Source organism: Stenotrophomonas sp. GD03680 (genome assembly GCF_029844625.1).
GTDB lineage: Bacteria > Pseudomonadota > Gammaproteobacteria > Xanthomonadales > Xanthomonadaceae > Stenotrophomonas > Stenotrophomonas maltophilia_P.
This window is the reverse complement of the sequence record NZ_JAOCKC010000018.1, coordinates 1-56465: the sequence shown is the minus strand read 5'-3', so window position 1 is coordinate 56465 and position 56465 is coordinate 1. Positions and strand designations below refer to the sequence as shown.

Sequence of the window (56465 nt, the reverse complement as noted above, 5' to 3'; positions counted from 1 at the left end):
CACCCGCAGCGAGAGCTGGCAGCCGCGCCGGTCCGGCTCGGCCGGGGTGACGATGTCGAGCACGTTGGCCAGGCGCGCGCGCACCAGGGCTTCGAGCATGCCGGTCAGTGCCAGCGACTTGCTGCGCAGGGCGTCCATGCCGGCCCGTTCGAACAGGTCCAGTGAAGCGCGCAGCGGCGCCAGGCCGAGGATCGGCGGATTGCTCAGCTGCCAGCCTTCGGCGCCGGTGGCGGACGTGAACTGCGGGGACATCTGGAAGCGGGTGGCTTCGTCATGGCCCCACCAGCCGGCGAAGCGTGGCAGGGTGCTGTCACGGTGGTGACGCTCGTGCACGAACGCCCCGGCGACGGCCCCCGGGCCGCTGTTGAGGTACTTGTAATGGCACCACACGGCAAAGTCCGGCGCCACATCGTGCAGGCGCAGGGGCAGGTTGCCGACCGAATGCGCCAGATCGAAGCCGATGCGCGCGCCCTGCAGGCGTGCGGCGCGGGTGATCGCATCGAGATCGAAGGCCTGGCCGGTGCGGTACTGCACGCCTGGCCACAGCACCAGAGCCAGGCGAGGGCCATGCGTGGCGATCGCGCGTTCGATCGTGGTCATCGAGATCGTGCCGCTGGCTTCGTCCGGCTGCACCTCCACCAGGCAGTCGGCCGGGTCGAAGCCATGGAAACGGATCTGCGCTTCCACCGCGTGACGGTCCGTCGGGAAGGCGCCGGCTTCCATCAGGATCACCGGTCGTTCCCGGGTCGGCCGGTAGAAGCTGACCATCATCAGGTGCAGGTTCACGCTCAGCGTGTTCATCGCCACCACTTCGCTGGGCAGCGCACCGACCACCCGCGCCAGCTGCGTGCTGACCAGACGGTGGTAGGACAGCCATTGGGTGGGGCCGGTGAAGTGGCCTTCCACTGCCAGTTCAGCCCACTGCTTCATCACTTCCTGCACCGCCGCCTGTGCGCCGCGCGGCTGCAGTCCCAGCGAGTTGCCCACGAAGTAGGTCTGCTCGCCACCGCCGTGGCGCGGAATCAGGAATTCACTGCGCAGCGGCCGCAACGGATCCGCGGCGTCGAGAGCGATGGCATGGGTGCGGTTCAGCAGGTCGGACATGGTCGGGCAACAGGCTGCAACGGGGCTGCCAGTGTAGCGCCTGGGGCCTGCGTGATGCCGCGCAGTACGCTCGCCGGGCATGGCCCGGCGCTACCGGTGCTGCGATTGCTGATTCCCCCGCCGGGCATGGCCCGGCATGGCCGATGCGCGTGATCTCCGGGTAGCGCCGGGCCATGCCCGGCGGATGCATCAGCAATCGCCATACCCGGCGATCGATCAGTCCGCCGCCGGTGCCGGCAACGGGTCGATGTGGCCGCATTTGCTGCAGGTACGCAGTTCCAGGCTGGCGTGGTAACGCGCGAAGACCTTGGGCAGGTCGGTTTCGATGTTCTGCAGCGCGAAGAACTCCTCATGCAGCTTGTGGTTGCAGCGCTCGCAATGCCAGATCACACCGTCCATCTCGTGCGGCAGCCGCCTGCGCTCCACGACCAGCCCGACGCCGCCCGGTGGCCGGCGCGGCGAGTGCGGCACCTTCGCCGGCAGCAGGAAGATCTCGCCGGCACGGATCGGGATGTCGCGGACCGCGCCATCCTCCTGGACCTTCAGCACCATCTCGCCTTCGAGCTGGTAGAACCACTCGGGGCCTTCGTCGTAGTGATAATCGGTCCGCGAGTTCGGCCCGCCGACCACCATGACGATGAAGTCGCCGTTGTCGATCATCTTGTTGCCCACCGGCGGTTTCAGCAGGTGACGATGTTCTTCGATCCAGGCGTGCAGGTTGATCGGTGAGGCGAGCATGGTCGGGCTCCGTGGGGGATCAGTCGCGCTTGCCCTTGCGGGGGACATAGGAAAGCGCTTTCTCGTAAGCCGGCTGCAGATCTTCCGGCGAGCCGACATCGATGCCCATTTCGCGCACGCGGCCATCCTTCAAGCTGTAGACCCAGCCATGCACCATCAGCTTCTGGCCGCGTGCCCAGGCGTCCTGCACGATGGTCGAGCGGCACAGGTTGGCGACCTGCTCGATGACATTCAGCTCGCACAGGCGGGCATGACGCAGCTCGTCGGTCTCCAGCGCATCGATGATCGCCGCGTGCTTCTGCATCACGTCGCCGACGTGGCGCAGCCAGTTGTCCGCCAGGCCGACGCGGGTGTTGTGCAGGCAGGCATGCACGCCGCCGCAACCGTAGTGGCCCACGATGAGGATGTGCTTGACCTTCAGCTGGTCTACCGCGTACTGCACCACGCTCAGGCAGTTCAGGTCGGTGTGGGCGACCACGTTGGCGACGTTGCGATGCACGAACACTTCGCCCGGTGCCATGCCGATGATCTGGTTGGCCGGCACGCGCGAATCGGAGCAGCCGATCCACAGGTATTCCGGGTGCTGCTGCTTGGCCAGCTGATGGAAGAACTCGGGATCTTCCTTCTCGATGCGGTCGGCCCAGTCGCGGTTGTTCTGCAGCAGCTTGTGGATGTCTTTCATGTTCGGGTCCCTGACCTCGGTGGGGGCAAGTCGCGGCTGTCCGGCCGCGTCGTCGCGGGAGTCGGTGCGTTCAGCCGCCGGCGGCGGCCTCATCGCGGAACCAGCGCATCCACTGCGCCAGTTCGGTGGAAGGTGGGGCGTGCAGGCGATCCAACGCGTCGATCACCGCCTGCTGGTTGGCATCGGGATGGTTCTGGCTGAGCTTCAGTTTCAGCTGTACCTGTTCGACGTGGAAGTGGAACCCGACGATGGCGCGCAGCTCCGGGCCGTGCTCGGGACGATCAGCCTCGAACCGCCACTGCTGGCCGACGCTGGCTTCAAAGCGGTCGCTGATGTCGCCGACCAGCTGGGCCAGCGCATCGGTGCCGTCGAACGGCTGCAGCTGTCCGCGCAGCTCGGCAGCGGCATAGTTCCAGGTCGGAACGCGTGCCGCCGGTTCCTTGTCCGGATACCAGCTGGCCGAGACGTAGCCATGGGGGCCATCGACCAGCACCTTGGCGGTGCCTTCGCGACGCGACTGCGGGTTGGCCCGCGCCCAGTGGCCGCGCAGTTCGATGCGCTGGCCATCACGCCGGTACAGCACCGGCACGCGGGTCAGCTCGGGCAGGCCGTCGTCACCGGTGGTGAGCACGGTGACGAACGGATCGCGCGCCAGCAGGCGGTCCAGCCAGATCAGATCGGTCTCGGCGAAGGCGCGCGGAGTGAACATCGGCCTGGGCTCAGGCGCGCCCGCCCAGCGATTGCACCATGCGCCCACGCAGGCCCTCGTCGCTGTCGGCGTGCGGTGGCTGCACCTCATGCAGGCTGAAGCCGCGCACCAGCGCATCTTCTTCGTCCAGGCCGTCGAATTCGACGAAATCGGCGTCGAACAGCTGCGCGCGGGCAGTGTCCTCGCTGTCGTAGCTGAGGGTGTTGCCATCACTGTCGAGCACTTCGGCCGTGCCGGCCGGCCGCACGCGCAGGCGGGCCCAGATCAGGGTGTTGCCGAGGCTGGCCAGCCACCAGCTGTCGTGCGGGGCGGAGAGATCGTTCATGTATGCGTTACCAGAGCGAAGCCAGCCAGAGCAGGGCAGCCATGCCCAGTCCGGCCAGCAGGGTCAGCAGCGAAACCCAGGCGGGCGTGGCCAACCCGGACAGCGAGCGATCCGGCTGCTGCCGGTAGTCGCGGCGCAGCAGCCAGGCCAGGGCATCGGGCTTGAGGAAGGCGCCGCTGCCGAAGCGCTGTGCCAGCGCCGGATGGCGGTCACGCAGGTGCACCAGGGTCAGCGGCCAGAAGATCACGAAGGCACTGAACCCGGCCACTGCGACGCCGACAAAGCAGAGGGCGAAGAACAGGGTCATGGGGGCAGTACCTCCGTGGTCGGTGGTGGGGCTTAGAAGTCCGCGCTGCCGGGAGCGCGCGGGTAAGGAATCGCATCGCGGATGTTGGACAGGCCGCAGACGTACACCACCAGGCGCTCGAAGCCCAGGCCGAAGCCGGCGTGCGGCACCGAGCCGTAGCGACGGAAATCGCGGTACCAGCTGTAATGCTCACGGTCCAGGCCGAACTGGGCCATGCGCGCGTCCAGCACGTCCAGGCGCTCTTCGCGCTGGCTGCCACCGATGATCTCGCCGATGCCCGGCGCCAGCACGTCCATCGCGGCGACCGTCTTGCCGTCGTCGTTCAGGCGCATGTAGAACGCCTTGATGTGCTCGGGGTAGTTGGTCACCACCACCGGGCGGCCGACGTGTTCCTCGGTCAGCCAGCGCTCGTGTTCGGTCTGCAGGTCCAGGCCCCATTCGACCGGGAAGTCGAACTTCCGGCCAGACTTCTGCAGCAGGCTGACCGCATCGGTGTAGTCGATGCGCTCGAACGGCGCGTTGATGAAGTCTTCCAGCTTGGTGATCGCGTTCTTGTCCACGCGTTCGGCGATGAAGGCCAGATCATCGCTGCGCTCGTTCAGCACCGCGCGGAACAGGTACTTGAGGAACTCCTCGGCCAGGCGCGCATCTTCGGCCAGGTCGGCGAAGGCGATCTCCGGCTCGATCATCCAGAACTCCGCCAGATGGCGGGTGGTGTGGCTGTTCTCGGCGCGGAAGGTCGGGCCGAAGGTATACACCTTGCTCAGGGCCAGGCAGTAGGCCTCGACGTTCAGCTGGCCGGACACGGTCAGGAACGTCTCCTTGCCGAAGAAGTCGCGGCTGAAATCGATAGCGCCCTTCTCATCGCGCGGCAGGTTCACCATGTCCAGCGTGGACACGCGGAACATCTGGCCGGCGCCTTCGGCGTCGGAGGTGGTGATGATCGGGGTGCTGATCCAGTTGAAACCGTTCTCGTGGAAGAAGCGGTGCACGGCCTGGGCCAGGCAGTTGCGGATGCGGGTGACCGCGCCGAACAGGTTGGTGCGCGGGCGCAGGTGCGCCACTTCACGCAGGAACTCCGGCGTCATCGGCTTGGGCTGGATCGGGTAGGTGAGCGGGTCTTCGACCCAGCCGACCACTTCGACCGCACTGGCCTGGATCTCGAACGACTGGCCCTTGCCCTGCGATTTCACCAAGATGCCGGTGGCCACCAGCGAGCAGCCGGTGGTGAGACGCTTGATCTCGTCGAAGTTGACCAGGGTGTCGTTGGCTACGACCTGGATCGGGGCGAAGCAGGAGCCATCGGTCACATTCACGAAGGCCAGATTCGCTGAACCGCGCACCGTGCGCACCCATCCGCGTACCGTGACTTCGCCGCCTTCCGGGATCTTCCCGGCAAGCGCATGTTCAACGCTGACCACCGTCATGACTTGAATCCTCTGCTGATCGACTCGATCTGTGAACACGGGAGTTTACCGGTTGCAGCGTTCTGCTTGCGAGGCATTTCTGCGGCCCAAGCCTCCCTATAATGTCCCTGTTCCTCTGGAGTAGTCCCATGGCTGTCAGCCTGACCCCCATTGCCTTCGAGCGCGTGCAGCGCTTCGTCGCCCAGACCCCGGGCGCGCTGGGCCTGCGCTTCGGCGTGACCAAGACCGGCTGCTCCGGCTGGGGCCACGTGACCGACCTGGCCCGTGACGAGCGCGAGGGCGATACGGTGTTCGACCAGGACGGCGTGAAGATCTACGTCGATGCACAGAGCCTGGCCCTGGTCGACGGCACCGTGATCGACTTCGGCAAGCACGGCCTGAGCGAGACCTTCACGTTCAGCAACCCGAACGCGACCGCCGAGTGCGGCTGCGGCGAGAGCTTCACCACCGACGCCGACAAGGCCTGAGCGCCGCTTCCCGGGTCTGCCGGCCGGTCCTCGGGCAGGTCCCGGTGCCGCCGGGTTCAGGTTCGGTCACGGTTGCCCGGCCGCCCCATCTGCGCCATAATGGGCGGCTTCCTGCCTTCCTGGCGGGAACCCTTGCCCCACCGCGGTCTCAACGGCGGGGGGCTGTCCGGCCGCAAGGCCACATCCGAAAGGTAGAAAAAAACATGAGTCGTCATTACGAAATCGTGTTCATGGTCCACCCGGACCAGAGCGAGCAGGTCCCGGCCATGATCGAGCGCTACAAGTCGCTGGTCGAGAACGGCAACGGCACCATCCACCGTCTGGAAGACTGGGGCCGCCGCCAGCTGGCATACCCGATCCAGAACCTGGTGAAGGCGCACTACGTGCTGCTGAACATCGAAGCCGACCAGGCCGTGCTGAACGAGCTGACCGAGAGCTTCCGCTTCAACGACGCCGTGCTGCGCAACCTGGTCATCAAGCGTGACGAGGCTGACACCGAGCAGTCGCTGATCATGAAGAGCAAGGACGAGAAGGGTGACAAGCCGGAGCGCGGTGAGCGCCGTCGTCGTGACGACGAAGAAGGCGAGTCCACCACCACCGCTGACAACGAAGCCGGCGAAGACGCCGCTTCCGCCGCCTAAGGAGCCTTCCCATGTCCAAGTTCTTCCGTCGCCGCAAGTTCTGCAAGTTCACGGCTGAAGGTGTCAAGGAGATCGACTACAAGGATCTCAACACCCTGCGCCAGTACCTGACCGAGAACGGCAAGATCGTGCCGAGCCGCGTCACCGGTACCAAGTCGAAGTACCAGCGTCAGCTGGCGACCGCCGTCAAGCGCGCTCGCTTCCTGGCCCTGATTCCGTACACCGACAACCACGACGTCTGATGCCCGGCGGGGTGGCCGCGTGCCGCCCCGTTGTGCCAGCTATTCGGACAGCCTTTGTTGCGGGGCATCGCCTCGCTAACGAATAACTTATCTGGAGTAAAACCATGCAGCTGATCCTCCTGCAGAAGGTCACCAACCTCGGCAACCTGGGTGACCTGGTCACCGTCAAGCCGGGCTACGGCCGCAACTTCCTCGTGCCGCAGGGCAAGGCCGTGCCGGCCACCGAGAGCAACAAGGCAGAGTTCGAAGCCAAGCGCGCCGAGTACGAAGCCAAGGCCCAGTCCATCCACGCCGAGGCTGAAGCCCGCAAGGCGAAGCTGGAAGGCGCGAGCGTCACCATCGCCGCCAATGCTTCGACCGAAGGCAAGCTGTACGGCTCGGTCGGCCCGCGCGACATCGCCGAGGCCTTCACCGCCGCCGGCCTGCCGCTGGAAAAGAGCGAAGTCATCCTGGGCGAAGGCGCGTTCCGCAACATCGGCGAGTACGACGTGCTGATCCACCTGCACGCCGACGTCGAGACCACCGTCAAGGTCGTCGTCGAAGCCGAAGCCTGATCCCACGCCGCAAGGCCTGGCATCACCGCAGAACGGGCGCCCGCGAGGGTGCCCGTTTTGTTTTGTCGGCCCGCCCGGCAGGCGCGCGGGCCCCGATGTTCCACGCCCATTCGTAGAACACGGCCACATCGGTATACTCAGGGCGTCACACCCGTTCCACGGTCGGCGATCCCAGCAGGATCAATGACTTGGAGGGTAAACGCAGGCCGCTTGCCGGCCCCAGTCCGGAACCCCTATGCGTCTTTCCACGATCAAGCTGTCCGGCTTCAAGTCTTTCGTCGATCCGACCACCCTGCATCTGCCGACCAACATGACCGGCGTGGTGGGGCCCAATGGCTGCGGCAAGTCGAACATCATCGACGCCGTGCGCTGGGTCATGGGCGAAAGTTCGGCCAGCCGCCTGCGCGGCGACTCGCTGACCGACGTGATCTTCTCCGGTTCCAACGCCCGCAAGCCCGTCTCGCAGGCCACGGTCGAGCTGATCTTCGACAACTCCGACCACACCATCTCCGGCGAGTACGCCTCGTTCAACGAGATCTCGGTCAAGCGCACGGTCAGCCGCGACGGCACCAGCAACTACTACCTCAACGGCACCAAGTGCCGCCGCCGCGACATCACCGATCTTTTCCTGGGGACCGGCCTGGGCCCGCGCAGCTACTCGATCATCGAACAGGGCATGATCAGCCAGATCATCGAGGCGCGTCCCGAGGATCTGCGCGTCTACCTGGAAGAGGCGGCCGGAATCTCCAAGTACAAGGAGCGGCGCAAGGAAACCGAAACCCGCATCCGCCACACCCGCGAGAACCTTGATCGCCTGGGCGACCTGCGTGAGGAGATCAGCAAGCAGCTCGAGCACCTCAAGCGCCAGGCCCGGCAGGCGGAGCAGTACCAGGCGTTGCAGGAAGAGCGCCGGGTCAAGGATGCCGAGTGGAAGGCGCTGGAGTTCCGAGGCCTCGATGGGCGCCTGTCGAAGCTTCGCGAGGGCCTGTCGCAGGAAGAAACCCGGCTTCAGCAGCTGATCGCGGACCAGCGCGACGCCGAGGCCCGCATCGAGACCTCGCGCATGCGCCGCGAGGAAGCGGCCGACGCACTCAATACCGCGCAGGCCGCGGTCTACCAGGTCGGTAGTACCTTGGCCCGACTGGAGCAGCAGATCCAGCACCAGCGCGAGCTGTCGCAGCGCCTGCACAAGGCCCGCGACGAGACGCGGCAGGCATTGGCCGAGCTGGGCCAGCACATCAGTGGCGATGAGGCCAAGCTGATGGTGCTGCGCGAGGCGGTGGACGCCGCGACCCCGCAGCTGGAGGCGCTGCAGGAAGAGAACGAGATCAAGCAGGAAAGCCTGCGCGAGGCCGAAGCCCGCCTGGCCGACTGGCAGCACCGCTGGGAACAGCACACCTCACAGAGTTCTGAGGCCTCGCGCGCCGGCGATGTCGAGCGCACCCGCGTGGACTACCTGGACCGGCAGATCCTCGACGCCGACCGGCGTCGCGAGGCGCTGGCCGCCGAGCGTGCCGGGCTGGACGTGGACGCGCTGGAAGAAGCCTTCGAGCAGCTGCACCTGCAGCACGACACGCAGAAGACCGCACTGGACGAGCTGAGCGAACAGGTCGAGCAGCGCAAGCAGGGCGTGGCCACCGTGCAGGAACAGCAGCGCAACGGTCAGAACGAACTGGCCGAACTGCGCAAGCAGGTCAATGGCCTGCGCGGTCGCCTGGCATCGCTGGAAACCCTGCAGCAGGCCGCACTCGGCCAGGAGCAGGGCGCCGCGGTTGCCTGGTTGAAGGCGCGCGGGCTGGATTCGGCCGCGCGCGTGGGCGAGCGCCTGGATGTCGATGCCGGTTGGGAAAATGCGGTGGAAAGCGCCCTCGGCCAGCTGATCGAAGGCGTGCTGGTGGACGACCCGGCAGGCCTGGTCGATGCGCTGGGCGAACTGGGCGAAGGCCGCATCGCACTGGTGTCTGACGATGCCAGCGATCTGGACGTCGCCGCGACATCGCTGGCCGCGCGCGTGCGCGGACCGACGGCGATCCGACGCCTGCTGGCGCATTTGCATGGCGCGCGGGATCTGGACGAGGCCCGTGCCCTGCAGGCCCGGCTGCCCGCCGGTGATTCGATCATCACCCAGAGCGGTGAGCGTCTCGGCCAGGGCTGGGTGCGCGTGTCGCGCTCCGGTGCGGCCAAGCAGGGTGCGCTGCTGCGCGAGCGCGAGATCAATGAGCTGCGCGAGCAGATCGAACAGCTGCAGAACCGTGAGGTCGAGCTGGAAGATCAGCTGTCCGGCTTCCGCGAGCAGCTGCTGGCCGCCGAACAGCAACGCGAAGATGCGCAACGGGCGCTGTACCTCGCGCATCGTGCGGTATCCGAGCTGGCGGGTCAGCTTCAGGGCCAGCAGGGAAAGGTGGAGGCCGCACGCACGCGCATCGATCGCATCGAAGGCGAGCTGAGCCAACTGCTGGAGACCCTCGAGGTCAACCGCGAGCAGGCGCGCGAGGCACGTTCGCGGCTGGAGAGTGCCGTCAGCAGCATGGGCGATCTGGAATCGACCCGGCAGGCCCTGGAAAGCGAACGCCGGCAGCTGGCCGAAGCACGCGACCTCGCCCGCGAAGCCGCACGGGCGGTGCGCGAACGCTCGCATTCGCTGGCACTGACCCTGGAATCGCAGCGCGCACAGGTGGCATCGCTGAGCCAGGCGCTGGAGCGCATGAGCACCCAGCGCGGGCAGCTGGATTCGCGCCTGGGCGAACTGCATTCGCAGCTGGACGAGGGTGATTCGCCGGTCGAATCGCTGCAGGCCGAGCACCAGAATGCGCTGGAAGAGCGCGTGCGTGCCGACCGTGTCCTGGCCGAAGCGCGTACCCTGCTTGATGGCATCGACGCCGAGCTGCGCAATTTCGAACAGACCCGCCACCAGCGTGATGAGCAGGCGCTGGCGCAGCGCGAGCGTATTTCCCAGCGGAAGCTGGACCAGCAGGCCCTGGTGCTCAGTGCTGACACCCTGCAGGCTGCGGTGGAGAAGGCCGGCTTCGTGATGGCCGACCTGCTCAACGCATTGCCCGAGGACGCCCGCCTGGGGGACTGGGAGCAGGCCGTGCACCAGATCGACGGTCGCATGCGCCGGCTGGAGCCGGTCAACCTGGCGGCGATCCACGAGTATGGCGAGGCATCGCAGCGGTCGGAGTATCTCGATTCGCAGCATGTGGACCTGACCACGGCGCTGGAGACCCTGGAAGACGCCATCCGCAAGATCGACCGCGAAACCCGCGGCCGATTCAAGGATACGTTCGACCGGGTCAACGCCGGTGTGCAGGCCCTCTATCCGCGCCTGTTCGGCGGTGGCCATGCCTATCTGGAACTGACCGGTGAAGATCTGCTCGACACCGGCGTGACCATCATGGCGCGTCCGCCGGGCAAGCGCGTATCCAGCATCTCGCTGCTGTCCGGCGGCGAGAAGGCGATGACCGCGGTGGCGCTGGTGTTCGCGATCTTCCAGCTCAATCCGGCGCCGTTCTGCCTGCTGGACGAAGTGGACGCACCGCTGGACGAGGCCAACGTGGGCCGCCTGGCCAACATGGTCAAGGAAATGAGCGAGAAGGTGCAGTTCCTGTTCGTCAGCCACAACAAGGCGACGATGGAAGCTGCGCAGCAGCTGTCGGGCGTGACCATGCGCGAGCCGGGCGTCAGCCGCCTGGTCAGCGTGGACCTGGAAGAGGCCGCGCGATTGGCGGGCGCGGCCTGACGTGCCATCCTAGTTACCTGAATGAACTAGCCGGAGAACCTATCGAATGTCCGACACGGCACTGTTGCGCATCGGCATCCTGGCCGCCGGCCTGCTGTTGATCGCCGCGATCTTCCTGTTTGGCCGTCCGAAGAAGAAGCCCCAGGGCCGCCGCGTGGAAGGCACCGAACCGACCAGCAGCGAGCGCCGCGAACCGGTCCTGGGCGAGGACGGCGTACCGTTGGCCGATACCCGCCTCGATCCGGCACTGGGCGAAGAGGGTCAACAGGCCGAGCTGGGCCTGGCCGACACCGAAGCCGGCGCGGCCAGCGACCTGGGCAAGCGCGCCACCCAGGATTTCGACAAGATCGTCTCGCTGTTCGTGGCCGCGCGGGCCGGCGAGCAGCTGCGGGGCGAGGACATCGTCGTGGCGGCCGAGAAAACCGGTCTGGTGTTCGGCCACATGAACGTGTTCCATCGTCTGGTGGAGGGCCATCCGGAACGGGGGCCGATCTTCTCGATGGCCAGCATCATGAAGCCGGGCAGTTTCGACATGGCCAACATCCGTGCCATGGAGACACCGGCCATCGCCTTCTTCCTGACCCTGCCGGCGCCGCTGACCGCGCTCGATGCCTGGGAGAAGATGCTGCCGACCGTGCAGCGCATGGCCGAGCTGCTGGATGGCGTGGTGCTGGACGACAGCCGCAACGCGCTCGGCCGCCAGCGCATCGCCCACATCCGTGACGAGCTGCGTGCCTATGACCGCCAGCACCAGGCGCCGCCCCTGACCAAGACCCCGCGCTGGTAAGCGCGGTCATCCCGGGTATGCCGACCCACGGTCGGCACCCACCACCACAGCAGATCCATCGCCTGCGTGGATGAAGTCAGGAAGGCACCCCGGCGACCTGGGCGAACGCGGCGCGGAACGCTGCCATCTCCTCCTCGGTGCCAACGGTCACACGGACGCGCTGCGGCCAGATCGGCCAGCTGCGACCGATCACCACGCCCTGTGCGGCCATCGCCCTGGCAAAGGCGGCACCGTCGCGCTGGACGTCCACCACGAAACAGTTCGCTTCCGACGGCAGGCAGCTGAAGCCACGCTTGCCCAGCCAGGCGATGGTCGCCTGCCGGATCTTCGCGTTCTGCAGACGGCGCTGCGGAACCAGCTGCGGATCGTGCAGGCTGGCCAGAGCGGCCGCCAGCGCCGGCACCGGCAACGGGTTGTCGCCGAGGCTGCCCAGCTCGCGCAGGCGATCGGGATGGGCCGCTGCCGCGCCCAGGCGCAGTCCGGCCATGCCATACAGCTTGGAGAAGGTGCGCAGCACGATCAGGTCATCGCGCTCGGCCACCTGCGCGATCAGGCTCGGCTGGTCGCTGTACTGCAGGTACGCTTCGTCCACCAGCACCCGGGTTCCGGCGGGCTTGCTGGCCAGCAGCCAGGCGAGCTCGGCGGGCGGGCTGATCGAACCCGTGGGGTTGTTGGGGTTGCACACATACATCAGCCCGGTCGGGCGCGCGTGCGCGGCAGCCACCATCGCGCGCACATCGTGCGCGCCGTCGCTGCGCAGAGGCACTCGGCTGACCTGTGCGCCCCGCGCGGCGGCCACGTCGCCAATCGCCTCGAAGGTCGGATCAGCCACGACCAGGCCCTGCTGCGGGCCGGTCCAGATTGCGGCGGCGCGGTTCAGGGGCTCGCTGGAGCCCGGGTACAGGCGCAGGTGATCGGCACTGACGCCGCTGTGTTCGACGAATGCATCACGGACCTGTGCCGCCAGCTCGAAGCGGTAGCGGCCGCAGCGCGCGATGCTGTCGCGAGCGGCCGATTGCGCAGCGGCGGAAGGCCCATACGGGCATTCATTGAAGTTCAGCAGCACCGGCCCATCGGCGCGCGGCGACGCGGGAGCCGCAGCCGGGGCGGTTTGCGCGTATCCCAGGCCCGGCAGGCCACTGCCGGCGACGGCGAGGCCGGCACCGGCCAGCTGCAGGAAGCGACGACGGGAGGCAGGCAGGGTCATGGGCAGGTTTCCGGAGGGCGGCCGATGCACGCTAGCGCTGCCGGTGGAGGGCGGCAAGCCCGTCTTTCGCGGAGTGGGGCCCGGCACTGCCGGGGCGGGGACGTTACAGGGCATGATGGCCGGGCGCGGTAGAATCCCCAGCCGCCCCAGAATCACCGATCACGATGAGCCCCAGCCCCGCCGAACGCGTCGATGAACTCCGCCGGCAGATCGCCCAGGCCAACCGCGCTTATCACGAGCTGGATGCGCCGGAAATCCCCGACGTCGATTACGACCGGCTGGTGCGCGAGCTGGAAGCACTGGAACGTGCGCACCCCGAACTGGCCCGCGCGGACAGCCCGACCCAGCAGGTCGGCGCGCGTCCCTCCGGGCGTTTCGCTGAAGTCCGCCACGCGGTGCCGATGCTGTCGTTGTCCAATGCCTTCAGCGATGAGGAGGTGACCGACTTCGTGCGCCGCATCGACGAACGCCTGCGACGCGGTGCCGCGCGCTTTTCGGCGGAGCCGAAGATGGACGGGCTGGCGATCAGCCTGCGCTACGAGGATGGACATTTCGTTCTGGGTGCGACCCGCGGCGATGGCACGACCGGCGAAGACGTCACGGCCAACCTGCGCGAGATCGGCGACATCCCCCGGCGTCTGCACGGCAAGGGCTGGCCGGACGTGCTGGAAGTGCGCGGTGAGGTCTACATGGCCCGTGCCGACTTTGAAGCCTACAACGATCGCGCGCGGCTGCATGGCGGCAAGGTACTGGCCAACCCGCGCAATGCGGCGGCCGGGTCGCTGCGGCAGCTCGACCCGAAGATCAGCGCACAGCGCAAGCTCAGCTTCTTCGCCTACGGCACCGGAGAAGTGCAGGGCGGCGAACTGCCCGATACCCATTCGGGCACGCTCGCGCAGCTGGGTGCCTGGGGCTTCCCGGTCAGCGATCTGTGCAGGGTGGTGGAAGGCGCCGATGGGTTGCTGGCCTACTACCGCGATATCGGCGCACGCCGCGATGGCCTGCCCTTCGACATCGATGGCGTGGTCTACAAGCTGGACGACCGCGCTGGCCAGCAGGCGATGGGTTTCGTCTCGCGCGCACCGCGCTGGGCCATCGCGCACAAGTTCCCGGCGCAGGAACAGAGCACCACGCTGGAAGCGATCGAGATCCAGATCGGCCGCACCGGCGCTGCCACTCCGGTCGCGCGCCTGGCGCCGGTCGCCGTGGCCGGCGTGATCGTCTCCAACGCAACCCTGCACAATGCGGACCAGATCGAGCGCCTGGACGTGCGGGTGGGTGACAGCGTGATCGTGCGCCGTGCCGGCGACGTGATTCCCGAAGTGGTCAGCGTCATCCTCGACCGCCGGCCGCCGGGCACCACGCCGTGGCAGATGCCCGCGCGCTGCCCGGTCTGTGGCTCGGAGATCGTGCGCGAAGAGGGCGCGGCCGCGTGGCGCTGCTCCGGTGAGTTGTCGTGCCCGGCGCAGCGCAAGGAGGCCATCGCCCATTTTGCTTCACGTCGCGCGATGGATATCGATGGCCTGGGTGACAAGTACATCGAAACCCTGGTGGATGCCGGCATCGTCAAGGGCGTGGCGGACCTGTACCGACTCACCCGCGACCAGCTGCTGCACCTGAAGCTGGTGCTCGACGCGGAAGATCCGTCCGCGCTGGCCGCCAGCCTGGCGCCGCACCTGCCGGCCGAAGGCAGCGGCACGGTGCTCAATGCCGTGCTCAAGCTCGATGGCAACGATGTGGCCTGGCGCGCGAAGGCACTGGCGCAGCCGGCCAGCTTCGAGTGGAACACGAAGAAGATTGCGACCCGCTGGGCCGACAACCTGATCGCCGCGATCGACACCAGTCGTGCCACCACGCTGGAACGGCTGTTGTTCGCGCTGGGCATCGAACATGTCGGCGAAAGCACGGCCAAGGCGTTGGCGCAGTGGTTCGGTGATCTGGCCTTGATCCGACGGCTGCCCTGGCCACTGTTCAAGCGCGTGCCGGACATCGGTGGCGAAGTGGCACGTTCGCTCGGTCACTTCTTCGAGCAGCAGGGCAACCAGCAGGCCATCGACGATCTGCTGCAGGTCGGCCAGGTGCGCATCAGCGACGTGCATCCGCCCAGTGCGAAGCTGCGTGAGGGGCTGGACCTGGCTCAGCTGCTGGTGGAATCGGAGATCCCCGGCATCACCCGCCTGCGCGCGGAAAAGCTGGTGGCGGTGCTGCCCAGCGCGCAGGCCGTGCTCGATGCCGAGCATGGCCAGTTCGTCAATGCCGGATTGCCCGAGGACACCGCGCGCGGCCTTGCCCAGTGGCTGGAAGCGGACAGCCATGGCGTGATGCTGCTGGCTGCCGAGGAGGCGATGCAGCAGATCCTGGCCAAGGCGCCCGCGCTGACCGAAATCGTCGCCGGTCCGCTCGACGGGCAGACCGTGGTCCTGACCGGCACCCTGGCCCAGCTCACCCGCGATGTGGCCAAGGAGCGACTGGAGGCGCTGGGAGCCAAGGTGTCCGGCAGCGTGTCGAAGAAGACCCACTTCGTGGTGGCGGGTACCGAAGCCGGCTCCAAGCTGGACAAGGCGCTGGCCCTGGGAGTGCCGGTGTGGGACGAAGCGCGTCTGCTGGCCTTCCTCGCCGACCACGAATGATGACCCCGCCGGGCGTGACATGCGCCCGGCCCGAAACAGCAAAGGATTCCCGATGCAGACTGCCCCGCTGGACTTCCGCCTGGCCACCCGCGCCGACGAGGAACTGCTGATCTCGCTGATGCGCGCGTTCTACGCCGAGGACAGGATCGAGTTCGACGACGTGCGCGTGCGTCGCGGTGTCGATGCACTGCTGGCCGATCCGCGCAACGGCGAAGTACTGCTGTGGCTGGACGAAGCCGGTCAGGTGGTCGGCTATGCGGTGATCGCGATGGGCTTCAGCCTGGAGCAGGGCGGGCATTTCATGCTGCTTGACGAGCTCTATCTGGGGCCGCGGGCACGCGGCCGTGGCCGGGGCAAGCAGGCGCTGGCCATCTGCGAACAGCGTGCGCGCGGACGCGGGGTCAGCCGCCTGCGCCTGGAGGTGAACCACCACAACGAACTGGCGCGTCGGCTGTACCTGGCCAGTGGCTACATCGATGACACCCGCGACCTGCTGACCCTGCCGCTGGATCACCCGCGCCCGGAGGGCATCCTGTGAGCGACGCCCTGCGGCGCAAACTGCAGCAGCGTGCCGCGCTGAACGCGCTGGTGCGCCGCTTCTTCGCAGAGCGTGACGTGCTGGAGGTGGAGACACCGATCCTGTCGGTGGCCGGTAATACCGAGCCCAACATCGACAGCTTCCATACCGACTTCAGCGGCCATGTCGACGCCGGCGGCCGCCGTCGCTGGCTGCGCACCTCGCCGGAGTACCCGCTCAAGCGGCTGCTCGCTGCCGGTGTCGGCGACTGCTACGAACTGGGGCGGGTGTTCCGCAACGGCGAGGCCGGCGGGCGCCATAACCCGGAGTTCACCCTGCTGGAGTGGTACCGGGTTGGCTGGGACCATCACCGGCTGGTGCAGGAAACCGCGGAGCTGGTCCGCCTGGCTCTGGGCCTGGTCGGACGCAGCGCCAGCCTGCGTGTGCTGAGCTACCGCGAGCTGTTCCAGCAGCAGGTGGGCGTGGATCCGTTCCAGACCGATGAGGCCGGGCTGCGCGCTGCGCTGGGTGACGTGCATATCGACCCGGTCGGGCTGACCCGCGACGACTGGCTGGATCTGCTGATGACCCATCGCATCCAACCGCATTTCGATGACGCAGTCATGACCGTTGTCCACGACTGGCCGGCGAGCCAGGCAGCACTGGCCCGCGTCCGCCCTGGTACGCCGCCGCTGGCCGAGCGGTTCGAGCTGTACCTGGGGGCCGTGGAGCTGGCCAACGGCTATCACGAACTGAACGATGCCGACGAACAACGGGCGCGTTTCCAGCACGACCTGCAGCGCCGCCATGCGCGCGGGCAGGTGCAGCCGGCGCTGGACGAGGCACTGCTGGCGGCGCTGCCCACGATGCCCGCGTGTGCGGGTGTCGCGGTCGGCATCGATCGCCTGTTGATGGCGATGAACCGCACGCCCCGCATCGCCGACGTGCTGGCCTTTGATTTCGCCGACGCCTGAGCACACGCGGCTTTCTGAACCAGACAGACTGAACGGATTGCCGCGTCCGCGTGCTTGATTCAGCAAGCACGATGATGCTCTCATCACTCCAGATGCCAGACACTGGCATGGCAGTTCGTCCAGTCCTATGGGGAAGGCTTTGGTCAAGTGGTTTGCGGTTGTGGCGGCACCGGTCTACTCCATCGCGATGTGGGGAGTGCTGACGCCGTTGCCGGCATCGGCGCAGCAGGCCGGCTACGACGGCGAAGTCGTCACCTGCGAGTCACGCGACATGGCCTGGGTGCACTGCGATATCGATGTCCGCAACGGCGTCGATCTGGTCCGCCAGTTGTCCAGCAACAGCTGTATCCGTGGCAGCGAATGGGGCACCGACCGCAGCGGCGTGTGGGTCACGCTCGGCTGCCGTGCCGAGTTCCGGGCGCGCCCGGCGCAGGGAGGGGCTGCGGCCGAGCCAGGCAGCAAGCGCAAGGTGCGCCGCGTGGTCCGCTGTGAATCCAATGGCCGTCCGCAGAGTTGTCCGGTGCGTCTGGACGGCGCACCGGTGCGCCTGCTGCGGCAGCTGTCGGTGCTGCCCTGCCGGGAAGGGCAGGGCTGGGGTTACAAGCGCAACGAGGTGTGGACCAGCCGTGGCTGCCAGGGCGATTTCGAGGTGGCCGATGAGGATGGCCGTTTCGTCGACGTGCCGCGCCGGCTGACCTGCGAATCAAAATCGAAGAAGCGCCGATTCTGCGGCGCCAGCATCTCCGTCGGTGCCGCGGTGCGACAGCAGCTGTCCAGCACCGAGTGCGTGGAGGGCAGCACCTGGGGCTGGAGCCGCAACGGCATCTGGGTGGACGGCGGTTGCCGCGCCGAATTCTCGGTGAATTGAATCCGGCCGGGTGCCTGCGCGAGGGGGCGTGGCCCTACAATGGGCCCATGAACACTGCCACCGACCTCGATTACGCCCGCTACGACCACATCCGCCCGATCCTGTGGACCGGCGATGCCCTGCAACTGCTGGACCAGCGCAAGCTGCCGTTCGTGGTCGAGCATGTGGTATGCCGGGACAGCGATGAAGTCGCCGCGGCCATCCACGCCCTGACCGTACGTGGCGCCCCGGCCATCGGCATCGCGGCTGCCTGGGGCGTGGTGCTGGCGGCGCGTGAGGTGCAGGCTGCCGATGGCCCGCTCGCCCTGCAGCAGCTTGAGCCGGCGCTGCAGCGGCTGAACGCCTCACGCCCGACCGCCGTCAACCTGGCCTGGGCACTGGCGCGGATGCGTCGTTGCCTGGGCAGCGCCGGTGCGGACTGGAAGACGCTGCTTGAAGCGGAAGCGCGGGCCATCGCCGAGGAAGACCTGGCCGCCAACCGCCACATGGGGGCGCTCGGCGCCGGCCTGATCGATGCCGGCAGCGGCGTGCTGACCCACTGCAATACCGGCTCGCTGGCCACCGCCGGCTTCGGCACCGCGCTGGGCGTGATCCGCGCCGGCATGGCCCAGCACCGGATCGCCCGCGTGTTCGCCGGCGAGACCCGTCCGTGGCTGCAGGGCGCGCGCCTGACCGTCTGGGAACTGCAGCAGGATGGCATCGACGCCACCCTGATCGCCGATTCGGCCGCCTCGCACCTGATGAAGACCGGGGCCGTGCAGTGGGTGATCGTCGGCGCCGACCGCATCTGCGCCAATGGCGATACCGCCAACAAGATCGGCACCTACCAGCTGGCCATCGCCGCGCGCCACCATGGCGTGAAATTCATGGTCGTGGCGCCGTCCTCGACGGTCGACATGGAGACCGTCGACGGCAGCCAGATCGAGATCGAACAGCGCGATCCGGGCGAGCTGTATGGCGTGGGCGGGACGCGCACGGTGGCCGAAGGCATCGCCGCCTGGAACCCGGTGTTCGACGTCACCCCGGGCGAGCTGATCGACGCCATCGTGACCGAGCGCGGCGTGATCCTGAACCCGACCGTGGAGAACATGCGCGCCGCCTTCGGCGGTTGAGACGCACAGGCGGTCTGCGCCGCGGGAGCCGGGCGCATCTTCCGGGTTCGCCGCGGCCAGCCCCGGGCGTGGCCCGATGGGCCCCGTCCTGCCCCTAAGTTCCTGATTTGTGCCGGTAAAACCCCTGTAAACACAGGCGGGGAATGGTCCGATGTGGTAGTATCCACAGGTTGAATCGAGGTTCCGGCATGGTCACCCCCGCAGGTGTCCGCGCCGGACTGGACCGCTACCAGACAACGGAACCCGAATGGCAGAAACCGCCAAGGAAATCATCCAGGTCAACCTGGAAGACGAGATGCGCAAGAGCTACCTCGATTACGCCATGAGCGTGATCGTGGGCCGCGCGCTCCCGGATGCGCGCGATGGCCTCAAGCCGGTGCATCGCCGCGTGCTGTACGCGATGAACGAGCTCAACGCGCACAGCAACAAGCCCTACTTCAAGTCGGCGCGTATCGTCGGTGACGTCATCGGTAAGTACCATCCGCATGGCGATCAGTCGGTGTACGACACGCTGGTGCGCCTGGCCCAGCCGTTCTCGCTGCGTTACATGCTGGTCGATGGCCAGGGTAACTTCGGTTCGATCGACGGTGACTCCGCCGCGGCGATGCGATACACCGAAGCGCGCATGTCGCGCCTCGCGCATGAGCTGATGGCCGACATCGACAAGGAAACCGTCGATTTCCAGCCCAACTACGACGAGAAGGAACTGGAGCCGACGGTCATGCCGACCCGGTTCCCGAACCTGCTGGTCAACGGTTCGGCCGGTATCGCGGTGGGCATGGCGACCAACATCCCGCCGCACAACCTGAGCGAATCGATCAATGCCTGCATCGCGCTGATCGACAACCCGGAAATCGACGTCGACGGCCTGATGGAGTACATCCCGGGCCCGGATTTCCCGACTGCGGGCATCATCAACGGCACCGCCGGCATCGTCGCCGGCTACCGTACCGGCCGTGGCCGCGTGCGCATCCGCGCCAAGGCGGATATCGAAGTGGCCGACAACGGCCGCGAATCGATCATCGTCACTGAAATTCCTTACCAGGTGAACAAGGCGCGTCTGATCGAGAAGATCGCCGAGCTGGTCAAGGAAAAGAAGATCGAAGGCATCAGCGAGCTGCGCGATGAGTCCGACAAGGACGGCATGCGCATCTACATCGAGATCAAGCGCGGTGAATCTGCCGAGGTTGTGCTGAACAACCTGTACCAGCAGACGCAGATGGAATCGGTGTTCGGCATCAACATGGTGGCGCTGGTCGACGGCCGCCCGCAGTTGATGAACCTCAAGCAGATGCTGGAGGCATTCGTCCGCCACCGTCGCGAGGTGGTCACCCGCCGCACCGTGTTCGAGCTGCGCAAGGCGCGTGCCCGTGCCCACGTGCTGGAAGGCCTGACCGTCGCGCTGGCCAACATCGACGAGATGATCGAGCTGATCAAGACCTCGCCCAATCCCAACGAGGCGCGCGAACGCATGCTCGCCCGCCTGTGGGAGCCGGGCCTGGTCGGGGCCATGCTGGGTGCTGCCGGTGCCGAGGCCTCGCGCCCGGAGGACCTGCCCAAGGGCGTGGGCCTGATCGAGGGCGGCTACCAGCTGACCGAGATCCAGGCCACCCAGATCCTGGAAATGCGCCTGCACCGCCTGACCGGGCTGGAGCAGGATCGCCTGACCGACGAGTACAAGCAGCTGCTGGAAGTGATCGCCGGTCTGATCCACATCCTGGAAGATCCCGATCGCCTGCTGCAGGTGATCCGCGAGGAGCTGGTCAGCGTCAAGGCCGAGTTCGGCGACGAGCGTCGCACCGAGATCCGCCACAGCGAAGAAGACCTGGACATCCTCGACCTGATCGCCCCGGAAGACGTGGTGGTCACCCTGTCGCACGCCGGCTACGTCAAGCGCCAGCCGGTCAGCGCCTACCGCGCCCAGCGTCGTGGCGGCCGTGGCCGCAGCGCGGCGGCGACCAAGGAAGAGGATTTCATTGAACAGCTGTGGCTGGTCAACACGCACGACACCCTGTTGACCTTCACCAGTTCGGGCAAGGTGTTCTGGCTGCCGGTGTACCAGCTGCCCGAAGCCGGCTCCAACGCACGCGGCCGGCCGATCATCAACTGGATTCCGCTGGAACCGGGTGAGCGCGTACAGGCCGTGTTGCCGGTGCGCGAATACGCCGATGGCCAGTTCGTGTTCTTCGCCACGAAGAACGGCACGGTCAAGAAGACCCCGCTGGGCGAATTCGCCTTCCGTCTGGCCCGCGGCAAGATCGCGATCAACCTTGACGAGGGCGATGCGCTGGTTGGCGTCGGCCTGACCGATGGCGAGCGTGACATCCTGCTGTTCGCCTCCAACGGCAAGACCGTGCGTTTCGGCGAGGACAAGGTCCGCTCGATGGGCCGTACCGCCACCGGCGTGCGCGGCATCAGGATGCCGCCCGGCGAGGAAGTGGTCAGCCTGATCGTGGCCGAGAGTGCCGGTGGTGCCGAGGACGAGAACGAGGACGACAACGGTATCGAGGAAGCGGTCGCCAATGGCGATGCGGTGATCGACGGTGCCGACGACGCCAACCTGCAGTACATCCTCACCGCCACCGAGAATGGTTACGGCAAGCGCACCCCGCTGCCGGACTATCCGCGCAAGGGGCGTGGTACCCAGGGCGTGATCGGCATCCAGACCACCGAGCGCAACGGCAAGCTGGTCGCCGCGGTGCTGATGGGCTCCAGCGATGAAGTGCTGCTGATCTCCGATGGCGGCACGCTGGTGCGCACGCGCGGTTCGGAAATCAGCCGCGTGGGCCGCAACACCCAGGGCGTCACCCTGATCCGCCTGTCCAAGGACGAGAAGCTGCAGGCGGTGGAGCGCATGGATGCCTCGATCGACGAGGACGAGGACGAGGTGGCCGTGGTCGCCCCGGCCACGGCCGAAGGCGCCCCGGCTGCCACCGGCAGCGAGGATGCCGCGCAGGAGTGATTCGGTCGCGCTGACGAGGTACCCGACGACGCCGGCCCCGTGCCGGCGTCGTCGTATGCGGGAGCATGGAATACGCACGCGCTTCACGGCGGCGGTGGGATAAGGGCAGCATGCTGCTCCCGGAGATCGACGATGTCCGCCACGCCGCAGTCCGCGCCGGCGCCTGTGCGCCGCCACCCCCTGGTCACGGTCCTGTCGCTGCTGCTGGTCATCCTGGGCCTGGTGATCGGCGGGCTGGGTGCATGGCTGTTCCAGCTGGGTGGCTCGGCCTATTACCTCATCGCCGGCTGTGGCCTGCTGGCCAGCGGCATTTTGCTGTGGCTCAACCGTCGCAGCGGTGCGCTGCTGTACGCGCTGGTGTTCGTCGGCACGCTGCTGTGGACGGGGTGGGAATCGGGCAGCGATTACTGGCGCTGGGTGCCACGGCTGGGGCTGGTCACCGCGCTGGGCATCGTTCTGGCGCTGCTGACGCCGACGTTGCGCGCGCCGCTGTCCAAACGGTTGTCGCGCAGCATCGCCGCCGTGTTGCTGCTGGTGTTCGTCGGCGCGTTTGCCCTGGCGTTCAGTCCGCACGGCAGCGTGGACGGCCATGCGCCGTTCCCGGAAGCAGCCTTCAGCGCAGGCCTGGAGCCGACCCGCGACACCACCGGCCTGCAGCCGGCCGACCAGCCCGCCGAGGGTGACTGGCCCGCCTGGGGTCGCAGCAACGCCGCCACCCGCTTCTCGCCGCTGCAGCAGATCACGCCCGCCAACGTGGCTACCCTGCAACTGGCCTGGCAGTTCCGCACCGGCGACCTGCCGAAGAAGCGCTGGGGGGCCGAGACCACGCCGTTGAAGATCGGCGACCGGCTGTACCTGTGCACGGCACGCAACCGCCTGATCGCCCTCGAGGCCAGCACTGGCAAGGCGCTGTGGCGGTTCGATCCAAAGGTGAAGGACGCCTCCATTCCGTACACCGCCGCCTGCCGTGGGGTGTCCTACTACGAGCAGCCCGCCGTGCCGGTGTTCGCCGATGCGGCATTGGCGGATGTGGCTGCCGATCTCGCCTTGCCCCTGCCACCTCCCAGCGTTCGACCGGGCGCGGCGGCGGGCGCGCGGCCTGCCTGCTGGGCGCGCGTCATCGAAGGCACGCTGGACGGACGCATCATCGCAGTGGATGCCGACAGCGGTCGGCCGTGCGTCAATTTCGGCAACAACGGCCAGATCGACATCACCCTCGACATGGGCGAGGTGCCGCCGGGCTATGTCTCGATCACCTCGCCGCCGGCCATCGTGCGCGGCGTGATCGTCACCGGTCACCAGGTGCTGGACGGGCAGCGCCGCGACGCGCCTTCCGGCGTGATCCAGGCCTATGACGCGATCACCGGCAAGCTGCGCTGGGCGTGGGACATGGAGCGGCCCGAGCGCACCGGTCCGCCACCCCGCGAGCAGGTCTATACCCGGGGTACGCCGAACATGTGGACCACCGCCACCGGCGATGAACAACTGGGCCTGGTATACCTGCCGTTGGGCAATGCCGCCGGCGACTACTGGAGCGGCTCGCGCAGCGAGCAACAGAACCGCTATGCCACCTCGCTGGTGGCACTCGACGTGGCCACCGGCAAGCCGGTCTGGCATTTCCAGGCCGTACGCAAGGATGTCTGGGACTACGACCTCGGTTCGCAGGCCAGCCTGATCGATTTTCCGACCGCGGCAGGCAAGGTGCCCGCGATCCTGCTGCCGACCAAGCAGGGTGACCTGTACATCCTCGACCGGCGCAACGGCCGGCTGCTGACACCTGCCGAAGAGCGCAGGGTTCCGCAGGGCGGCGTGGAACCGGAGCAGCGCTCACCGACGCAGCTGTTCTCGCTCTATCACACCCTGCGGCGCGAGCAGCCGCTGACCGAGCGTGACATGTGGGGCATCACGCCGATCGATCAGCTGGTCTGCCGCATCCAGTTCCGCAGGGCGCACTACCAGGGCTTCTACACGCCGCCCACCAGTGATCGCCATTCCATCGAGTATCCCGGTTACAACGGTGGCTCGGACTGGGGTGGCGTGGCCATCGATACCCGCCGGGGCGTGATCGTGGCCAACTACAACGACATGCCCAACTACAATCGGCTGGTACCGCGTGCCGAGGCCGACCGGCGGGGATGGCTGCCGCGTGAGCAGATCCGCGCCGACCGCGGCGCTGGCGAAGGGGCAGGCGACCCGCAGATGGGTACGCCGTATGCCATCGACGTCAATGCAGGATGGCGGCTGCCATTGACCGGCCTGTCGTGCAAACAGCCGCCGTATGGCGGCATCCGCGCGATCGATCTGCGCACGGGCACGCTGCTGTGGGACCGGCCGTTCGGAAGCGCGCGCGGCAACGGCCCGTTCGGCATCCGCTCCGGCCTGCCGATCGAGATCGGAACGCCCAACAATGGCGGTGCGGTGATCACTGCCAGCGGTCTGGTGTTCATCGCCGCCGCGACCGACGATCTGCTGCGCGCGATCGATCTGAAGACGGGCCGGGAACTGTGGCATGCCAGGCTGCCTGCCGGGGGCCAGGCCACCCCGATGATCTACGAGCAGGGGGGACGCCAGTACGTGGTGATCGTCGCGGCAGGCCATCACTTCATGGAGACCCGTCCCGGCGATTACGTGATGGCGTTTGCCCTGCCCGAACATTGAGCATCGTTCGCGGCGGGGCCTGTCCGCCGATTCCCGGAAGCGGCGATTTCCCACCCGATGACGTGGTGTCCACCGATGCAGTAGCGGTGTGCCGGCGGGCACGCTGTTGCGCATGCCCAGCCTGTCGAACCCTGTCAGCCGCGAGCCCATCATGGGCAATGTCCATCTGCTCACCTTGACCTGCTGCAATCGGCAGCGCCTGTTCGAGAACGCGGCGCATGCGGATGTCGCGATGCAGCTGTTGGCTGCGATGGACCGCGAGGGGCTGACCACCTCGCTGGCCTGGCTTGTCATGCCCGACCACGTGCGATGGCTGGCGCAGCTGCGTGGCCATCCACCCGGATACTGCGTACAGCGCTTCAAGGCGCGCAGCAGCTTCCTGATCAACCGCCATCGCGGCCGCAACGGAGCGGTCTGGCAGGCCGGCTATTTCGATCAGGTGATCGACAATGATGCTTCGTTGCCTGTGCGGGCCCGGCAGGTGCTCGCTCACCCGGTCCGCGCGGGGCTGGCCGGGCAGGTGGGCGAGTATCCCCATGGCTGGTGTCGCTGGCCGCTGCAGGACGCCGCGATTGCGCGGTAGTGGCGGGCTGCCGTGTTACTGCGGCACCCGTACCATCCTCGTCATCAAGTGTTCGACCACACCCGCCGGGTTGGCTGTGCGGCCCACATGCGTGCTGGACATCTGCACGATCGAGCTGCGTTTGGCAGTGAGGAAATGGAAGCGTGCGCGTGCCGGAAGCTGCGCGATGGGGCCGGCGGTGGCATCGCCGCGGCAGATGGCCACGATGGCATCCAGCCACGGTTGCAGCGCCTGCTGGTCCAGCGCCGGTGCGAACGCCTGCAGGCGTGCCGGGTCGATCTCGATGGCTGCTTCCAGATGACGCGCACCGGGACAGGACACGATCACCCCGACGTTGATGAATTCCTCGCGCTCCACCCGCGGTACAACGCGGATGACCGCATAGTCATACGTGTGCAGCGTGGGCACGGATGGCCTCCTGCACGAACACCGCACGCACCTTCAGGCGATGCTTGAGATAGTCGATGTAGCCCTGGCGGTAAGCCTGAGGGCTGTCGAACGCCGGCTCGTTGACCAGCCAGCTGTCTGGCACGAGGCCGACGATCCGCTCGATCTCGGCATCGGTCAGGCGAGCCGACAGCTCGGCATCCACCTCGGCGATGCGGCTGGCGAACGACAGCAGCACGTGGTCGCGGATCAGCACGAACGGCCTTTCGCACGCATCGCCGGCGTTGGCCCAGTCGTGGTGGAAATACATCGCTGCACCGTGGTCGATCAGGTACAGCTGGCGGTGCCACACCATCAGGTTCGGGTTGCGCGTGGTGCGATCGACATTGCTGGTGAATGCATCGAACCAGACGATGCGCGACGCCAGGTCGGCGTCCACCGGCATGGCCGCCGGGTCGTAGTTGATCGCGCCGGGCAGGTAATCCAGGCCCAGGTTCAGGCCCTCGCTGGCGCGGATCAGTTCCTGGATCTCCGGATCCGGTTCGGTACGCGCGAACTCGCTGTCCAGTTCGACGAACAGCAGTTCGGGAATCGGCAGGCCCAGGGTACGGGCCATTTCACCTGCGATCAGTTCGGCGATCAGGGCCTTGGGCCCCTGGCCCGCACCCCGGAACTTGAGTACGGCCATGCCGTCGTCGTCGGTCTCGACCACGGCCGGCAGGGAGCCGCCCTCCCGCAGGGGCGTAATGTAACGAAGAGCATTCACGGTGCGCATGCACGCATTCTAGCGTGGCACGCGGTGCTGCATTGCATGCGCCGCAGAGCACACGCCGCGCATGCCGACGCAACGCAGGCAATGCTGAATGCACGCTGCGCAATGTGCCGCGCTTCACACGATCCTCCGGACGGCGCGGGCAACATGCTGTCCATGGCGTTCGCGGAAACGCCGCGCGGATCCTGCTCCACGATGTCTCCACCAGATGCGGAGGTACAGGGATGAGCGACCAACTGAATGCGGCACTGCCGCCTCTGGATGATGCCAAGGCCGAAGAAATGATCGGCAAGGTAGTGCTGGTGGGCGTCACCCGTTACGGCGGTGACGGGCAGGTTCAAGGGCTGGAGCAGTATGCCGGCACGGTGCTGCGCATCAGCGCGTTCGAAGGCGTGGTGCTTGCCGACGAAAACGATGGGCACGAGCGCTACCTGCCGCCCATGCTCGACCAGTACCTGCCAGCCCAGCCGGGCGAGTACTGCATGCGCTCCAACGGGATGATCGTGGTGGACCCGGACTATCTGGCCACCTGGGACCTGCACGCCCGGCAGTAGTGACCCGGCCTGCGCTTTGCCTTATCCGGTGACTAGCCCATCCGGCCCATTGAACGCGGGCCGGGCGGTGCTAGATTCGGCGCATGCCCGCTTCGCGGGCAGCCCGACACTACCAGGGGATAAGGATGCTCATCCGTCGTACCTCTCTGGCGGCTGCCATTGCCGTCGTTGCCGTCACGCTGTTGTCTGCAGGCCCGGCATGGGCCGACTATGCCAAGCCGCCGGAGCATCTGCTGAAGGTGCTGAAGGCACCGCCGCCGCCAATGCCGAACGTGGACCCCAGTGGCCAGCGTCTGTTGCTGACCACCGCGCAGACCTATCCGTCGATCAGCCGGGTGGCGCAGCCCTACCTGAAACTGGCCGGCGTGCGCCTGGAGCCGAAGAACCGCAGCCGTCATGACACGCCCGGAGGCTATGGCATACCGGCCTGCGTGGCCGACTTCACCCTGGTCGAGATCGGCAGCGGCAAGGAGACCCGGGTCAACCTGCCGCAGGGCTGTGCCGGTGGCGCGCTGTGGTCGGCCGACGGCAGCCACTTCGCGTTCCAGAATGCAGTCGAGACCAGCGTGCAGCTGTGGGTGGGCGATGCCGCCACCGGTCAGGTCAAGCAGGTACCGAACGTCCAGCTGAACCCGATTTTCGGCAGCACCGTGCAGTGGCTGGGTGGCACCCAGACACTGCTGGTGAAGCTGGTACCGGCCAACCAGGGGCCGGCACCCTCCAATGGCGGCGTGCCGACCGGACCCGATGCACAGGAGTCGCTCGGCAGCAGTGGCGAGAGCAGCACCTATGAGGCACGCGACACGCTGACCAGCGTGCATGATGAAGCGTTGTTCGCCTACTACGGGGCCTCGCAGCTGGCGGTGGTGGATACCGCGGCGGGCACCGTGCGAACGGTCGGCCAGCCGGCCATCTACAACGATGTCAGTGCGGCGCCAGACGGCGTGCATGTGCTGACCGAGTCGATCAAGCCACCGTTCTCGCATGCGGTTACCTACCAGCGTTTCGCCAACGACGTCGCGGTACTGGATGTCAGCAGTGGGCGCACGACCCCCATCGCCCGCCTGCCGTTGGCCGACCGCGTGCCGGTGCACGGCGTGCCGGAGGGGCCGCGCGGTTTCGACTGGCGCTCCACCGATCCGGCGACGCTGGTGTATGCCGAAGCACTGGACAAGGGCGACTGGAAAGTGAGTGTGCCGCACCGTGACCGCGTGCTCATGCTCAAGGCGCCGTTCACGGGCAAGCCGGTGGAGATCGCGCGTACCGCGCAGCGCTTCGAAGGCATTGCCTGGACGGCGGACCCGGCCGTGTCGTTCCAGTTCGAGAATGACGAGAACCGGCACTGGGTGCAGACCCGCATCGTCGATGTGGACAAGCCCCGGCAGGAGGGCCGCCTGTTGTGGGACATGTCCAGCGACGAGCTGTACGGCGATCCGGGCAACCTGGTGTTCAAGCGCCTGCCCAATGGCGCACCGGTGGTGCGGCAGGAAGGGACGTACGTGTTCCTGCGCGGGCAGGGCGCTTCGCCGCAGGGGGATCGCCCGTTCCTGGACCGTCTGGATCTGGCCACACTGAAGAGTGAGCGCCTGTTCCGCAGCGATGCCGATGCCTACGAGCAGTTCCTGGGCTTCAGCAATACGCCCGGCCGCTACCTGACGTGGCACCAGTCGGTGATGGACCCGCCGAACGCCTTCCTGCGCCAGCAGGGCGATGCTGTGGCGGACGCCAAGCAGGGCGAGGCGCAGTACACCTCCACCGCGACGGCCCTGACGAAGCTGGTCGACCCCACGCCTGAAGTGCGGCAGATCAAGAAGCAGCTGGTGACCTACAAGCGCGCCGACGGCGTGGACCTGTCGTTCACCCTGTACACGCCGCCCGGCTACCGGGAAGGCCAGCGCGTGCCGGCCATCCTCTACGCCTATCCGGCAGACTTCGCCAATGCCGCGCAGGCCGGGCAGGTCTCCGGTTCGCAGCAGACGTTCACCCGCCTGCAGCCGTACCGCCTGATGCTGCTGGCCGGCTACGCGATCATCGACAATGCCTCGTTCCCGATTGTCGGTGATCCCAGGAACGCCTACGACACCTACCTGGAGCAGTTGGAAGCCGATGCCAAGGCGGCCGTGGACAAGGCCGTCGACATGGGCGTGGTGGATCGCAACCGGATCGGCGTCACCGGCCACAGCCACGGCGGCCTGATGACCGCGAACCTGATCGCGCATACCACCCTGTTCAAGGCGGGCGTGGCGACCAGCGGCTCCTACAACAAGACCTTCACTCCGTTCGGATTCCAGAACGAGCGGCGTTCGGTCTGGCAGGCACAGGATGTCTACCTGAAGGCATCGCCGTTCTTCTACGCCGACAAGATCAAGCTGCCGTTGCTGCTGGTGCATGGCGAGGACGATGCCAATCCGGGTACCGAGCCGTTCCAGTCGCGCAAGCTGTACCAGGCGATCCGTGGCAACGGCGGCACCACCCGCCTGGTGATGCTGCCGAACGAGCCGCACTGGTATACGGCGCTGGAGTCGAACGAGCAGCTGGTGGCGGAGATGCTCAACTGGTTCGACACCTACGTGAAGAACGCCAAGTGAGGAATGGAAAGGCCGCCCTTGGGCGGCCTTCCTGCATCCTGTGGAGCCGGGCCATGGTGGCTGCTGTAGTACAGAGTCGGGGAAGTCACATGAAGGCATGGATGTTGGCGCTCGCTCCGCTGTTGGCTTCTCCTGTGGCCACGGCGGTCCAGCGGCCGATGAGCGTGCACGTCACGTACGACTGGTCTGGCTGGGGTTCCGTATCTGAGCGCTGGGTCATCCGGCGCGATGCCTACGGCGTGACCACCCGCGTACAGGTGGTTGACGCGCCCGACGTGCAACCGCGGGTGCCGGAGCTGCTGCCGTTCGGCGCGATGTCAGCGTTCGAGGCTGCGCTGCAGGCAGCGCCGTTGACCCGCGACGCCACGGTGGATCTGATCGCTTCGCGGCTGGACCGGTCCACCATGCTGACGCTGGATCCACAGCTGCGCAGCACGCCGCCGGCCAGATGCTCGTTCGCCCAGCAGCAGGCCTGGGCACGCCGGGCGGTGGCCGGGCAAGGTCTGCGGGAGCGCGTTGCAGCGCATTTCCGCGGCCTCTGGACTGACGACCATCCCAGCATGACCGTGGTCGTAAGCCGTCCGGGCCGCCCGGACACCGTGCTGGTGTCCACTTCCCAGTACGCAATGATGCTGCCATGGAAGCGCGTGTCATCGACGAACTTCGACCAGCACGTTCTGGCAGGCGCGCAGGAGCAGTGGCGTCCGGCGTTGAGCGATGCACTGATGGCGCTGCTGCCTGCGGGGGAACCCAGCCGCGAACGTTTCAGAATCGGCTGGTTGCAGAACAGATTACGAGACGACATTGCCCAGGAGGCGCTGCGTTGTGGGGCGCTGCGCAAGGAAACCGCAGATTGATCATCCACGGATGCTCTGCGATCAACGTTGCAGACTCGACAGCGACAGGTCGATCGCGGTGCGGCCGGACAGGCGCCCCAGCAGGGAAGTTGTCCGTGGAGAGCGCTGCCTGGGCATCCGCGCTCACGCCAGTGGCAGGCGGTCCTGCGCGTGCGAAAGGCGATCATGCAGGTCGCGCACATGCTCGGCCCTGGCATGTACCCGGGTGGTGTCGCCGAAGCTGCGCAGATAGGCGCAGGCAGCGAAGCCGTCACTCTTGCTTTCATACTCCGTAATCCAGGCCAGTCGGTCCGGATTGTCGGCCTGCTCGGCCGACCACGCGGCGGCGGGCGGGCGGATGCGGTACTTCAGGCCGACACGCCATGGTTTCGGTGTCAGCCGGGCCCGGAAGCAGTGCTGCAGCCGGCACATGCGCGCGTACAGCGTGTCGGTGCCCAGTGCGTTGAAGAACGCCTGCAGCGCCTCGTCGCCGGGGGAGAACGTGGCATGCATGGCCAGTATCCGCAGCCCGGCCGGCGTCCGGTACGCGCGCAGATGCCAGTCCGGGTGCTGCCTGCTGAAGTCCGCAACCCGCTGCAGGGCCACGCCCTCGGCGCCACCGGCAGCGGCCAGGCGACGCCTGCGTTGCATCAGCATCGCGGTATTCACCAGAGCCACGGCTGCCACGCCCAGTACCAGCCCCACCAGCCAGTGCCAGAGCAGGGTGCCGATGAGGGCAACGGCAGGCAGCAGGGTTGCCGTGATGACGACGGGCATCACACATCCTGCCGGTGGTTGCGGGTGGTCAATGTCGGCGAACAGGACGTCCGGAGTGTTCAGGCACAGCGCACCGTAGCTGTTGCGGGTGATCACCACGCCGCCATCGCGCTGCACGATCTGCTCGCGGATCGGCACGCCTTCCACGCCGTAGTTGCTGCGGACCTCGCGGCGCGGCAGTGCCTGCCCGGCGAGGATGGCATTGAGCGCTTCGTTGGCCCGGCGCTCGGCGTGTGCCTGAGCGTCGGCAGGTGGTGCAGCGCCCGGGCCCGAGATCCTGATTTCCGACGCCAGCCGCTTCTATGCCCTTTACGACACAACCGATGGCCAGCCCAGCGTCGCCCAGTTGGCGCAGTACCTGGCCGAAGGGACGCCCAGCCTGGGCGAGTTCGCGAGCCGGCGACGGGTCACCGCCGAACGCATCGCCGACGCCATGCGTCGCGACCCTGCGATGTATGCCAATGGCCGGACCTGCCTGGATGAACTGCCTGCGGTACGCCAGCGGCTGGTGCAGGTGTTTGCCAATCTGCAGGCGATCTATCCGCAGGCGAGGTTTCCACCGGTCGCGATCATGGTCGGGCGCGGCCGCCCGGTCGGCCTGACCCATCCGGGAGGCGTGCTGATCGGGCTGGAAGCCCTTTGCGCGGCTGACTTCATGAACCCCAATGTGCAGGACCGCTTCGTGCATGTGATCGCGCACGAGTACGTGCACATCCAGCAGACCGGTGCGATCGATTTCGAGCAGGGCGATCCGCGTGCGACGGTGCTGCGCCTGTCACTGGCCGAAGGCGTGGCCGAGTTCATCACCGAACTGGTTTCCGGCAACGTCGGCAACGGACGCCACGCGGCATGGACGCGGGGCAGGGAAGTGCACATCGAAAGTGCATTCGCGCTGGACCTGGACAGTACCGACCTTTCGCCCTGGCTGTACAACTACACGCCCGGTTCCGACGCGCCCTACGATCTGGGCTACTGGGTGGGCTACCGCATCGCCAAGGCGTACTACCTGCAGGCCAGGGACAAGCGCGAAGCGGTGCGCGCCCTGATCGAACAGGACGATCCGAAGGCGATCCTGGCGGCCAGTGGCTGGACGCCGGGCATGTGGATGCCGGCGAAGGTGACTGGCGTGGCCGCACGCGCTGCGGCACGCTGAGTGCGGAACAGAACGCTACGGGAGATCGGCATGCGCATTCCTGCTTTGACGGCCGGCGCCATCGCGCTGGCATTGGCGATGACCGGCGGCGTGAGCGCGGCCGATGCACCCGCCATCAACCCGCTGCTGACACGGCCAGTGGAGCAGCTGCGGCCGGACGAAGTCCGTTTCATGCAGCAGCGTCTGGCGGATTGGCCACAGCTGCAGCGCTATCGTGACGCCAACGCAGTACTGCCTGCTGCCCGGCCCGGACAGCCACGCGTGGTGTTCTACGGCGACTCGATCACCGAGGGCTGGGGGGCTGAGGGCAGTGCCGCCTTCTTCCCCGGCAAGGGGTATCTCAATCGTGGCATCGGGGGCCAGACCACGGCGCAGATGCTGGTTCGCTTCCCGCAGGATGTGCTTGCGCTGCATCCCCAGGTGGTGGTGATCCTGGCCGGCACCAACGATATCGCCGGCAATACCGGCCAGGCCACGCAGGCGATGATCGAAGACAACGTGCAGGCGATGGTGGCGCTGGCGAAAGCGCAGGGCATCAGCGTGGTGGTGGCCTCGGTGCTGCCGGTCAGCGAGTACCCCTGGATGCCTGGTATCGAGCCCGCCGCGAAGGTGCGTGCATTGAACCGTGCACTGAAACGCCATGCCGACGAACAACAGCTGGTCTACCTGGACTACCACACGCCGTTGGCCAACGCGCAGGGCGGTCTGGATGCCGACCTGGCCGGCGACGGCGTGCATCCCACCACGAAAGGCTACGCGGTGATGGCACCGCTGGCCGAGGCTGCGATCAACCAGGCACTGGCGAGGCGCGCCGCTCGGTGATGGTCGTCCGGAACATGCCGCAGGTCGGGACGTGATGGCGGGAACTCAGTCGTCGTCGCGCTTCAGCGCGGCGTCGGCAGCCAGCAGAGCTTCGGCGGCGGCGCTGAGTGCGGGGGAGGGCGGCAACGGCGAACCGATGGCGTCCATCATCTGCTGCATGCCCACGAATGCACGCGCGCGGCGATCATAGATGCCGGTGACCAGCAGGGCGCGCGTGGCGATCTTCTGGCCGTCGCCGACCAGCACGCGCTGCTCCATGATCACGCGCGTGCCGACCCAGCCGGCCAGGCGTGTTTCCAGGGTGAAGCGCTGGAATGGCCGGAGCTCGCGGCGGAACTGGATGGTGCCGGCGCCGACGATCGGCGCCCATTTCTCGCGCAGCGCCACCTTGCCCAGGCCCATGCGCAGGATCAGGTCCAACCGGCCCAGATCGAAGATGTTCCAGTAGCGGCCGTTGGTCATGTGCAGGTTGCTGTCCAGATCGTTGGGCAGCACCCGGAACTGCAGCCGCGACACGCCGAAAGGCGCCTCCAGCCTGGGCCGGAACAGACTGCACAGCAGCAGATGGAGCAGGCGGAACCAGAGATTCATGATTATTACGAGTGTTATAGAATCGACGGTACGCTAGTCTATGACGACTGTCTTAGCAAGGCGCAGCCATGAGTCCGCGAACTTCCGATGCTCCCCAGCGCGTGATCGATGCCGCCGCGCAGATGCTGGCTCGGGTCGGGCTGAATGCAACCAGCATCCGTGAAGTGACCAAGCTGGCCGACGCGCCGCTGGGGTCCACCTACCATCACTTTCCCGGCGGCAAGCAGGAGCTGCTGGCGCGCGCCACGCTTATGGCTGGCGACAAGGTGGAAGCGCTGCTGGTGGCGCTGCTGAAGGGCGGCGCAGTGCAGGGCCTGCAGCAGTTCCTGGCGATGTGGCGCGAGCGCCTGCTGCGCTCCGGGTTCCGCGCGGGTTGCCCGGTGCTGGCCGCTGCCGTTGAGGAGCCGATGGACGCGGTGCCGAGCCAACCCCGCGCGGCAGCTGCCGAGGTGTTCGCGCGCTGGCACGATCATCTCGCCAGGGCGCTCGTCGCCGAAGGACATGCGCCAGCCGCTGCGGGTGAGCTGGCCAGCCTGGTGATTGCCAGCGTGGAAGGCGCGGTGGCGATGTGCCGCGCGCTGCAGGATATCGCTCCGTTTGACCAGGTCGCCGCGCAGCTGCTCAGGGCTGTCGCGCCACCTGCGCGCTAGAATCAACGCGAACGCGCTGCTGCGTGCCCGGCAAGGACGTCCACATGTTGCACCACCTCTCCCTCGGCGTCCGTGACCTCGATGCCGCAGGCCGCTTTTACGATGCCGCACTCGCCACGCTTGGGTTTCGCCGGGTCTTCGAGGACGAGACCGCGATCGGTTATGGGGTGGTCGATGATGAGGATGCGCTGTGCCTGAAGCTGCGTGATGACGCCGCAGCGCCGGGTCCCGGTTTCCACGTAGCGTTTGCCGCGGACTCGGCAGCGGCCGTGGATGCCTTCCACGCAGCCGCCGTGGCCAACGGGGGCGCTGACAACGGTGCGCCCGGGCCGCGCCCCGATTACGGTGACTTCTACTACGCGGCGTTCGTGGTCGACCCCGATGGCCATCGCATCGAAGCGGTGACCAAGGCGCGGCCGGAGTGACGCAGCCAGGTGTTTCGGCGCCCGCACGCTGACAAGCACAAGCGCACGCAGCAGCTCACGCCAGCGATGATTCGCGCGGTCGGGCGCTGCCGGGTACGTCGTCGAAGTGGCTGAAACGACGACGCCGGATCACACCCGGCGCCGCCCGGGGCGATCAATCGAAACGCCAGCGCACGCCTGCATAGATGCCCCGGCCTTCGCCAGGCGTGGAGCGGGCGACATCCTTGCCGGCGTCGTCGTAGCCCGGCGTGACCGTGGCCGCGTAGTGGCGGTTGCCGAGGTTGCGCATCTCCGCCCACGCCTGCCAGCGGCCACCGGGTGCGTCGTAGCCGATGCGGCTGCCGAAGATCACGTGGCTGTCGGCCCAGTAGCTGTTGGCGTAGTCCACCGCGATGCGCGAGGCGTATTCGGTGTTCAGCGCGGCGTACAGGCCGGAGGCATGATCGAAGCGCAGCTCGGCCTGGTAGCTGTGGCGCGGCAGGCCCGGCAGGCGGTTGCTGCCGAAGCGCGCGTCGTGGCGGTAACGGAAATCACTGAAGGTGTACGCTTGGCGCAACGACAGGCGCCCCGGCGCGGCCTGCCACAGCGTGCTGTCCAAACCGGCTTCGATGCCGCGGTGCACGGTGGGGCTGGCGTTGTTTTCTGCGATGAACAGGTTCGGCACCGGTTGCAACTCCACGCTCAGCAGCTCGTGGTTCACGTGCGCGTAGTAGCCGGTCAGCTCCCAGCGGCCCAGCACGGCATCGCCCCGTGCACCCAGTTCCAGCGTGGTGGCGGTCTGGTTCTGCATCGGCACCGGCGCGCGCTGGCGGCCGCTGGACGGTCCGTTGCCCGGCCCGAAGTATTGGTTCGAGCCCCAGATCATCGACCAAGGATGCGGCGCTTCCACCGAGCGGCTGAGGTTGCCGAACCACTGGGTCTGCGCGCTGTGCTGCCAGGTGAAGCCCAGTCGCGGTGCGTAGTCCCAGTCGTGGTCGCGCAGGCGGCCGCCACTGCTCGGCCAGGTCACCTGCACATCGCGGCGGGTGTTGATCAACGCCAGCCCGGTCTGCATGCGCAGGCGGTCATTGAAGGCGAGGGTATTGCTGACGTGCAGTGTGCTGTCGGTGCCGTGGTGGCGGAAGTCACGCGTGCGCGTACCGGCGGCATAGCCGTTGCTGGCAAAGCGCAGCGACTCGCGCACATCGGCGTCCAGATCGTGGGTGACGCGCAGACCGATCGTGGTTCGGCTGTCCAGGCCGAACAGCCGGTGGCGGTGGTGGTAGTCCAGCGTGGCGTTGAGGTTGGCGTAGTCCAGCTGCTGGCGGTACAGGCTCTCGTTCAAGTCCATCGGATACGTGTGATAGACCAGCCCGGCCTGCAGCGAAGAATCCTCGTCGATCTGCAGCGTGGTGACACTACCGACCCAGGTACTGCCCGGCTGCGGGCGGCGCGCATCGATGGCCAGGTTGGCTGCGTTCGCGGCTCGCGGATCGTTGCGGATCTGATCGCGGGTCAAGCGACCGGGCGTTTCGTGATTGGTTTCGCGGTAGCGAACGAAGAAACGCGTCTGCAGGTCGGGCGTGATCTGCCAGCCGATGTTGGCCATCGCGCCCTTGCCGTCGCCGCGCGCATGGCGCTGATAACCATCGAACTCGGTATCGGTGTAGGCCAGGAAGTAATCGAGATCGCCGTTGACACCGCCCCAGCTGATGCCGCGTTTCTGGTAGCCACGGCTGCCCGCTTCGTAGTGCAGCTGCATGCCGGCCGAATCACGGCCGCTGCGGCTTACATAGTCGATGGCACCGCCCAGCGCCAGCGCGCCGCGCTCGAAGCCGTTGGCGCCGCGCAGCACCTCTACCCGCGACAGCCACAGCGGTTCCAGCAGTTCGTAGGGCGTGCCGCCGGGGCCGGTCAACGGCAGGCCGTCGATCGATACGGCGATGCCCGAGGCATGTGCGCCCGGGCCGCGATTGATGCCCGAGCCACGGATCGAGACCTTGGTGCCTTCGTTGCCGGGCGATTGCGCACTGATGCCCGGCTGGAAGGCGAGTACATCGGCACTGCTGGCCAGTCGGCTGTCGGCCTTGGCCACGTCGATGACGTTGCTGGCGCCGGGTACGCGCTTCAGCGCCTCGCGGGCCTGGGCGCTGGCATCGGCCGCAGTGACCTGCACGGCATCAAGGGTAGTGGCCTGCGGGGCCGCGGCGGCGGTGGAGGAAAGGCCGAGGGAAACGGCCAGGAATAACAGCGACGGGATGGGGCGGTACGACGAGAGGGGCATGCGGAAATGCTGTAAACCACGAAAGTGGCGCGCAAGTTAACAGGTCGACGGCGCCACGTCACCCATCACCGGCGTATGGGGCAGGTGCACCTGTAGAGCCGAGCCCATGCTCGGCTGCTTTTTTTACGGAGCCGAGCATCGGCTCGGCTCTACAAAGACGGTTTCGCCAGCGCCTTCGACTTCGCATACAGCCGCTCTGCGACATCCTTCTCACCCAATGCCGCATGACACTCGGCCAGGCTGTCCCACACATTGGCCGAATCCGGATACAGCTCGGTGTTGAGGGCGAATACCTTCAACGCGCTGCGCGCACCGAGGTTCGCGAAGATGGCGTAGCCATCGGTGTTGATCGCGCGTTCCAGCTCGCTGCCGGTGACGCCGTGGTCGTCGCGCAGCCAGGCCCGCATTGCCTGTGCAGCCCCTGCGTCATCGTCCAACGCATAGGCAATCAGGCGTTCGGACAGCGCAGCGTGCGGAAACACCTTGGGTGCGGCGACGGCCATCGTGCTCTCCACCAGGGTGCTCGACCAGACGTTGCGGGCGCTGCCGTTGGTGAGGTACACGAACAGCCAGTAGCCGCTGGCCAGGGTGTCCTTGTACGCCAGCCGCGCGCGCACGCGGGTGCCACCATCATGACCGATCTGGGTGTAGCCATCGCTGCGCGTGGTATCCCAGCCGGTGGAGAAGAAATTGCTGCGGCCATCGGTCAGCCTCTGCGGCTGCCAGAGCTTTTCCAGTGTTGCCGTACGCAGCAGCTTGCCGGTGGCCAGCGCCTGCAGGAAACGGTTCATGTCGCCCACGCTGGTCTGCAGGTCGGCATGGCCCCAGCCGTAGTCCGGCCACGGATCTTCGTTGGCCGGTTGCAGCTGCCCATCCTTGCCGATGTACGGCACGGCCGCGCGCAGGGCTGGCACGCTGGCGACACCCCACGAGGTGCTGGCCATCTTCAACGGCTGCAGGATGCGTTCGCGGGCGATCGCCGGGTAGGGCCTGCCGTAATGCGTTTGCAGCAATGCGGTCAGCACCAGATAGTTGGCCTGCGTGTACTGCACGCGGCTGCCGGTGGCGAACTGCATCGGTGCCGAACCAGCGACCTTCAGTGCGGCGGCGAGATCGGGTGCGAGACCGTTGTAGCCGTTGCTCACCCAGCGGTTGTCCACCCGCTCGTAGTACTCGCCGACACCGGAGCTGTGGTTGAGGAAATCACGCACACGGATCGCCTGCCATGCTGCGGGCAAGTCCGGCACGTAGCGGCTGGCGGGTGCATCCAGATCCACCTTTCCCTCATCGACCAGCTGCATCACCAGCGTGCTGGTCAGCAGCTTGGCCATCGACTGCGCGGCGAAGATGGTATCGACGGTGGCCGGTGAATGGGTAGCGGGATCACGTTCACCGCTGGCGCCCTGGTACAGCACCTGGCCGTTGTGTGCGACCAGTACCGCCTGGCCGGCGATGCCATAGCGTTCGCGGTTGGCCTGCAACTGCGCATCCATCCGGGTCGGAAGATCGTTGCGAACATCCCCCGCCAGAGCAGGCAGGGCAACGGTCAAGGCACAGAAGAGCGCGGCAAGGGCGCGGTACATCGCGATGATCCGTCAGTGGCGATGGCGCATCTTGGTCAGCGGCGGGGGCGGGGTCAAGCGCATGGCGCCGGGCCATGCCCGGCATTGCAGGTACCGCGCCGGTAGCGCCGGGCCATGCCCGGCGACACCCGGGTCACGATCAGCCCAGAATGCCCGGCAGGTCCAGCCCCTTTTCCTTCGCGCACTCCAGGGCAATCTCATAGCCGGCATCGGCGTGGCGCATCACGCCGGTGGCCGGGTCGTTCCACAGCACACGACCGATGCGCTTGGCGGCCGCCTCGGTGCCATCGCAGACGATGACCATGCCGGCGTGCTGCGAGAAGCCCATGCCCACGCCGCCGCCGTGGTGCAGCGATACCCAGGTCGCACCGCTGGCGGTGTTGAGCAGCGCGTTCAGCAGCGGCCAGTCGGAGACTGCGTCGGAACCGTCGGCCATGGCTTCGGTTTCTCGGTTCGGCGAAGCGACGCTGCCGCTGTCCAGGTGGTCGCGGCCGATCACCACCGGCGCCTTCAGCTCACCGTTGGCGACCATTTCGTTGAAGGCCAGCCCCAGCCGATCGCGGTCACCCAGGCCCACCCAGCAGATGCGCGCCGGCAGACCCTGGAACTTGATCTTCTCGGCGGCCATGTCCAGCCAGCGGTGCAGGTGCGGGTTGTCCGGAATCAGTTCCTTCACCTTGGCGTCGGTCTTGGCGATGTCTTCCGGATCGCCACTCAGCGCGGCCCAGCGGAACGGGCCGATGCCGCGGCAGAACAGCGGACGGATGTAGGCCGGGACGAAGCCGGGGAAATCGAAGGCATTGGCCACGCCTTCTTCCAGCGCCATCTGCCGCAGGTTATTGCCGTAATCGACGGTCGGCACGCCCAGTGCGTGGAAGCCGAGCATGGCGCGGATATGGTTGGCCATCGAGGCGCGCGCGGCCTTTTCCACTTCCTTCGGTGCGGAAACCCGCTTCTCGTCCCATTGTTCGACGGTCCAGCCCTGCGGCAGGTAGCCGTTCACCGGGTCGTGCGCGGAGGTCTGGTCGGTCAGCAGGTCCGGCTTCACGCCTCGCTTGAGCAGTTCGGCCAGCACATCGGCAACGTTGCCGAGCAGGCCCACCGATTTCGGCGTGCCCGCCTTGCAGGCTTCATCGATCAGGCGCAGTGCTTCGTCCAGGTTGTCGGTCCAGGTGTCCAGGTAGCCGGTGCGCAGGCGCATGTCGATGCTGCTCCTGCGGCACTCCACCGCCAGGCAGGAGGCACCCGCCATCACTGCCGCCAGCGGCTGCGCGCCGCCCATGCCGCCCAGGCCGCCGGTGAACAACCACTTGCCGGTGAGATCGCCGCCGAAGTGCTGGCGGCCCATTTCCACGAACGTCTCGTAGGTGCCCTGCACGATGCCCTGGGCGCCGATGTAGATCCAGCTGCCGGCGGTCATCTGGCCGTACATGGCCAGGCCCTTCTTATCCAGCTCGTTGAAGTGGTCCCAGTTGGCCCAGCGCGGCACCAGGTTGGAGTTGGCGATCAGCACGCGCGGCGCATCGGCATGCGTGCGGAACACGCCCACCGGCTTGCCCGACTGCACCAGCAGGGTCTGGTCATCGTCCAGGCGCTTGAGCGTTTCGACGATGGCATCGAAGCTCTCCCAGTCGCGCGCGGCGCGGCCGATGCCGCCGTACACCACCAGTTCCTGCGGCCGTTCGGCCACGTCCGGATGCAGGTTGTTCATCAGCATGCGCAGCGGTGCTTCGGTCAGCCAGCTCTTGGCGTTGAGCGTGGTGCCGGTCGGTGCGGCAAGGGTGCGGGACGGGTCGTTGCGGGTCATGCGGCGCTCCGGTTCGTAGCAAATTCAAGGCAGGCATTGAGCACCTGCGCCAGGGTGTGGCGCAGCGGTGCGGCGTGGTCGGGGTCGAGCGGGGTGGGCCAGCTGTGCTCGTCCACCTGGTCCGGCAGGGGTTCGTGCATGTAGCCGCGACAGGCCAGCTCCATCTGCAGGCTGTGCACGCCGCTGGCCACGTTGCTGTAGTGTCGGGTGATCCAGCCGCCCTTGAAGCGGCCGTTGCGCACCTGGCTCATGCCGCTGATCTTCAGCAGGTTCTCCACCACGTCGCTCAGTGCGTTGTCGCAGGAGGTATCCGGTGCGCCGGACGGACCGGCGGTGCCGAGATTGAACTGCGGCAGTTCACCGTCGAACAGGTGTGGAATGTGCGAGCGGATCGAGTGCGCGTCATACACCACCACCGTGCCGTGACGTGCGCGCAGCCGCGCGATCTGCGCGGCCAGCGCGTCGTGGTAAGGCGCGAAATAGGTGTCCCGACGGCGCGCGATCTCCGCTTCGTCCGGCTCGCGCCCGGCGTGGTACAGCGGCTGGTTGTCGAAGGTGGTCAGCGGGCACAGGCCGGTGGTGTTCTGGCCCGGGTACAGCGATACCCCGCTGGGATCGCGGTTGAGATCGATCACCGAACGTGAGATCGCCGACCGCACGGTGGTCGCGCCCATGCCGCGTGCGAAGTCGTAAAGTTCGTGCACCCACCAGTCGGCGTCGCGACGCGCCAGCCACGGCGAGTGATAGTCGCCGATCAGATCGTGCGGCAGCTCGCTGCCGGTATGCGGGAAGCTGACGATCAGCGGGGCATCGCCCTCGTGCACCGTCAGCCATTCGGGGTGGGCATTCATGCCTGCGGCTCCGCGGTCGGCAGGACAGCTTCCAGGCCCCGTGCCAGCGCGCCGCTGCGCACGAGCGAGGTGGCAACCACCATGTCCGGGTGGAAGTAGCGGTCGTCCTGCAGGGTCGGCACCTGCGCGCGCAGGGTGGCGCGCACGTTCTCCAGTGCAGCGCTGGAGCGCAGCGGCGCATGGAAGTCACAGCCCTGTGCGGCGGCCAGCAGCTCGATGCCGATCACATTGGCCGCGTTCTCGGCCATCTGCATCAGTCGGCGCGCACCGTGTGCGGCCATGGACACGTGGTCTTCCTGGTTGGCCGAGGTGGGGATCGAATCCACACTGGCCGGATAGGCCCGCTGCTTGTTCTCGGACACCAGCGCGGCGGCGGTCACCTGCGGAATCATGAAGCCGGAATTCAGGCCGGGGCGCGGGGTCAGGAAAGCCGGCAGGCCGGACAGTGCCGGATCCACCAGCATGGCCAGGCGGCGTTCGCTGATCGAACCGATCTCGCACACCGCCATCGCCAGCATGTCGGCCGCGAAGGCCACCGGCTCGGCGTGGAAGTTGCCGCCGGACAGCGCCTCGCCGCTGTCGGTGAACACCAGCGGATTGTCGGACACGCCGTTGGCTTCGATTTCCAGCGTGGTGGCGGCCTGGCGCAGGATGTCCAGTGCCGCACCCATCACCTGCGGCTGGCAGCGCAGGCAATACGGATCCTGCACCCGCACGTCGTTGTCGCGATGCGATTCACGGATGCCCGAGTCCTGCATCAGCGTGCGCAGCGTGGCGGCCGTGGCGATCTGTCCGCGCTGGCCACGAATGGCATGGATGCGCGGATCGAACGGTGTATCCGATCCCTTTGCCGCTTCCACCGACAGTGCGCCGGTGACCAGCGCGGCCTGGAACACGGTCTCGATTTCGAACAGGCCGGCCAGTGCATAGGCGGTGGAGAACTGGGTGCCATTGAGCAGGGCCAGGCCTTCCTTTGCGCCCAGTTCAACCGGCTGCAGGCCGGCCCGCGCCAGTGCGTCCCGGGCCGGCAGCCGCTCATCGCCGATGAAGGCTTCGCCCACGCCCAGCATCACGCTGGCCAGGTGCGAAAGCGGTGCGAGGTCACCCGATGCGCCGACCGAGCCCTGCGCCGGCACCACCGGCAACACGCCCTTGACCAGCATCGCCTCCAGCAGCAGGAGCGTCTCCTCGCGCACACCGGAAGCCCCCTGGGCCAGGCTGACCAGCTTCAGCGCCATCATCAGCCGCACCACGCTGGCGGGCATCGGCTCACCCACGCCTGCGGCGTGCGAAAGAACGATGTTCCGCTGCAGCGTGGCCAGGTCTTCGCGCTCGATGCGCACGCTGGCCAGCTTGCCGAAGCCGGTATTGATGCCGTACACCGGCGCACCCTTGGCGACGATGGCCGCCACGGCGGCGGCACTGGCGCGTACCACCGGCAGCGCCGCCGGATCCAGCGCAAGCGGCGCACCGCGATAGACCTGTCGCCACTGGGCGAGGGTGACATGGCCGGGGCGAAGAACCAGGGTGTTGCTCATGTGTTGCTCCAGGAGGCAGGCAGGTCGGGCTGACCGCGCACCACGCGCGCGTGCAGCGGGTTGAATCCAATGCGGTAGACCAGGTCGGCGGGCGCGTCGATGTCCCAGATCGCCAGGTCGCAGTCCATGCCCACGACCAGGCGCCCGATGCGGTCGCCATGGCCCAGCGCACGCGCTGCTTCGCGGGTGAAGCCGGCGATGCACTCGTCCACCGTCAGGCGGAACAGGGTCGCGCCCATGTTCATCGCCAGCAGCGGGCTGGTCAGCGGCGAGGTGCCCGGGTTGCTGTCGGTGGCCAGTGCCAGCGGCACACCCGCTGCACGCAGCGCGGCAATCGGCGGCGGGGTGGTATCGCGGGTGAAATAGAACGCGCCCGGCAGCAGCACGGCAACGGTGCCGGCCGCCGCCATCGCGGCGATACCGGCGTCATCCAGATGTTCGATGTGATCGGCCGACAGCGCGCCGAAGCCGGCGGCAAGCTCTGCGCCGTGCTGGTTGCTCAACTGCTCGGCATGGATCTTCACCGCCAGTCCGTTCGTGCGTGCGGCGTCGAACACCTGCCGCGCCTGCGCAGGGGAGAATGCGATGTTCTCGCAGAACACGTCCACGGCTTCGGCCAGGCCCTCGGCCGCGATGGCCGGAATCATCACGTCGCAGACCTCGTCGATGTACTCCTGCGCCTGGCGGCCCGGGGGAACCGCATGGGCACCCAGGAAGGTCGGCACCACATTCACCCGGCATTCCTCGCCCAGCGCGCGTGCGACCTGCAGCTGCTTGCGCTCGTCGTCCAGGGTCAGGCCGTAGCCGGACTTGATCTCGATCGTGGTCACGCCCTCGGCGCGCATCGCCAGCAGGCGAGGACGGCTCTCGGCGGCAAGCTGGGCTGGCGTTGCGGCGCGGGTGGCGCGCACGGTGGAGACAATGCCGCCGCCCGCGCGGGCGATGTCGGCATAGCTCACACCCTGCAGGCGCTGCTCGAATTCGTTGGCGCGGTTGCCGGCGTAGACCAGGTGGGTGTGGCAGTCGATCAGGCCGGGCGAGACCCAGCGGCCTTCGCCGTCGATGCGGGTGGTCGGCTGCAGATGGGCATCGCTGCCGGCCGGGCCGACGTGGACGATGCGACCGCCCGCGCAGGCCAGCACGCCGTCACGGAGGACACCCAGGCCCTCACCGTCGAGGGTGATCAGATGGACGTTGGACCAGAGGGTATCGACATGCATGGCATCCACACTGCGGCTGTGCTTATATGTCTATACAATATAGGTGTCCATTTCGGGTTGTCCAGCCATGTCCGATTCGCGTTCCCCGTCCTGTTTCCATGCCGCCCACGCGCTGCTCGCCGATGGCTGGGCCCGCGATGTCCGCCTGCAGGTGCAGGCGGGGCGCATCGCCGCGATCGACGTGGGGCAGCCCACGCAGGACGGGGATGCCCGGGTCGGCATCCTGGTGCCGGGCCTGCCGAACCTGCACAGCCATGCGTTCCAGCGCGGCATGGCCGGCCTGACCGAGATCGGGGGCGGCGACGGCGACAGTTTCTGGAGCTGGCGCGAACTGATGTACCGCTTCCTTGCCCGCCTGCGCCCGGACGCAGTGCAGGCCATCGCTGCCCAGGCATACATGGAGATGCTGGAAAGCGGCTTCACCCGTGTCGGCGAGTTCCATTACCTGCACCACGATGCGGAGGGGCGGCCCTACGCCGACCGGGCCGAGATGAGTGCACGTATTGCCGCAGCCGCGGCACAGACCGGCATCGGCCTGACCCTGCTGCCGGTGTTCTATGCCCACGCCGATTTCGGTGGTGCAGCGCCGAACCCGGCCCAGCGTCGGCTGATTCACGACGTGGACGGTTTTGCGCGGCTGCTGGAGGGTGCCCGTGCTGCGCTGGCCGCGTTGCCCGATGCGGTGCTGGGCATCGCCCCGCACAGTCTGCGGGCCGTCACCGGCGATGAACTGGCAGCACTGCTGCCGTTGAACGAGGGCCCGGTGCACATCCACATCGCCGAGCAGGTGCGCGAAGTCGACGCCTGTCTGGCGTGGAGTGGACAGCGTCCCGTGCAGTGGCTGTACGCGCACACCGAGGTGGACGCGCGCTGGTGCCTGGTGCACGCCACCCACATATCCGATGACGAGCGCGCCTCCATCGTCGCCAGCCGGGCCGTCGCCGGCCTGTGCCCGATCACCGAAGCCAATCTGGGCGATGGCCTGTTCCCGATGCAGGCGTTCGCACGCGAAGGCGGGCGCTTCGGCGTGGGGTCCGATTCCAACGTGCTGATCGATGCGGCTGAGGAACTGCGCCTGCTCGAATACGGCCAACGCCTGGCGCTGCGCGGGCGCAACGTGCTGGCTGCCGATGCCAGCCGCAGCAGCGGCAGATTCCTGTTCGAGGGCGCGCTGCACGGCGGCGCACAGGCGTTGGGCGTGGCCGCAGGTCTGCAGGTCGGGGCCAGTGCCGACCTGCTCGAACTGGACGCCGCACATCCCGCGCTGCAGGCGCGACGGGATGACGCATGGCTTGACAGCTGGGTGTTCGCCGCACGTAATGGCGCGCTGCGATCGGTCTGGCGCCATGGCCGCCAATGCGTGGCCGAAGGCCGCCACCTCCAGCGCGAGGCGATCACCACCGCCTTCGCTACCGCCCTGCACGGCGTGCTGGGCTGATCGCTTCCCGCCATCGAGACCTGTCACGTGAAGGCCAGCAAGTCCGCCACGCTCAACCAGCGCATCCGCAGCGACCTGGAAAGCCGCATTCTCAGCGGAGAGTGGGCGCCGGGTTTCCGCATCCCCTATGAGCACGAACTGATGGAGCAGTACGGCTGCTCGCGGATGACCGTCAACAAGGTGCTGACCGCGCTGGCCGAGAGCGGCATGATCGAGCGTCGCCGCCGGGCCGGTTCGTTCGTCGCCCGGCAGCCACCGCATCTGGAACAGGTGGCGCTGGAGATTCCGGACATCGCGATGGAGGTCGGCTCGCGTGGCCACCAGTACGGGTACCGGCTGCTGCAGCGCGAGCTGCGCCTGGCCGACGCCGGCAATGCCGGTGAAGTGGAGCTGGCCGGCAGTGAAATGCTGCTGGCGATGCGCTGTCTGCATCTGGCCGATGGCCGCCCGCTGGCGCTGGAGCACCGGTTGATCAGCCCGGTGGGTGTACCGGAGGTGCTGGAGGTGGACTTCAGCACCACCGCGCCGGGTAGCTGGCTGCTGCAGAATGTGTCCTGGACCCGGGCGCAGCACCGCATCAGCGCGTGGGGTGCGGACACGGCGTCTGCCCGCCTGCTGGACGTGAAGCCGGGCACCGCCTGCCTTGTGATCGAACGCCTGACCTGGCGGGGCGAACAGCCCATCACCCGCGTGCGCCAGGTGTTCCTCGGCGATGCCTGGGATCTGGTGGCCCGCTTCGCGCCCGGCGCGCGCTAGCGCGCACGCTTCCGCGCGTTCAGATCAATACGTCGCGCACTGCCGCCAGCGCACCGGCTCATCCACGCCGGGGCGGGCATTGAGCTGCACGCGCACCGTGCGCAGCGCGGGGTAGCGCAGGACCTGCGTGCAGACGCGCGGCCACACATCGTCAAGTTCGCCGGTGCGGTTGATCGCCAGGGTCTGCCGGGTCAGCCAGACGCCGCTGGCAATGCCGGGCTGGCCAGCCAGCGCCCGGGCCAGATCCGCCTGGTAGCGGTCAAGGGTCGCCATATCCGGGTTGGGGTCGCTGTGGCCATCGTCTGCCGGCGTGGAAACGGCAGCAGCAGGCGCTGCCGCTGCCGGTGCGGGCGCCTGGGAGACAGCGGCAGGCGCCGCGGCGGCGATGTCGGCGGAGGCAGGGGCGGTCACCGCCTGCGGCGCCGGTGACGCCAGGTGCAGGCCCTGCAGGCCGAGGCCGACCAGCAGGCCGACGGTTACCGAGGCCAACGCGGCAATGGCGATGCGACGCAGGGCCGCGTGGCGTGCAGTGGCGCGCACGCGCGCATCGATGTCGGCCGGCAGATAGGGCTGCAGCAATGGCCACAGGCGCGGGCCGTCCAGCACCTCCACGGCCTGCAGCTCGGCGGCACTACGGCCATCGCGCTGGATCCGGCCTTCGGTGATCAGCACGCCGCCCTTGGCCCCGGCCAGCCGCGCTGCCGCGCCCAGTTCGTTCACCGCAGCGGTACCGATGCGATAGGCCAGGCCATGCTTGCAGGACACCCGCCAGGTATTGGGGCCATCGCTGAGCAGGAAATCGCTGCTGGGCTCGCGGGCATCCTCGGCAGGAACCTCCAGTTCGCGCAGGCCGCGCTGCTCGCGCAGCATCCGCTTGACCAGCGCGGAGAACTCCCGCCAGTGCATGCCGGCCAAGGCCTGCAGGCCCAGTTGCATCTCCTTCTGCCGCCGCTTGATCCACCACAGGTGAACGACGGCCAGGGAACAGATAAGCAGGGCCGACAGCAGGGCCAGAATCCAGGGAAGCATGCAGGGAGAGCGCGGAAGGGGCGAAAACGGAAGCAGACAGTGTAAAGCGCGCACTGCCTGGCAGGGTCAGGACGTTCCCCACAGCAAGCGTGATGGAACGCTCAGATCGGCGTTCCGCAGGCACGAAAAACCCGCCAATCCTGAAGCCGTGAGGGGAGGGAACAAACGGCAGGCGAAGCGATTGGCGGGTTGCTCGCGATTGTCAGGCAAATTTTATTGCATTGCAACAATCCATCGTCAGGGCACGCTGCCCGGCGACTGGTGGCTGCCCGGCGCCGGCGCATCGCTGCCCGAGGCCGCCCGCGTCTCCAGCTTGGCCAGGCGCGCATGCAGGGCGTCCAGGCGTGCCTCCAGCGCGGTGAGCTCGTCGGCGGTGGGCACATGCAGGCGCTTGAGCACGCCCTGCACCTGGTCGTCGAAGGCCTTTTCGACCTTGTTCCAGGTGCCCGAGGCCTTCTCGCGCGCCTCATCCAGCGAGGACTCGACGTTGTCGCGCCATCCCGGGCCCTGCTCGCTGGCGCGCTCACGGCGGCGGGCCTCCCAGGCCTCGCCTTCCTTCACCAGCCCATCGAAGAAACGGCTGCCTTCGGCCTGTGCCCGGCCCAGCGCACCCAGTCCGGCCAGCCAGACCTGCTGGGCCGAATCGCTCAGCTTGCGTGAGAAGCGTCCGGCCTGTTCACCAAAGGTGGCGTCGTCGTCGCGGCGGTCGTCGTTTTCGTAGCGGTTCATCGCACTTCCCGTGGGAGTTGGACCTGCCCCGAGAGTAGCGCGCGCCGCCGTTGCAGGGCCGTGACGGCCGCTGTCGTGGTTCAGCCCAGCTTTTCCTTCAGCACGCGCTGGATTTCGCTTTCGACCATGCCTTTCATTGCCGACAGCAGGAAGCCGAGCTTGGCGGTCACCCGCACGGCGCCCGGCTGCAGCTCGATCGCGCCGTCCACGCCGCTGCCGGAGAAATTCAGCACATCGGCGCTCCACGAGGACTTCAGGCCAAAGCGCTCGGCCAGCTTGGCGGCAACCTGTTCGATCGCCTCGCGCGCCTGTGCGTCGGGCAGGGCGTGGGCGTGGCGGACATCGATGGTGGACATGCAGGCTCCTGGCGCAGGGCGGGGTGATCAGAGAGGGCGAGCATTGTGCGCATCGATCGCGTCCGCGCCAAGCGCTCATCCGGGGTTCTTCTTCGATGCCGGCCAACCTGCTAGGCTGCGCCGCGTGCAGAACCTGCTTGTTCACTTCAGTCAACAACAACAGCCCGACCAGCCGCTGCGGCCCGGGGTGCAACGCATCGTGCGCCATGCCAACGGCAGCGTGCGGCTGGGCGAAGCGGGCAACGGCGCGTTGCTGCTGGCGCAGTTCTGCATGGATGATCGCGGCCTCTGGCTCCAGGTCGGCAACGGCATCCGCGGCATCCATGTCAACGGCCGTCCGGTACGGCGCATGGCGCTGCTGCGCGCCGGCGATGCGGTGTATGTCGATGGCGTGGAAATGGTCCTGCGGGGCGAAGCCGAGAGCCTGCTGCAGGCGCCGTCACCGGACGGCGAAGATGCCGGCGACGAGCAGCGCCTGCTGCGGGGCGTCGGTGGCCTGCACCATGGCCGCAGTTTCACCTTGTCGCGCGCCCGCGTGATCGGCCGCGGCACCGAGGCCGACATCGCCATCGACGATCCGGCGTTCGCCGAACAGCACGCGCGCGTGGAAGTGCACGGCGATCGCGTCCTGCTGCGTGACCTGGGCAGCGCCGATGGCACCTGCGTCAACGGCGTGGCCGTGCGCCACTGCTGGCTGCAGCCGGGCGACCAGGTGGTATTCGATGGCCAGCACCGTTTCGTGCTGGAAGTGCCGCGTGATCCGCGCCGGCGGCCGCTGGCGGCCGAGGATGAGTCCAGCCACGAGGCCGAACGGGCGCCTGCCGAGCCCCTTCCTCCGCGCCGGGTCCGCCGCTGGCCGTGGCTGCTGGTCAGCGCACTGCTGCTGGCTGCGCTGCTCAGCCTGCTGCTCTGGTTCGGCGCGCGCTGAGCCTGTCGTCTCCGTGCTTCGGGCAGGCGCCGGCCCAGGTTGGCGACTACCGGTGCAGTGCCGCGGGCGATGGATTCCGATGAAACCAAATTTCCCTTGCCGCGCAAGGCCGCAAGGCTGGTGCACTGCGGCATACTAGGGATCTTGCCCCACAGGTGTGACATGACGCGCGCGTTCAACTTCAGTGCCGGCCCTGCAACCTTGCCGGAATCGGTCCTGCGCCAGGCGCAGGCGGAAATGCTGGACTGGCACGGTACCGGCGCCTCGATCGTGGAAATGAGCCATCGCGGTGCGGAATTCATGTCCGTCGCCGCCGAGGCCGAGGCGGACCTGCGCCGCCTGCTCGACATTCCCGAGGACTACGCCGTGCTGTTCCTGTCCGGCGGCGCCACCACCCAGCAGGCGTTGATCCCGCTGAATTTCGCAAGCCCCGGCCAGCGTGCCGACTACGTGGTCAGCGGCCACTGGGGCAGGACGGCGGTCAAGCAGGCCGGCCCCTATGTGGACGTCAACATCGCTGCCAGCAGCGAGGACGGGGGCTACCGCGAGCTGCCCGCGCGCAGCAGCTGGCAGCTTTCGCCCGATGCGGCCTATGTGCACATCACCGCCAACGAGACCATCCACGGCGTCGAGTTCCGTGACGTGCCCGATACCGGCGATGTGCCGCTGGTGGCCGATTTCAGCTCGTCCATCGCCAGCGAACCGCTGGATGTGCGCCGCTACGGCGTCATCTACGCGGGCGCGCAGAAGAACCTGGGCCCGGTCGGCATCGCGGTGATGATCATCCGTCGCGACCTGCTGGAGCGCAGTGGCCAGCCGCGCGCGGACATCTTCGACTACCGCTCGCACGTGGCGCGCGACTCGATGCTCAACACCCCGCCCACCTGGAACTGGTACCTGGCGGGGCTGGTGTTCAAGTGGATGCTGGCTGAAGGCGGCGTGGTTGAGTTCGCCCGGCGCAATGCGGCCAAGGCCGCGCTGGTGTACGGCGCCATCGATGCGTCCGGCGGCTTCTATCGCAATGAAGTCGCGCACGCGGCGCGTTCGCGGATGAACATCCCGTTCTTCCTGCCCAACGCCGACCTCGATGCGCGTTTCGTCGCCGAGGCCAAGGCCGCCGGCCTGCTGGCGCTGAAGGGTCACAAGGTGGTCGGCGGCATCCGTGCTTCGCTGTACAACGCCATGCCGCTGGCGGGTGCGGAGGCGCTGGTCGCCTTCATGGCCGACTTCCAGCAGCGCTACGGCTGAGCAATGAACGGCGCGCACCGTCGGGTGCGTGCCCACGCAACAGGGAATTCCGATGGCAAGCAAATCCAGCAAGAAGGCGCCGAAGCAGGCCGCACCGGCCAAGGACAGCGCTGCGTCCAAGGGCACGTCCAAGGCCAGGGCTGCATCGACGCCGGCCCCCACCCAGGCGCCGCTGGCACTGGCCGACGTGCGTTCGAAGATCGACCAGATCGACCGCGACATCCAGCGCCTGATCGCCGAGCGCGCGCAGTTCGCCCACCAGGTCGGCAAGGCCAAGGGCAAGCTTGCCGCCGCCGTCGATTACTACCGCCCCGAGCGTGAAGCACAGGTGCTGCGCATGGTGGTGGACCGCAATGAAGGCCCGCTCAGCGATGAAGTGCTGGTGCACGTCTATCGCGAGATCATGTCGGCCTGCCTGGCCCAGCAGGAGCCATTGAAGATCGGCTACCTCGGCCCGGAAGGCACCTTCAGCCAGCAGGCCGTGCTCAAGCATTTCGGTCGCTCGGCGCTGGGCCTGCCATTGGCCAGCATCGAAGAAGTCTTCCAGGAAGTGGAAGCGGGCAACGCCGATTTCGGCGTGGTGCCGGTGGAGAACTCGGGGCAGGGCACCATCCAGATCACCCTGGACATGTTCCTGACCTCCAACCTGAAGATCTGCGGCGAAGTGGAACTGCGCGTGCAGCAGTACCTGATGTCGCGCAGCGGCCGCATCGAGGACATCGAACGCGTCTACGGCCACCCGCAGTCGTTCATGCAGACCTCGGCGTGGATGCGCGCCAACCTGCCCAAGGCCGAGAAGATTCCGGTCTCCAGCAACGCCGAAGGCGCACGCCGCGCGCGCAACGCCGACGATGCGGCGGCCATCGGTGGCGAAAGTGCCGGCCACGTGTACGGCCTGAAGAAGGTGGTGACCAAGCCGATCCAGAACGATGCCGACAACACCACCCGTTTCCTGGTGGTGGGCCGCAACATCTTCCCGACCTCCGGCCATGACCGCACCTCGGTGCTGGTCTTCATCCATGACAAGCCGGGTGCGCTGTTCGACGTGCTCAGTCCGTTCGCACGCCACGGCATCAGCATGAACCGCATCGAGTCGCGGCCTTCGCACCACGGCAAGTGGGAGTACGGCTTCTTCATCGACCTGGCCGGCCACATCGACGACGCGCCGATGCAGGCCGCGCTGGCCGAACTGGAAGCACACTCGGCGCAGATCAAGGTCCTCGGCTCCTATCCGGTGGCCGTGCCCTGATGCCTGCCGCGGTGGCCGCGGCCACCGCCCCTTGATGCACCGCCGGCCCGCCGGCGTCTACGGAATGATCGAACGATGAGCAACGCGCAACACTGGATCGCCCGCAAGGGCCAGCCGCTGCAGGGCAGCCTCACCATTCCCGGCGACAAGTCGGTTTCGCACCGTTCGGTGATGTTTGCCGCGCTGGCTGACGGCACCTCTCACATCGAGGGTTTCCTGGAAGGCGAAGACACCCGCGCCACCGCGCGCATCTTCAGCCAGCTGGGCGTGCGCATCGAAACCCCCAGCCCGTCGCAGCGCATCGTCCACGGCGTCGGCATCGATGGCCTGCAGGCGCCCAGCGCAGCGCTGGACTGCGGCAACGCCGGCACCGGCATGCGCCTGCTGGCGGGCCTGCTGGCCGGGCAGTCGTTCGACTGCACCCTGATCGGCGACGAATCGCTGTCCGGCCGGCCGATGCGCCGTGTCACCGGCCCGCTGTCGCAGATGGGGGCGAAGATCGATACCCAGGACGATGGCACGCCGCCGCTGCACGTGCACGGTGGCCAGGCACTGCACGGCATCGCGTTCACCTCGCCGGTGGCCAGCGCGCAGATCAAGTCGGCCGTGCTGCTGGCAGGCCTGTACGCACAGGGCGAAACCAGCGTCGTCGAACCGCACCCCACCCGCGACTACACCGAGCGCATGCTGTCCGCGTTCGGCGTGCAGATCGAGTTCTCGCCGGGCAAGGCGCGCCTGCACGGTGGCCAGCGCCTGCGTGCCACCAACATCGCGGTGCCTGCCGATTTTTCCTCGGCAGCGTTCTTCCTGGTGGCCGCCAGCATCATTCCCGGCTCCGAGCTGCGCCTGAAGCAGGTGGGCCTGAACCCGCGTCGCACCGGCCTGCTGCATGCACTGCGGCTGATGGGGGCGGACATCACCGAAGAAAATCCAGCCGAGCAGGGCGGCGAGCCGGTCGCTGACCTGGTGGTGCGCTACGCGCCGCTGAAGGGCGCGCGCATTCCCGAAGCGCTGGTGCCGGACATGATCGATGAATTCCCGGCCCTGTTCGTCGCCGCCGCCGCCGCCGAAGGCAAGACCGTGGTGAGCGGCGCAGCAGAGCTGCGGGTGAAGGAGTCGGATCGCCTGGCAGCGATGGCCACCGGCCTGCGCGCGCTGGGCATGCAGGTGGATGAAACCGAAGACGGCGCGACCCTGCATGGCGGCACGCGTCTGGGCAGCGGCACCATCGAAAGCCACGGCGACCATCGCATCGCCATGGCCTTTGCCATTGCCGGCCAGATCAGCGACGGCGAAGTACGGATCAACGACATCGCCAACGTGGCCACCTCGTTCCCCGACTTCGACGGCCTGGCACGCAGCGCCGGATTCAACCTCTCAGATCATCGGTAGTGCCCGGCCAGGCCCGCCGAATCGGTAGCGCCGGGCCATGCCCGGCGAGCAGGCATCAGACGTGCAGATAAAATGACGGAGGCCGAAGCCTCCGTCGAACATCACGAACCCCTCGTCCGCGATCAACGCTGCTCGGTACGGAAATCCACCGGGACCCGCACCACACTGGCCACAGCACGGCCATCCTGCATGGCCGGCTGGAACTTCCAGTTCTGCACCGTGCGCAGGACCGCACGATCCAGGTCACGGCTGCGTTCGCCACTGCGCGACACGATCGCGGCATTGGTGACGTTGCCGCGGGTATCCACATCAAGGCTGGCGATCACGCTGCCCTGCACACCGTTACGAAGCGCAGCTGCCGGATAGTCCGGCTTGCTGTTGCTGGCGAGCGGGCGCGCCTCGCGGTTGCGCACCGCCGGCACTGCCTTGCGCTCGCTCGTGGCCGGCGTGGCCTGTCGTGCGGCAGGCGGTGCCGTTTCGGCAACAGGCGTCTGTTCGGTGGCTGGCAGCATGCGCTCGCCGACCGGTGCAGGCGCCACCTCATCCGGTCCGGAATAGCGCAGCCAGAGCAGCGCGGCCGCGAACATCGCCACGATCAGCGCGACCCACAGCCAAGGCGATGTGGCCCGGCGCGGCGTACCGTCCTGCTGCATCTGCGGCGAATGAAGGTCTTCATGGGTGGTGACAGTCATCGCAAACTCCTTACGTCGGTTGACGACGTGCCGAGTGTTGCCCGAGGCCACGAAGAAAAGTGTCAGTGTTGCGTCAACGCAACCGGGAGGGTTCAGTTTGCCTTCCGGTATGCGTTCAGTTACTGCGTCTTGAAGTCGAACGGCACTTCAATGGTGCCCGGCACCGCCTGCCCGTTGCTCTGCGCCGGGGTGAAGCGCCAGCGGCGCACCGCGTCGGTCGCTGCGCGGTCCAGGTCACGCGAGCCGCTGCGCTGGATGACGGTGACGTTGTTCGGATAGCCCGTAGCGTCCACCTCTACCCGCACCACCACACTGCCGGTTTCGCCCGCACGCAGTGCGGCGGCTGGATAGGCCGGCGGCGGCGATTGGCCCGCGATCGGCATGGGCTGGCTGCCGCCACCGGCGACCGGCACGGTGCCGGGCGCAGCGGGTGCCGGTTCAGCCATTGCAGGCGGCGGGGGCGGAGCGGTTTCCACCAGCTTCGGGGCGTCTTCCGGTGCCGGCGCCGGCTTGGCGTCGGGCATGTCGCTGGACCCGGCTGCCGCCGGCAGGGGTTCCGGCAGAGGCTCCACCTGGGCGGTTTCCTGCGGCGTCTGTGCCGCAGGGTCGGCGCGGAAGAATTCCTTGTCGCGGCCGGTCAGCCAGACCACCACGAACAGCAGCACCCCCACGCCGAAAGCGATGCCGGCGATCTTCAGGGCGTTGCGCGGAATATGCACAGTGAACGACTTGGCGGACGACGAGCGGGGTGCAGACATGGACCGGACCAGTACGGAATAGCCCGATTCTGCCACGGCCCGAATGAACCGGGCGGCAGAAATCCGCATAACAGGCGATAATCCCGGTCCTGACACCCACCACGACACCTGCCATGCTTGATCCAGCCCTGCTCCGCCACCAGCCCGCCGACCTCGCCGAACGCCTGCGCACCAGCCGCGGCTTCGAGCTCGACGTGTCTGCCCTGGAGTCCCTGGAGGCCGATCGCAAGCGCATCCAGGTGCGGACCCAGGAGCTGCAGAGCCTGCGCAACAGCCGCTCCAAGGCCATCGGCCAGGCCAAGGCCAAGGGCGAGGACGTCTCGGCCATCATGGCCGAGGTCGCCGCCTTCGCCGACGAACTGAAGGCGTCGGAAGTGGCGCTGGACGAGCTGCGCGAGAAGATCGAAGCAATCTCGCTGGGTATTCCGAACATTCCGGCCGACGACGTACCGGCCGGTGCCGACGAGAACGACAACGTCGAGCAGGCGCGCTGGGGTACCCCGCGCCAGTTCGATTTCAAGGTGCTGGACCACGTCGAACTGGGCGCCCGCAACGGCTGGCTGGATGGCGAAACCGCCGCCAAGCTGTCCGGTTCGCGCTTCACCGTGCTGCGCGGCCCGATCGCGCGCCTGCACCGTGCGCTGGCCCAGTTCATGGTCGATCTGCACACGGGCGAACACGGCTACGAGGAAACCAACGTACCGCTGCTGGTCAACGCCGAATCGCTGCGCGGCACCAGCCAGCTGCCGAAGTTCGAGGATGACCTGTTCAAGACGGCCGTCGGCGAGTCCACGCGCTACCTGATCCCCACCTCGGAAGTGCCGCTGACCAACATCGTGCGCGACGAGATCATCGACGCCGAGCGCCTGCCGCTGCGCATGACCGCGCATTCGATGTGCTTCCGTGCCGAGGCGGGCAGCGGCGGCCGCGACGTGCGCGGCATGATCCGCCAGCATCAGTTCGAGAAGGTCGAGCTGGTCTCGATCTGCCAGCCGGAAGACAGCGAGGCCGAGCACCAGCGCATGACCCGCTGTGCGGAAGTCGTGCTGGAAAAGCTGGGTCTGCCGTACCGCAAGGTGCTGCTGTGCACCGGCGACATGGGCTTCGCGGCGGTGAAAACCTACGATCTGGAAGTCTGGCTGCCGTCGCAGGAAACCTACCGCGAGATCTCCTCGTGCTCGAACTGTGGTGACTTCCAGGCCCGCCGCATGCAGGCGCGCTGGCGCAACCCGGCCACCGGCAAGCCCGAGCTGGTGCATACCCTGAACGGCTCGGGCGTGGCGGTTGGCCGTGCGATGATCGCGGTGATGGAAAACTACCAGAACGCCGACGGCAGCATCACCGTGCCGGAAGCGCTGCGCCCGTACATGGGTGGGCTGGAAACCATCGCCTGACAACCGGCTCAGGTGGGTGCCATGCTTGCATGGCACCGAATCCACGCATGGCGTGGATCTGCAATGCGGCTACATCCACGCCCTGCGTGGATGAGCCCCGCGATCACTCTACAACCCGCACCTTCTCCAACGGCACCCATCCCGCCTCGCCCGCCTCGGGCATGCACCACGCCCAACCATTCAGTGTGCGCACCCCGCGCAGCAGCTGCCCGGGATCGACATCCAGCTCCCGCGCGCAGTAATCCGCGGTGGCAAACGCGTCGCCCTGCGCATCGCGACCGATCACCGGTGCCGGCACGAATCCAGGCTGCTGCCCCTCGGCCTGGCACAGGAACCAGTCCTCCCAGCCCTCCGGGCCTTCATAGCGCTCGCCCACCGCCAGCGCCTGGCCGCGGCGCAGGGTGATCGGGTGTGGGAATTCGCTGCGGTGCGTGGTCGTGACGATG

General features: G+C 67.5%; 51 protein-coding genes and 1 pseudogene (1 of these 52 running past the window's edge). 28 read left to right on the top strand and 24 right to left on the bottom strand.

Annotation, left to right across the window (positions count from 1 at the left end):
* From kynU to asnS, 7 genes are all read right to left on the bottom strand, one after another.
* Positions 1 to 1104, bottom strand: the 5' portion of a protein-coding gene (kynU, locus tag N5J29_RS15520; RefSeq protein WP_164152487.1) for a kynureninase. It extends 171 nt beyond the left edge of the window; the window shows 1104 of its 1275 coding nt (coding positions 1-1104); the start codon lies at positions 1102 to 1104; its stop codon lies off the left edge, out of view.
* 216 nt (positions 1105 to 1320) lie between these two features.
* On the bottom strand, positions 1321 to 1842 hold the full coding sequence (locus N5J29_RS15515) for a 3-hydroxyanthranilate 3,4-dioxygenase (protein ID WP_164152485.1): 522 nt from the start codon (positions 1840 to 1842) through the stop codon (positions 1321 to 1323).
* A gap of 19 nt (positions 1843 to 1861) precedes the next feature.
* On the bottom strand, positions 1862 to 2524 hold the full coding sequence (gene can, locus N5J29_RS15510) for a carbonate dehydratase (protein ID WP_053515439.1): 663 nt from the start codon (positions 2522 to 2524) through the stop codon (positions 1862 to 1864).
* A 70-nt stretch (positions 2525 to 2594) separates the two neighbouring features.
* On the bottom strand, positions 2595 to 3233 hold the full coding sequence (locus N5J29_RS15505) for an FMN-binding negative transcriptional regulator (protein ID WP_164152484.1): 639 nt from the start codon (positions 3231 to 3233) through the stop codon (positions 2595 to 2597).
* Between the two features lie 10 nt (positions 3234 to 3243).
* The gene (locus N5J29_RS15500) at positions 3244 to 3558 is read right to left on the bottom strand and encodes a hypothetical protein (protein WP_053515443.1); all 315 of its coding nucleotides are present in this window, start codon (positions 3556 to 3558) and stop codon (positions 3244 to 3246) included.
* A gap of 7 nt (positions 3559 to 3565) precedes the next feature.
* Complete coding sequence (locus N5J29_RS15495) at positions 3566 to 3865, bottom strand: hypothetical protein (protein WP_164152481.1); 300 nt, start codon at positions 3863 to 3865, stop codon at positions 3566 to 3568.
* Between the two features lie 32 nt (positions 3866 to 3897).
* Positions 3898 to 5292 (bottom strand): asparagine--tRNA ligase, encoded by a 1395-nt coding sequence (asnS, locus tag N5J29_RS15490; protein ID WP_065182902.1) that lies wholly within the window; start codon positions 5290 to 5292, stop codon positions 3898 to 3900.
* A 128-nt stretch (positions 5293 to 5420) separates the two neighbouring features.
* Between asnS and N5J29_RS15485 the strand changes: the two genes are divergently transcribed.
* The 6 genes from N5J29_RS15485 (at position 5421) to zipA (ending at position 11722) form a co-directional block, all read left to right on the top strand.
* Positions 5421 to 5759, top strand: a complete 339-nt coding sequence (locus N5J29_RS15485) for an iron-sulfur cluster assembly accessory protein (protein WP_053515449.1) — start codon at positions 5421 to 5423, stop codon at positions 5757 to 5759.
* Between the two features lie 203 nt (positions 5760 to 5962).
* Positions 5963 to 6400, top strand: coding sequence for a 30S ribosomal protein S6 (rpsF, locus tag N5J29_RS15480; RefSeq protein ID WP_053515451.1), 438 nt, complete (start codon positions 5963 to 5965; stop codon positions 6398 to 6400).
* A gap of 11 nt (positions 6401 to 6411) precedes the next feature.
* On the top strand, positions 6412 to 6642 hold the full coding sequence (gene rpsR / locus N5J29_RS15475; RefSeq protein ID WP_002804494.1) for a 30S ribosomal protein S18: 231 nt from the start codon (positions 6412 to 6414) through the stop codon (positions 6640 to 6642).
* Positions 6643 to 6746: 104 nt separating this feature from the next.
* The gene (gene rplI / locus N5J29_RS15470; protein WP_053515452.1) at positions 6747 to 7196 is read left to right on the top strand and encodes a 50S ribosomal protein L9; all 450 of its coding nucleotides are present in this window, start codon (positions 6747 to 6749) and stop codon (positions 7194 to 7196) included.
* A 235-nt stretch (positions 7197 to 7431) separates the two neighbouring features.
* Positions 7432 to 10935 (top strand): chromosome segregation protein SMC, encoded by a 3504-nt coding sequence (gene smc, locus N5J29_RS15465; protein WP_164152480.1) that lies wholly within the window; start codon positions 7432 to 7434, stop codon positions 10933 to 10935.
* Positions 10936 to 10981: 46 nt separating this feature from the next.
* Positions 10982 to 11722, top strand: a complete 741-nt coding sequence (gene zipA, locus N5J29_RS15460; protein WP_053515456.1) for a cell division protein ZipA — start codon at positions 10982 to 10984, stop codon at positions 11720 to 11722.
* Positions 11723 to 11798: 76 nt separating this feature from the next.
* Here the strand turns inward: zipA and N5J29_RS15455 are convergent, their stop codons facing one another.
* The gene (locus N5J29_RS15455; protein ID WP_164152478.1) at positions 11799 to 12929 is read right to left on the bottom strand and encodes a pyridoxal phosphate-dependent aminotransferase; all 1131 of its coding nucleotides are present in this window, start codon (positions 12927 to 12929) and stop codon (positions 11799 to 11801) included.
* Between the two features lie 158 nt (positions 12930 to 13087).
* Here N5J29_RS15455 and ligA point away from each other — a divergent pair, with 158 nt between their 5' ends.
* The 8 genes from ligA to N5J29_RS15415 all read left to right on the top strand — a co-directional run bounded on the left by ligA (position 13088) and on the right by N5J29_RS15415 (position 25233).
* Complete coding sequence (ligA, locus tag N5J29_RS15450) at positions 13088 to 15559, top strand: NAD-dependent DNA ligase LigA (protein WP_204313636.1); 2472 nt, start codon at positions 13088 to 13090, stop codon at positions 15557 to 15559.
* Between the two features lie 52 nt (positions 15560 to 15611).
* Positions 15612 to 16097 (top strand): GNAT family N-acetyltransferase, encoded by a 486-nt coding sequence (locus N5J29_RS15445; RefSeq protein WP_053515463.1) that lies wholly within the window; start codon positions 15612 to 15614, stop codon positions 16095 to 16097.
* Positions 16094 to 17050, top strand: coding sequence for an EF-P lysine aminoacylase EpmA (gene epmA / locus N5J29_RS15440; protein WP_065182898.1), 957 nt, complete (start codon positions 16094 to 16096; stop codon positions 17048 to 17050). Before N5J29_RS15445 ends, epmA begins: the two co-directional genes overlap by 4 nt.
* Positions 17051 to 17189: 139 nt before the next feature.
* Positions 17190 to 17918, top strand: a complete 729-nt coding sequence (locus tag N5J29_RS15435; RefSeq protein WP_081284455.1) for a DUF3011 domain-containing protein — start codon at positions 17190 to 17192, stop codon at positions 17916 to 17918.
* A gap of 47 nt (positions 17919 to 17965) precedes the next feature.
* Positions 17966 to 19030 carry an S-methyl-5-thioribose-1-phosphate isomerase gene (gene mtnA, locus N5J29_RS15430; protein WP_065176042.1) on the top strand — a complete coding sequence of 355 codons (1065 nt, stop codon included), beginning with the start codon at positions 17966 to 17968 and terminating at the stop codon, positions 19028 to 19030.
* A 247-nt stretch (positions 19031 to 19277) separates the two neighbouring features.
* Positions 19278 to 21992: a DNA gyrase subunit A gene (gene gyrA, locus N5J29_RS15425; RefSeq protein WP_164152474.1), complete on the top strand. Its 2715-nt coding sequence runs from the start codon at positions 19278 to 19280 to the stop codon at positions 21990 to 21992.
* Positions 21993 to 22124: 132 nt separating this feature from the next.
* Complete coding sequence (locus tag N5J29_RS15420) at positions 22125 to 24650, top strand: membrane-bound PQQ-dependent dehydrogenase, glucose/quinate/shikimate family (RefSeq protein ID WP_164152473.1); 2526 nt, start codon at positions 22125 to 22127, stop codon at positions 24648 to 24650.
* A gap of 112 nt (positions 24651 to 24762) precedes the next feature.
* The gene (locus tag N5J29_RS15415; protein WP_239519804.1) at positions 24763 to 25233 is read left to right on the top strand and encodes a transposase; all 471 of its coding nucleotides are present in this window, start codon (positions 24763 to 24765) and stop codon (positions 25231 to 25233) included.
* A 15-nt stretch (positions 25234 to 25248) separates the two neighbouring features.
* Here the strand turns inward: N5J29_RS15415 and N5J29_RS15410 are convergent, their stop codons facing one another.
* Positions 25249 to 25641 (bottom strand): DUF3037 domain-containing protein, encoded by a 393-nt coding sequence (locus N5J29_RS15410; RefSeq protein WP_065176040.1) that lies wholly within the window; start codon positions 25639 to 25641, stop codon positions 25249 to 25251.
* Positions 25619 to 26395: a HipA family kinase gene (locus tag N5J29_RS15405; RefSeq protein ID WP_164152471.1), complete on the bottom strand. Its 777-nt coding sequence runs from the start codon at positions 26393 to 26395 to the stop codon at positions 25619 to 25621. Before N5J29_RS15405 ends, N5J29_RS15410 begins: the two co-directional genes overlap by 23 nt.
* Positions 26396 to 26616: 221 nt before the next feature.
* Between N5J29_RS15405 and N5J29_RS15400 the strand changes: the two genes are divergently transcribed.
* The 3 genes from N5J29_RS15400 (at position 26617) to N5J29_RS15390 (ending at position 30391) form a co-directional block, all read left to right on the top strand.
* On the top strand, positions 26617 to 26946 hold the full coding sequence (locus N5J29_RS15400) for a hypothetical protein (RefSeq protein WP_065176039.1): 330 nt from the start codon (positions 26617 to 26619) through the stop codon (positions 26944 to 26946).
* Positions 26947 to 27071: 125 nt separating this feature from the next.
* The gene (locus tag N5J29_RS15395) at positions 27072 to 29534 is read left to right on the top strand and encodes a prolyl oligopeptidase family serine peptidase (RefSeq protein ID WP_164152469.1); all 2463 of its coding nucleotides are present in this window, start codon (positions 27072 to 27074) and stop codon (positions 29532 to 29534) included.
* Between the two features lie 101 nt (positions 29535 to 29635).
* Positions 29636 to 30391: a hypothetical protein gene (locus N5J29_RS15390; RefSeq protein ID WP_239519803.1), complete on the top strand. Its 756-nt coding sequence runs from the start codon at positions 29636 to 29638 to the stop codon at positions 30389 to 30391.
* A 123-nt stretch (positions 30392 to 30514) separates the two neighbouring features.
* Here N5J29_RS15390 and N5J29_RS15385 read toward each other — a convergent pair whose 3' ends face one another.
* Entirely contained in the window at positions 30515 to 31294 is a 780-nt protein-coding gene (locus N5J29_RS15385) for a hypothetical protein (protein ID WP_239519802.1), read from the bottom strand.
* 109 nt (positions 31295 to 31403) lie between these two features.
* On the opposite strand from N5J29_RS15385, the pseudogene N5J29_RS15380 reads away from it, so the two are divergent.
* Positions 31404 to 32300, top strand: a pseudogene (locus N5J29_RS15380) (DUF2268 domain-containing putative Zn-dependent protease); the annotation flags it as partial.
* Positions 32301 to 32330: 30 nt separating this feature from the next.
* Complete coding sequence (locus N5J29_RS15375) at positions 32331 to 33122, top strand: SGNH/GDSL hydrolase family protein (RefSeq protein ID WP_164152465.1); 792 nt, start codon at positions 32331 to 32333, stop codon at positions 33120 to 33122.
* Positions 33123 to 33167: 45 nt separating this feature from the next.
* Here the strand turns inward: N5J29_RS15375 and N5J29_RS15370 are convergent, their stop codons facing one another.
* Positions 33168 to 33713, bottom strand: a complete 546-nt coding sequence (locus N5J29_RS15370) for a thioesterase family protein (protein WP_065176034.1) — start codon at positions 33711 to 33713, stop codon at positions 33168 to 33170.
* A 68-nt stretch (positions 33714 to 33781) separates the two neighbouring features.
* Between N5J29_RS15370 and N5J29_RS15365 the strand changes: the two genes are divergently transcribed.
* On the top strand, positions 33782 to 34363 hold the full coding sequence (locus tag N5J29_RS15365) for a TetR/AcrR family transcriptional regulator (RefSeq protein ID WP_111186136.1): 582 nt from the start codon (positions 33782 to 33784) through the stop codon (positions 34361 to 34363).
* Between the two features lie 44 nt (positions 34364 to 34407).
* Positions 34408 to 34788, top strand: coding sequence for a VOC family protein (locus N5J29_RS15360; protein WP_065182888.1), 381 nt, complete (start codon positions 34408 to 34410; stop codon positions 34786 to 34788).
* Positions 34789 to 34942: 154 nt separating this feature from the next.
* Here the strand turns inward: N5J29_RS15360 and N5J29_RS15355 are convergent, their stop codons facing one another.
* The 6 genes from N5J29_RS15355 to hutI all read right to left on the bottom strand — a co-directional run bounded on the left by N5J29_RS15355 (position 34943) and on the right by hutI (position 44050).
* Entirely contained in the window at positions 34943 to 37051 is a 2109-nt protein-coding gene (locus tag N5J29_RS15355; RefSeq protein ID WP_164152464.1) for a TonB-dependent receptor, read from the bottom strand.
* Positions 37052 to 37200: 149 nt separating this feature from the next.
* Positions 37201 to 38634, bottom strand: coding sequence for a serine hydrolase domain-containing protein (locus tag N5J29_RS15350; protein ID WP_164152461.1), 1434 nt, complete (start codon positions 38632 to 38634; stop codon positions 37201 to 37203).
* Positions 38635 to 38773: 139 nt separating this feature from the next.
* Entirely contained in the window at positions 38774 to 40441 is a 1668-nt protein-coding gene (hutU, locus tag N5J29_RS15345; RefSeq protein WP_111186130.1) for a urocanate hydratase, read from the bottom strand.
* Positions 40438 to 41292: an N-formylglutamate deformylase gene (gene hutG / locus N5J29_RS15340; RefSeq protein ID WP_164152459.1), complete on the bottom strand. Its 855-nt coding sequence runs from the start codon at positions 41290 to 41292 to the stop codon at positions 40438 to 40440. Before hutG ends, hutU begins: the two co-directional genes overlap by 4 nt.
* Complete coding sequence (gene hutH, locus N5J29_RS15335; protein ID WP_164152457.1) at positions 41289 to 42830, bottom strand: histidine ammonia-lyase; 1542 nt, start codon at positions 42828 to 42830, stop codon at positions 41289 to 41291. The genes hutG and hutH overlap by 4 nt, the downstream gene beginning before the upstream one ends.
* Positions 42827 to 44050: an imidazolonepropionase gene (gene hutI, locus N5J29_RS15330; protein WP_164152455.1), complete on the bottom strand. Its 1224-nt coding sequence runs from the start codon at positions 44048 to 44050 to the stop codon at positions 42827 to 42829. Before hutI ends, hutH begins: the two co-directional genes overlap by 4 nt.
* Before the next feature lie 67 nt (positions 44051 to 44117).
* On the opposite strand from hutI, the gene N5J29_RS15325 reads away from it, so the two are divergent.
* Both N5J29_RS15325 and hutC read left to right on the top strand, forming a co-directional pair.
* A complete protein-coding gene (locus N5J29_RS15325) occupies positions 44118 to 45488 on the top strand; it encodes a formimidoylglutamate deiminase (RefSeq protein ID WP_164152453.1) in 1371 nt (456 codons plus the stop codon).
* A gap of 27 nt (positions 45489 to 45515) precedes the next feature.
* Positions 45516 to 46244 (top strand): histidine utilization repressor, encoded by a 729-nt coding sequence (gene hutC, locus N5J29_RS15320; RefSeq protein WP_053515504.1) that lies wholly within the window; start codon positions 45516 to 45518, stop codon positions 46242 to 46244.
* 24 nt (positions 46245 to 46268) lie between these two features.
* Here hutC and N5J29_RS15315 read toward each other — a convergent pair whose 3' ends face one another.
* The 3 genes from N5J29_RS15315 to N5J29_RS15305 all read right to left on the bottom strand — a co-directional run bounded on the left by N5J29_RS15315 (position 46269) and on the right by N5J29_RS15305 (position 48358).
* The gene (locus N5J29_RS15315; RefSeq protein ID WP_164152451.1) at positions 46269 to 47273 is read right to left on the bottom strand and encodes a restriction endonuclease; all 1005 of its coding nucleotides are present in this window, start codon (positions 47271 to 47273) and stop codon (positions 46269 to 46271) included.
* Between the two features lie 237 nt (positions 47274 to 47510).
* Positions 47511 to 48002: a phasin family protein gene (locus N5J29_RS15310; RefSeq protein WP_053515508.1), complete on the bottom strand. Its 492-nt coding sequence runs from the start codon at positions 48000 to 48002 to the stop codon at positions 47511 to 47513.
* Positions 48003 to 48082: 80 nt separating this feature from the next.
* A complete protein-coding gene (locus N5J29_RS15305; protein WP_053515509.1) occupies positions 48083 to 48358 on the bottom strand; it encodes a polyhydroxyalkanoic acid system family protein in 276 nt (91 codons plus the stop codon).
* Positions 48359 to 48482: 124 nt separating this feature from the next.
* On the opposite strand from N5J29_RS15305, the gene N5J29_RS15300 reads away from it, so the two are divergent.
* The 4 genes from N5J29_RS15300 (at position 48483) to aroA (ending at position 53175) form a co-directional block, all read left to right on the top strand.
* Positions 48483 to 49286, top strand: coding sequence for an FHA domain-containing protein (locus N5J29_RS15300; protein ID WP_065176024.1), 804 nt, complete (start codon positions 48483 to 48485; stop codon positions 49284 to 49286).
* A gap of 162 nt (positions 49287 to 49448) precedes the next feature.
* Positions 49449 to 50534 (top strand): 3-phosphoserine/phosphohydroxythreonine transaminase, encoded by a 1086-nt coding sequence (gene serC, locus N5J29_RS15295; protein ID WP_164152449.1) that lies wholly within the window; start codon positions 49449 to 49451, stop codon positions 50532 to 50534.
* A 52-nt stretch (positions 50535 to 50586) separates the two neighbouring features.
* Positions 50587 to 51783, top strand: coding sequence for a prephenate dehydratase (gene pheA, locus N5J29_RS15290; RefSeq protein ID WP_053515513.1), 1197 nt, complete (start codon positions 50587 to 50589; stop codon positions 51781 to 51783).
* Between the two features lie 75 nt (positions 51784 to 51858).
* Positions 51859 to 53175, top strand: coding sequence for a 3-phosphoshikimate 1-carboxyvinyltransferase (gene aroA, locus N5J29_RS15285; RefSeq protein WP_164152447.1), 1317 nt, complete (start codon positions 51859 to 51861; stop codon positions 53173 to 53175).
* A gap of 122 nt (positions 53176 to 53297) precedes the next feature.
* Here aroA and N5J29_RS15280 read toward each other — a convergent pair whose 3' ends face one another.
* Positions 53298 to 53867, bottom strand: coding sequence for an energy transducer TonB (locus tag N5J29_RS15280; RefSeq protein WP_053515518.1), 570 nt, complete (start codon positions 53865 to 53867; stop codon positions 53298 to 53300).
* Between the two features lie 119 nt (positions 53868 to 53986).
* Entirely contained in the window at positions 53987 to 54625 is a 639-nt protein-coding gene (locus N5J29_RS15275) for an energy transducer TonB (RefSeq protein ID WP_053515537.1), read from the bottom strand.
* Between the two features lie 113 nt (positions 54626 to 54738).
* Between N5J29_RS15275 and serS the strand changes: the two genes are divergently transcribed.
* Positions 54739 to 56019 (top strand): serine--tRNA ligase, encoded by a 1281-nt coding sequence (gene serS, locus N5J29_RS15270; RefSeq protein WP_065176021.1) that lies wholly within the window; start codon positions 54739 to 54741, stop codon positions 56017 to 56019.
* A gap of 103 nt (positions 56020 to 56122) precedes the next feature.
* On the opposite strand, the gene N5J29_RS15265 is transcribed toward serS, so the two are convergent.
* A complete protein-coding gene (locus tag N5J29_RS15265) occupies positions 56123 to 56464 on the bottom strand; it encodes a ligand-binding protein SH3 (protein WP_279924470.1) in 342 nt (113 codons plus the stop codon).
* Position 56465 lies beyond the last annotated feature (1 nt).

Excerpts from the sequence above, each read along its gene's own strand:
- N5J29_RS15415 (WP_239519804.1), top strand. The coding sequence starts at position 24,763 with ATGCCCAGCCTGTCGAACCCTGTCAGCCGCGAGCCCATCATGGGCAAT.
- N5J29_RS15365 (WP_111186136.1), top strand. The coding sequence starts at position 33,782 with ATGAGTCCGCGAACTTCCGATGCTCCCCAGCGCGTGATCGATGCCGCC.
- asnS (WP_065182902.1), bottom strand. The coding sequence starts at position 5,292 with ATGACGGTGGTCAGCGTTGAACATGCGCTTGCCGGGAAGATCCCGGAA.
- N5J29_RS15360 (WP_065182888.1), top strand. The coding sequence starts at position 34,408 with ATGTTGCACCACCTCTCCCTCGGCGTCCGTGACCTCGATGCCGCAGGC.
- mtnA (WP_065176042.1), top strand. The coding sequence starts at position 17,966 with ATGAACACTGCCACCGACCTCGATTACGCCCGCTACGACCACATCCGC.
- N5J29_RS15515 (WP_164152485.1), bottom strand. The coding sequence starts at position 1,842 with ATGCTCGCCTCACCGATCAACCTGCACGCCTGGATCGAAGAACATCGT.
- rpsF (WP_053515451.1), top strand. The coding sequence starts at position 5,963 with ATGAGTCGTCATTACGAAATCGTGTTCATGGTCCACCCGGACCAGAGC.
- smc (WP_164152480.1), top strand. The coding sequence starts at position 7,432 with ATGCGTCTTTCCACGATCAAGCTGTCCGGCTTCAAGTCTTTCGTCGAT.
- N5J29_RS15305 (WP_053515509.1), bottom strand. The coding sequence starts at position 48,358 with ATGTCCACCATCGATGTCCGCCACGCCCACGCCCTGCCCGACGCACAG.
- N5J29_RS15355 (WP_164152464.1), bottom strand. The coding sequence starts at position 37,051 with ATGCCCCTCTCGTCGTACCGCCCCATCCCGTCGCTGTTATTCCTGGCC.
- zipA (WP_053515456.1), top strand. The coding sequence starts at position 10,982 with ATGTCCGACACGGCACTGTTGCGCATCGGCATCCTGGCCGCCGGCCTG.
- rplI (WP_053515452.1), top strand. The coding sequence starts at position 6,747 with ATGCAGCTGATCCTCCTGCAGAAGGTCACCAACCTCGGCAACCTGGGT.
- N5J29_RS15455 (WP_164152478.1), bottom strand. The coding sequence starts at position 12,929 with ATGACCCTGCCTGCCTCCCGTCGTCGCTTCCTGCAGCTGGCCGGTGCC.
- N5J29_RS15325 (WP_164152453.1), top strand. The coding sequence starts at position 44,118 with ATGTCCGATTCGCGTTCCCCGTCCTGTTTCCATGCCGCCCACGCGCTG.
- rpsR (WP_002804494.1), top strand. The coding sequence starts at position 6,412 with ATGTCCAAGTTCTTCCGTCGCCGCAAGTTCTGCAAGTTCACGGCTGAA.
- N5J29_RS15275 (WP_053515537.1), bottom strand. The coding sequence starts at position 54,625 with ATGTCTGCACCCCGCTCGTCGTCCGCCAAGTCGTTCACTGTGCATATT.
- N5J29_RS15395 (WP_164152469.1), top strand. The coding sequence starts at position 27,072 with ATGCTCATCCGTCGTACCTCTCTGGCGGCTGCCATTGCCGTCGTTGCC.
- N5J29_RS15505 (WP_164152484.1), bottom strand. The coding sequence starts at position 3,233 with ATGTTCACTCCGCGCGCCTTCGCCGAGACCGATCTGATCTGGCTGGAC.
- N5J29_RS15390 (WP_239519803.1), top strand. The coding sequence starts at position 29,636 with ATGTTGGCGCTCGCTCCGCTGTTGGCTTCTCCTGTGGCCACGGCGGTC.
- N5J29_RS15445 (WP_053515463.1), top strand. The coding sequence starts at position 15,612 with ATGCAGACTGCCCCGCTGGACTTCCGCCTGGCCACCCGCGCCGACGAG.
- N5J29_RS15485 (WP_053515449.1), top strand. The coding sequence starts at position 5,421 with ATGGCTGTCAGCCTGACCCCCATTGCCTTCGAGCGCGTGCAGCGCTTC.
- N5J29_RS15370 (WP_065176034.1), bottom strand. The coding sequence starts at position 33,713 with ATGAATCTCTGGTTCCGCCTGCTCCATCTGCTGCTGTGCAGTCTGTTC.
- hutG (WP_164152459.1), bottom strand. The coding sequence starts at position 41,292 with ATGAATGCCCACCCCGAATGGCTGACGGTGCACGAGGGCGATGCCCCG.
- hutU (WP_111186130.1), bottom strand. The coding sequence starts at position 40,441 with ATGACCCGCAACGACCCGTCCCGCACCCTTGCCGCACCGACCGGCACC.
- N5J29_RS15310 (WP_053515508.1), bottom strand. The coding sequence starts at position 48,002 with ATGAACCGCTACGAAAACGACGACCGCCGCGACGACGACGCCACCTTT.
- serS (WP_065176021.1), top strand. The coding sequence starts at position 54,739 with ATGCTTGATCCAGCCCTGCTCCGCCACCAGCCCGCCGACCTCGCCGAA.
- pheA (WP_053515513.1), top strand. The coding sequence starts at position 50,587 with ATGGCAAGCAAATCCAGCAAGAAGGCGCCGAAGCAGGCCGCACCGGCC.
- hutI (WP_164152455.1), bottom strand. The coding sequence starts at position 44,050 with ATGCATGTCGATACCCTCTGGTCCAACGTCCATCTGATCACCCTCGAC.
- N5J29_RS15350 (WP_164152461.1), bottom strand. The coding sequence starts at position 38,634 with ATGTACCGCGCCCTTGCCGCGCTCTTCTGTGCCTTGACCGTTGCCCTG.
- gyrA (WP_164152474.1), top strand. The coding sequence starts at position 19,278 with ATGGCAGAAACCGCCAAGGAAATCATCCAGGTCAACCTGGAAGACGAG.
- N5J29_RS15280 (WP_053515518.1), bottom strand. The coding sequence starts at position 53,867 with ATGACTGTCACCACCCATGAAGACCTTCATTCGCCGCAGATGCAGCAG.
- N5J29_RS15420 (WP_164152473.1), top strand. The coding sequence starts at position 22,125 with ATGTCCGCCACGCCGCAGTCCGCGCCGGCGCCTGTGCGCCGCCACCCC.
- serC (WP_164152449.1), top strand. The coding sequence starts at position 49,449 with ATGACGCGCGCGTTCAACTTCAGTGCCGGCCCTGCAACCTTGCCGGAA.
- N5J29_RS15315 (WP_164152451.1), bottom strand. The coding sequence starts at position 47,273 with ATGCTTCCCTGGATTCTGGCCCTGCTGTCGGCCCTGCTTATCTGTTCC.
- N5J29_RS15405 (WP_164152471.1), bottom strand. The coding sequence starts at position 26,395 with ATGCGCACCGTGAATGCTCTTCGTTACATTACGCCCCTGCGGGAGGGC.
- N5J29_RS15500 (WP_053515443.1), bottom strand. The coding sequence starts at position 3,558 with ATGAACGATCTCTCCGCCCCGCACGACAGCTGGTGGCTGGCCAGCCTC.
- aroA (WP_164152447.1), top strand. The coding sequence starts at position 51,859 with ATGAGCAACGCGCAACACTGGATCGCCCGCAAGGGCCAGCCGCTGCAG.
- hutH (WP_164152457.1), bottom strand. The coding sequence starts at position 42,830 with ATGAGCAACACCCTGGTTCTTCGCCCCGGCCATGTCACCCTCGCCCAG.
- N5J29_RS15495 (WP_164152481.1), bottom strand. The coding sequence starts at position 3,865 with ATGACCCTGTTCTTCGCCCTCTGCTTTGTCGGCGTCGCAGTGGCCGGG.
- N5J29_RS15375 (WP_164152465.1), top strand. The coding sequence starts at position 32,331 with ATGCGCATTCCTGCTTTGACGGCCGGCGCCATCGCGCTGGCATTGGCG.
- N5J29_RS15400 (WP_065176039.1), top strand. The coding sequence starts at position 26,617 with ATGAGCGACCAACTGAATGCGGCACTGCCGCCTCTGGATGATGCCAAG.
- can (WP_053515439.1), bottom strand. The coding sequence starts at position 2,524 with ATGAAAGACATCCACAAGCTGCTGCAGAACAACCGCGACTGGGCCGAC.